General features: G+C 49.4%; 33 protein-coding genes (1 of these 33 running past the window's edge). 15 read left to right on the top strand and 18 right to left on the bottom strand.

What is annotated here, in order from left to right; genetic code table 11:
- The 9 genes from ACTHMC_RS05125 to ACTHMC_RS05085 all read left to right on the top strand — a co-directional run.
- Window positions 1–1,285: the 3' end of a SusC/RagA family TonB-linked outer membrane protein gene (locus tag ACTHMC_RS05125; RefSeq protein ID WP_440411428.1), read on the top strand. Its footprint begins 2,246 nt before the window's first position; the window shows 1,285 of its 3,531 coding nt (coding positions 2,247–3,531); the start codon falls outside the window, past its left edge; its stop codon occupies window positions 1,283–1,285.
- A 21-nt stretch (window positions 1,286–1,306) separates the two neighbouring features.
- Window positions 1,307–2,689, top strand: coding sequence for a RagB/SusD family nutrient uptake outer membrane protein (locus ACTHMC_RS05120; RefSeq protein ID WP_440411426.1), 1,383 nt, complete (start codon window positions 1,307–1,309; stop codon window positions 2,687–2,689).
- A gap of 236 nt (window positions 2,690–2,925) precedes the next feature.
- On the top strand, window positions 2,926–3,858 hold the full coding sequence (locus ACTHMC_RS05115; protein WP_440411425.1) for an ABC transporter ATP-binding protein: 933 nt from the start codon (window positions 2,926–2,928) through the stop codon (window positions 3,856–3,858).
- A gap of 8 nt (window positions 3,859–3,866) precedes the next feature.
- Entirely contained in the window at window positions 3,867–6,167 is a 2,301-nt protein-coding gene (locus ACTHMC_RS05110; protein ID WP_440411424.1) for a Gldg family protein, read from the top strand.
- 7 nt (window positions 6,168–6,174) lie between these two features.
- Complete coding sequence (locus tag ACTHMC_RS05105) at window positions 6,175–7,524, top strand: MutS-related protein (protein ID WP_440411422.1); 1,350 nt, start codon at window positions 6,175–6,177, stop codon at window positions 7,522–7,524.
- Window positions 7,521–8,843 (top strand): MutS-related protein, encoded by a 1,323-nt coding sequence (locus ACTHMC_RS05100; protein WP_440411420.1) that lies wholly within the window; start codon window positions 7,521–7,523, stop codon window positions 8,841–8,843. Before ACTHMC_RS05105 ends, ACTHMC_RS05100 begins: the two co-directional genes overlap by 4 nt.
- An 82-nt stretch (window positions 8,844–8,925) precedes the next feature.
- Entirely contained in the window at window positions 8,926–10,101 is a 1,176-nt protein-coding gene (locus tag ACTHMC_RS05095; protein ID WP_440411419.1) for an MFS transporter, read from the top strand.
- A gap of 11 nt (window positions 10,102–10,112) precedes the next feature.
- A complete protein-coding gene (locus ACTHMC_RS05090; RefSeq protein WP_440411417.1) occupies window positions 10,113–10,862 on the top strand; it encodes a DeoR/GlpR family DNA-binding transcription regulator in 750 nt (249 codons plus the stop codon).
- Between the two features lie 13 nt (window positions 10,863–10,875).
- Window positions 10,876–11,265, top strand: coding sequence for a VOC family protein (locus tag ACTHMC_RS05085; RefSeq protein ID WP_440411415.1), 390 nt, complete (start codon window positions 10,876–10,878; stop codon window positions 11,263–11,265).
- On the opposite strand, the gene ACTHMC_RS05080 is transcribed toward ACTHMC_RS05085, so the two are convergent.
- The 9 genes from ACTHMC_RS05080 to ACTHMC_RS05040 form a co-directional block, all read right to left on the bottom strand.
- Window positions 11,266–14,355 carry a glycoside hydrolase family 2 TIM barrel-domain containing protein gene (locus ACTHMC_RS05080; protein WP_440411413.1) on the bottom strand — a complete coding sequence of 1,030 codons (3,090 nt, stop codon included), beginning with the start codon at window positions 14,353–14,355 and terminating at the stop codon, window positions 11,266–11,268.
- A gap of 5 nt (window positions 14,356–14,360) precedes the next feature.
- A complete protein-coding gene (locus tag ACTHMC_RS05075; protein ID WP_440411411.1) occupies window positions 14,361–15,626 on the bottom strand; it encodes a glycoside hydrolase family 88 protein in 1,266 nt (421 codons plus the stop codon).
- Between the two features lie 18 nt (window positions 15,627–15,644).
- Window positions 15,645–17,588 carry a heparinase II/III domain-containing protein gene (locus ACTHMC_RS05070; protein ID WP_440411410.1) on the bottom strand — a complete coding sequence of 648 codons (1,944 nt, stop codon included), beginning with the start codon at window positions 17,586–17,588 and terminating at the stop codon, window positions 15,645–15,647.
- Window positions 17,589–17,662: 74 nt separating this feature from the next.
- Window positions 17,663–19,306, bottom strand: a complete 1,644-nt coding sequence (locus tag ACTHMC_RS05065) for a RagB/SusD family nutrient uptake outer membrane protein (protein ID WP_440411408.1) — start codon at window positions 19,304–19,306, stop codon at window positions 17,663–17,665.
- 18 nt (window positions 19,307–19,324) lie between these two features.
- Window positions 19,325–22,381 (bottom strand): SusC/RagA family TonB-linked outer membrane protein, encoded by a 3,057-nt coding sequence (locus tag ACTHMC_RS05060; protein ID WP_440411406.1) that lies wholly within the window; start codon window positions 22,379–22,381, stop codon window positions 19,325–19,327.
- A 243-nt stretch (window positions 22,382–22,624) separates the two neighbouring features.
- Entirely contained in the window at window positions 22,625–24,040 is a 1,416-nt protein-coding gene (locus ACTHMC_RS05055; protein ID WP_440411404.1) for a c-type cytochrome domain-containing protein, read from the bottom strand.
- Between the two features lie 38 nt (window positions 24,041–24,078).
- Window positions 24,079–25,131 (bottom strand): 6-bladed beta-propeller, encoded by a 1,053-nt coding sequence (locus ACTHMC_RS05050; RefSeq protein WP_440411402.1) that lies wholly within the window; start codon window positions 25,129–25,131, stop codon window positions 24,079–24,081.
- Window position 25,132: 1 nt separating this feature from the next.
- Window positions 25,133–26,608 carry a DUF1501 domain-containing protein gene (locus ACTHMC_RS05045; protein WP_440411400.1) on the bottom strand — a complete coding sequence of 492 codons (1,476 nt, stop codon included), beginning with the start codon at window positions 26,606–26,608 and terminating at the stop codon, window positions 25,133–25,135.
- A gap of 16 nt (window positions 26,609–26,624) precedes the next feature.
- Entirely contained in the window at window positions 26,625–29,822 is a 3,198-nt protein-coding gene (locus ACTHMC_RS05040; protein ID WP_440411398.1) for a DUF1553 domain-containing protein, read from the bottom strand.
- Between the two features lie 182 nt (window positions 29,823–30,004).
- Between ACTHMC_RS05040 and ACTHMC_RS05035 the strand changes: the two genes are divergently transcribed.
- Genes ACTHMC_RS05035 through ACTHMC_RS05025 form a run of 3 tightly spaced genes read left to right on the top strand, consistent with a single transcriptional unit; the run spans window position 30,005 to window position 35,847 of the window.
- On the top strand, window positions 30,005–34,054 hold the full coding sequence (locus ACTHMC_RS05035) for a two-component regulator propeller domain-containing protein (protein WP_440411397.1): 4,050 nt from the start codon (window positions 30,005–30,007) through the stop codon (window positions 34,052–34,054).
- Window positions 34,055–34,080: 26 nt separating this feature from the next.
- Window positions 34,081–35,109, top strand: coding sequence for a N(4)-(beta-N-acetylglucosaminyl)-L-asparaginase (locus tag ACTHMC_RS05030; protein WP_440411395.1), 1,029 nt, complete (start codon window positions 34,081–34,083; stop codon window positions 35,107–35,109).
- 15 nt (window positions 35,110–35,124) lie between these two features.
- The gene (locus ACTHMC_RS05025) at window positions 35,125–35,847 is read left to right on the top strand and encodes a copper homeostasis protein CutC (RefSeq protein WP_440411394.1); all 723 of its coding nucleotides are present in this window, start codon (window positions 35,125–35,127) and stop codon (window positions 35,845–35,847) included.
- 75 nt (window positions 35,848–35,922) lie between these two features.
- On the opposite strand, the gene ACTHMC_RS05020 is transcribed toward ACTHMC_RS05025, so the two are convergent.
- The 9 genes from ACTHMC_RS05020 to ACTHMC_RS04980 all read right to left on the bottom strand — a co-directional run bounded on the left by ACTHMC_RS05020 (window position 35,923) and on the right by ACTHMC_RS04980 (window position 53,346).
- The gene (locus tag ACTHMC_RS05020) at window positions 35,923–39,159 is read right to left on the bottom strand and encodes a S41 family peptidase (protein ID WP_440411393.1); all 3,237 of its coding nucleotides are present in this window, start codon (window positions 39,157–39,159) and stop codon (window positions 35,923–35,925) included.
- A gap of 100 nt (window positions 39,160–39,259) precedes the next feature.
- A complete protein-coding gene (locus ACTHMC_RS05015; RefSeq protein ID WP_440411392.1) occupies window positions 39,260–41,275 on the bottom strand; it encodes a beta-L-arabinofuranosidase domain-containing protein in 2,016 nt (671 codons plus the stop codon).
- 92 nt (window positions 41,276–41,367) lie between these two features.
- Complete coding sequence (locus ACTHMC_RS05010) at window positions 41,368–42,393, bottom strand: LacI family DNA-binding transcriptional regulator (protein WP_440411391.1); 1,026 nt, start codon at window positions 42,391–42,393, stop codon at window positions 41,368–41,370.
- 5 nt (window positions 42,394–42,398) lie between these two features.
- On the bottom strand, window positions 42,399–43,562 hold the full coding sequence (locus ACTHMC_RS05005) for an aldose epimerase family protein (protein WP_440411390.1): 1,164 nt from the start codon (window positions 43,560–43,562) through the stop codon (window positions 42,399–42,401).
- A 9-nt stretch (window positions 43,563–43,571) separates the two neighbouring features.
- On the bottom strand, window positions 43,572–45,557 hold the full coding sequence (locus ACTHMC_RS05000; RefSeq protein WP_440411388.1) for a glutaminase domain-containing protein: 1,986 nt from the start codon (window positions 45,555–45,557) through the stop codon (window positions 43,572–43,574).
- Between the two features lie 7 nt (window positions 45,558–45,564).
- Entirely contained in the window at window positions 45,565–47,415 is a 1,851-nt protein-coding gene (locus tag ACTHMC_RS04995) for a glycoside hydrolase family 2 protein (protein ID WP_440411386.1), read from the bottom strand.
- A 39-nt stretch (window positions 47,416–47,454) separates the two neighbouring features.
- Window positions 47,455–48,156, bottom strand: a complete 702-nt coding sequence (locus tag ACTHMC_RS04990) for a DUF3823 domain-containing protein (protein ID WP_440411384.1) — start codon at window positions 48,154–48,156, stop codon at window positions 47,455–47,457.
- 25 nt (window positions 48,157–48,181) lie between these two features.
- Complete coding sequence (locus ACTHMC_RS04985; protein WP_440411382.1) at window positions 48,182–50,074, bottom strand: RagB/SusD family nutrient uptake outer membrane protein; 1,893 nt, start codon at window positions 50,072–50,074, stop codon at window positions 48,182–48,184.
- 20 nt (window positions 50,075–50,094) lie between these two features.
- Window positions 50,095–53,346 carry a SusC/RagA family TonB-linked outer membrane protein gene (locus tag ACTHMC_RS04980; RefSeq protein WP_440411380.1) on the bottom strand — a complete coding sequence of 1,084 codons (3,252 nt, stop codon included), beginning with the start codon at window positions 53,344–53,346 and terminating at the stop codon, window positions 50,095–50,097.
- Window positions 53,347–53,496: 150 nt separating this feature from the next.
- Here ACTHMC_RS04980 and ACTHMC_RS04975 point away from each other — a divergent pair, with 150 nt between their 5' ends.
- The 3 genes from ACTHMC_RS04975 to ACTHMC_RS04965 all read left to right on the top strand — a co-directional run.
- Window positions 53,497–56,577 carry a two-component regulator propeller domain-containing protein gene (locus ACTHMC_RS04975; protein ID WP_440411378.1) on the top strand — a complete coding sequence of 1,027 codons (3,081 nt, stop codon included), beginning with the start codon at window positions 53,497–53,499 and terminating at the stop codon, window positions 56,575–56,577.
- A 24-nt stretch (window positions 56,578–56,601) separates the two neighbouring features.
- On the top strand, window positions 56,602–57,378 hold the full coding sequence (locus tag ACTHMC_RS04970) for a response regulator transcription factor (RefSeq protein WP_440411376.1): 777 nt from the start codon (window positions 56,602–56,604) through the stop codon (window positions 57,376–57,378).
- A 66-nt stretch (window positions 57,379–57,444) separates the two neighbouring features.
- On the top strand, window positions 57,445–57,671 hold a 227-nt coding region (locus tag ACTHMC_RS04965), incomplete at its 3' end, for a hypothetical protein (protein ID WP_440411375.1).

Raw genomic sequence — 57,671 nt, 5'->3', positions numbered from 1 at the left:
GTACACAGTTTCAGGAAGCGCACGCTTCGACGACTACAACCTGCTGGGTGTAGAGCGCCGCAAACGTGCCATCCCATTATGGTCTGCAGGTATCAAATGGGATATCGGCAATGAGCAATTCCTCAGCAAAGTGAACTGGCTGGAGCGTCTCTCTGCCCGGTTAACCTATGGCTTCAGTGGGAATGCTCCCCAGGGTTATGCACCGGTTACCACCATCAGCCTGCTGGGATCCAATTTTTACACCAACTATCCTTATGCTATGATTGCCAATCCGGCTATCGACAACCTGGCCTGGGAAAAGACCCGCATGATCAACTACGGTATCGATTTCTCTGTTTTCAAAAACAGGGTATTCGGCAGCGTTGAGTATTACAGGAAGAAAACCACCGATATCATCTGGTCACTTCCTATCAACGGAACCTATGGTTTCGGCAGTACACTTTTCAACACGGCCAACCTGGATGGAAAAGGGTTCGATATCAACCTGAATGTTGTTCCTGTTCAAACCAAAAATCTCAGGTGGACCACTACCGTGAACCTCTCCTTCAACACCAATACCGTAAAGGACGCCAGGTTCAACAAGGCCACCACCAGTTTCTCTCCCGAGAACCTGTATGACGGCTATCCTTCCGATTATGTATTCTCCTTCTTATGGGCGGGGCTCGACAATACAGGTCAGTCGCTCATCGAAGACCCGAGAACAAAAGGTAAGATCTATAACATCAACGAATTCCCTTTCGAAAATATCCGTGTGTATTCCGGTCGCAGTACCTCCCCCTGGTTCGGCACATTCAGCAACAGTGTACAGTACAAAGGGCTTGAGCTGAGTGCGCAGGTACTGTATGCATTCGGTGGTGTGTTCCGCAAACCCAGCATCGCATCTGTTGGTTACACCAACAATACCTATGTGGGACGGAACGGTGATATGGCAGACCGCTGGAGAAAGCCAGGCGACGAAGCATTTACCAATGTACCCGGACTTGAATTTGGTGCAGGCACTAATTTCTTCACCAGCACCAGCCGTTATATAGAGAGCAGCTACCTCATCAGGAGCCGCAGCAATATCAGGTTGCAACAGGTGATGCTGGCTTACAGTGTACCCTCAAAGCTGCTGGAAAAAGTGGGTGCCAAAAGCCTTACGTTATCAGCTGTTGCCCGTAACCTGGGCCTGCTCTGGACAGCCAACAAGGAAGGTGTTGATCCGGACTACACCTACACGTCGGGCAACAATTACCAGATCCCGCCACTGGCATCCTTTGCATTCAGAATGGCACTGACATTTTAATCACCGAACAACTCAAAAATTATGCATTCCTATAAATATTGTTTTGCAGCACTTTTGCTTATAAGTTCCCTGGCAGGTTGCCGGAAATACGTTGAGGAAGTTCCCATCCAGGGCCAGCGTGTGCTGGTGTATACAGAAGATTACAGGTTGCTGATGAACAACACGGATCAGCAGGAGATCGCGTATGGCGTTGCTCCCATCCTCAGTTGTGATGATGCTGATTTCACTGCTCCGGAGATCCAGAACAATCTGCGCAACAACCAGATCCAGTCAAATATGTATTCCTGGAAGAAGCCTTTTTATGTTGACCAGCAGACAGACAACGACTGGAACAGTCTTTATGCAGGCATCTACGTTCACAATATAGTGATCAATGGAGTAAAGGACAGCAAGGGTGGAGACGATATCCGCAAGAACACCATCCTGGGAGAAGCGCATCTTCACAGGGCTTTCAACTACTTCATGCTGGTGAACCTGTATTCCAAGCAGTATGATGCAGCAACGGCTTCCACTGATCTGGGTGTTCCCATCCTGTTGAAACCAGTGCTCTTTGTGGACCTCACCAGGCCCAGTGTGCAGGCAGTGTATGATCAGATCCTGCTGGATATCCGTCAGGCAATCAACCTGCTCCCGAACACACAGGAGATCAATTTCAAACCCAGTAAGGCCGCGGCATACGCATTGCTCAGCAAGTATCATCTGAACAGGCGTGAGTTCACCCAGGCAGCTGCTTTCGCAGATAGTACCCTGGCCATCCGCAGCGAGCTGTATGATTATAATCTGTCAGTTGCCACTACCCCGTTCAACTTCCCTACCCAGTTCCTTGACAAGCAGGTGATCCTCCGTAAAGTGCCCAGGCAATTATACAATACGTATCAACTCAGCTCATCCCTGCTGACACTGCTCGGCACAAAGGACCTCAGGTATGAGCTCTTTGTAAAACCGGGAACCAACTTCTTCCCCAGCTACACGGGTTTTGGCTTCTGGAGCAGGGAAAGATATTCAGGTGGTAACGACAAACCGGCAATAGGCCTTACCGTGAATGACACCTGGCTGATAAAAGCCGAATGCCTGGCCCGCGCAGGCAGCAAGGATGAGGCAGTGACCATGCTCAATACGCTGCGCAAATTCCGCTTCAGGCCGGCTGATTATGCAGACCTCAGTGCTGCCACGCCGGCGGATGCACTGCAGCTGGTGATCGAAGAAAGACGTCGTGAATTCTTCGGCAACGGCATGCGCTGGTTCGATCAGCGCCGCCTGAACAAAGACCCTCAGTTTGCCGCCACACAGACGAGGAATTACAATGGCGGCACTTTCACGCTGGAACCTAACAGTGATGCCTATGTGTTTCCGTTAGCCAACCTGCTGATTGCGCAGAATCCTGAAATGCAACAGAATCCCTAACCAGCTCTGCATATACTGATTCACCCGCGGGGAGCCATCGCTCGCCCCCCCGCGAGTGACGGATATTCCGTCGCCTCCGGCGACACGGTGTTCGCCAGAGGCGAACCAATATGAGTCACTCGCGGGGACGCGAGCGACTGGCAACTCCCTGCAAAAATTTGTCCGGGTAAATCCCAGCCGGCCCCGTTTCCTGCCGGGATCCCGGACATTCTTATACAAAACAACAACTATCGATAATGGAAAAAACAATTGTGAGGATCGAAGGGCTAAGCCACCGGTACAGCACCAACTGGGCGATCCGTGATATAGACATGGAGATCAGCCAGACCGGCATCGTGGGATTGCTGGGTTCAAACGGAGCAGGAAAATCCACTACCATGAATATCCTTTGCGGTGCACTGAACCAGACAGAAGGGAATGTATTCATTAACGGCTACAACATGAAGGAACAACCGGAGCTTGCCAAGAAAGAGATCGGATTCCTGCCACAGAATCCTCCGCTCTACATGGATCTTACCGTAGACGAGTACCTGACCTATTGCGCAGGCCTCCGTCATATGCCCAGGGATACCAAAAAGAAGGCAATTGCAGAAGTGAAAGAGCGATGCGGCATCGCGCATTTCAGTAACCGGTTACTCCGCAATCTCTCCGGTGGTTACCGTCAGCGGGTAGGCATTGCACAGGCCATTGTACACCGGCCCAAACTGGTGGTACTGGATGAACCCACCAACGGACTGGATCCCAACCAGATCACTGAAGTGCGCGCACTCATCAAAGAGATCGCCAGGGACCGCGCTGTGATCTTCTCTTCACATATCCTGAGTGAAATACAGGTGCTCTGCAAAGAGATCAAAATGATCGAGAACGGCAGGATCGTATTCTCCGACACCATGGATGCTTTCAACAACTACGTGGAGCCGCACAGTATGCTTATCAATTTCTCCAACCCTCCGTCTGCCACGGAACTGGAACAGGTGGAAGGCGTTACCAAAGCGGAATACCTTACAGAAAGACAGGTCCGCGTGTATTTCAGCGGCGACCAGGATATTTCAGAACGCATCGTTGATATCAGCGTGCAACGCGGGTGGAGACTGAAAGAGATCAGTCTCGATAAAAGTGCGCTCGATGAAATATTCAAACAACTTTCCAATCAAACCACTAAACAATAAAGTATTCCATGAAAACAATATTAAGAGTGGCAGGTACCGAACTGCGTACCTTGTTCTACTCTCCCATCGCCTGGTTCCTGATGATCATCTTCCTTATCCAATGTTCCATTGCTTATACCAGTGTGGTTGAAATAATTGCCCGCGACCAGGAGGCTGGGAATCTGCTGAGGATGAGTATGACCGATTTCATATTTCTCAGCAACCGCGGGGTCTTTGCCAGCGTACTGAAAAATATCTATCTCTATATGCCACTGCTCACCATGGGCCTGATCAGCCGGGAAACCAGCAGCGGCACAATAAAACTATTACATTCATCTCCTATCAAGGTAAGAGAGATCGTGCTCGGTAAATTCCTGAGTATGGTATTCTACAGCCTCCTGCTGGTATTGTTTGCGGGCATCTTTGTAGTGACAGGAATATTTCAGATCCCGAACCTTGACACAGGCATGTTGGTGAGCGCACTGCTGGCCTTCCTGCTGCTGTTATGTGCCTATGCTGCTATCGGTCTTTTCATGAGCAGCCTGACCAACTACCAGATAGTAGCGGCCATTTGTACATTCGTAATGTTTGGTGTGCTCAGTTATGTTGGTGAACTATGGCAGGGCATTCCCTTTGTAAGGAATCTCACTTATTTCCTTTCCTTATCGGGCCGCACCAGCAATATGGCATTCGGACTGATCACCACCAAAGATGTGATCTATTTCCTGGTGATCATGTACCTGTTCCTTAGCCTGAGCATTTACAAAATGAGATCGGATATGGAATCGAAACCAGCCCTTGTCCGCTGGGGAAGATATGTTCTGGCTATGGCCGTTACACTTACCATCGGGTATATCAGCTCCATTCCCAGCCTGGTAGGCTATTATGATGCCACCGCTCAGAAACTACGCACACTCACGCCCAATGCACAACGCATCATAAAAGAGCTGGGAGATGATCAGCTGGAAGTGATTGCTTACACCAACCTGCTCGGAAATCATTACAATTTAGGATCACCCGAATCTTATAATTCCACGCTGAGAAAATGGGAACCCTATATGCGGTTCAAACACAATATGAAACTGAGCTCGGTACTGTATTACGATACAGTGCTGGATAATCCCAACTTTGTACGTTATATGGGAGGTAAATCTGCGGAAGAGATAGCGAAGCGGATTGCCGACAGTAAGGATATGAAATTATCCGACTTCAAATCACCGGCCGAGATCCGCAAGATCATCGATCTCCGTCCAGAATATAACCGCTATGTGATGCAATTGAAGTACAAGGGCCGAAGCACATTCCTGCGGGTCTACAATGATAATCGCCAGTGGCCGGATGAACCCGAAGTGTCCGCCGCTTTTAAAAGACTGCAGCAGGCAAAAATGCCAAAGATCGTTTTCCTTACCGGCAACCTGCAAAGGGATATCAACAAGGTGGGCGACAGGGAATACAAGGCCCTCACCAATCTGAAAACATTCAGGAATTCACTGATCAACCAGGGTTTTGATGTGGACACGCTTTCCCTGGCCAGTCAGGCAATCCCTTCTGACATATCCGCGCTGGTGCTGGCAGATCCCAAAGTGGCGCTCACACCGGCTGAAATGAACAAGCTGGAAGAATACATCAGCAATGGCGGCAATATCCTCATTGCAGGAGAGCCCGGTAAACAGGCCATCCTCAATCCTTTACTTGCCACACTGGGTGTAAAAATGATGGATGGTTTGATTGTACAACCTACTAAAGAAATGCAACCCGAACTGGTTACACCTTTCATCACGCAGACCGTATCCAGCTTTTTCAAGCCCCTGGAACACGCGGCACACGACAGTGCACGTGCTACCATGCCGGGTACTACCTCGCTCTCCTATTCTGATTCCGGTGCATTCAAAGTGAGCCCGCTGCTGGTTACAGATCCCAAAGGCACCTGGCTAAAGCAGGGAAAACTGGTCAGCGATTCGGCAGAAGTACTGTTTGATTCAGCAGCAGGCGATAAGAGAGGATCTTTCCCTACCGCTATCAGTCTCACCAGGAACATCAACGGCAAAGAGCAAAGGATCATCATCAGCGCTGATGCCGATTTCATGAGCAATGCAGAACTGCAGCGCTTCAACCTGCGTTCCGCAAACTTTGTTTTCAATACCGGGCTGTTCAGCTGGCTGAGCTACGGAGAATTTCCGATCGATACCTCCAGGCCACCTGTGGAGGACTACAAACTCAATGTAACCAAGGATCAGGCTAAATTTTTCAAGCTCCTGTTCGTATGGATCGCGCCGGGTATTCTGCTGGCATGCGGAGCCATCCTGCTGATCAGACGTAAACGAAAATAAGCGCTACATGCAATTCAATACCGACAAGCAAACCCTCGATGACCTGAATATTTTCGGCAAGCCGGGCAAGGACAGCATCTATACCATTTTCAACCATACCCATACAAGGGGCGGTGCGGATATCCTGGAACAGCTATTCCTCTACCCGATGTCCGATACAACGCAGATCAATAACCGAAGTCTGATCATCAGGTATTTCAGTGCTGCAGGGATCAACTTCCCATTCAGCAGCATGCTGTTCGACAGCGCCAGTCTGTATCTGGAGATGGATGATGAAAGAACCAGACTGAGCCGCGACAAAGAAACGATCGGAGGAAAGATCCGCCACCTGATAGCAGAGGACCATCAATATAAGATCATCCATAACGGTGTGTCCGCCATGACGGAGATCCTGCATACCCTGCAGGACTTCCTGCACCGGATCAACGATACAGCCAGCGAAACACCTTACGCAGGTGTTTTGCTGGAACTGGGCAGGCATCTCAGTGATACTGACCTGCTGCCGGTAATGCAGCAAAAGCCCAAAGCAAAACTATCCTATTCAGAAACCGCTGTACTGGATGATATCCTGCGGTTCCGCAGCAGAAAGATCATGCAGCGGATACTGCATCATATCTACCAGCTGGATGTGTATATTTCTGTGGCGAAAGTGGCGGCAAAGAATGGCTACGTATTTCCGGAAGCATTGAAGAAGGAAGATCATACCGTGCATCTCGAAGGCGTATACCATCCCATGGTGCAACATGCTGTGCCCAACACCTTGCATATCACTCCTGACAGTAATATCATTTTCCTGACCGGCGCCAATATGGCCGGCAAGTCCACTTTCATGAAATCCCTGGGCATCGCACTGTACCTGGCGCATATGGGTTTTCCGGTGGCGGCAAAGAAGATGAGTTTTTCAGTAAGGGATGGCATTTACACCACCATCAATCTTTCCGATAACCTGGCCACAGGCAGCAGCCATTTTTATGCAGAAGTATTACGAGTGAAAAAAGTGGCGCAGGAGCTGGGGGTGGCAAAGAACCTCTTTATCATCTTTGATGAACTGTTCAGGGGTACCAATGTGAAAGATGCAGGAGAAGCCACCATCGCCATCACGGAAGCTTTTGCCAGTAAGAAGAACTGCATGTTCATCGTATCCACCCATATCATCGAAGCCGGAGAAGTACTGAAACAACGATGCAGCAATATTCATTTCACCTTTCTCCCTACTATCATGCAAAACAACAAACCCGTTTATACCTATACGCTGGCAGAAGGCATTACAGCAGACAGGCACGGGATGGTGATCATCAACAATGAAGGCATCCTCGATATCATCAATAACAGGTTCTCTAAAAAAACGGCATCATGAGTTTCATTGCAGATAAACAAACCCTGGAAGACCTGAACCTGCTCGGCAGGTACAAAAGCCATTCCATCTCCCGCTTATTCGATCAAACCATCACCAATGGCGGCAGGCAGTTGCTGGAACAGCTTTTCCGTGAACCACTCACCGATGCCGGATTGATCAATGAACGCGTACGCATATTCCGGTACTTCGGTACTAAAAACCTGCAACTGCCCTTCACCAACGGGGAATTCAGTGTGATGGAAAACTATTTGCGTTCCTCCAATGGCAACTTTATAGAGACGGGCTGGAATATAACGCTGAAGAAGCTGCGCAGCAAACTCACTGCCAGCGAGGAATACAGTCAGGTGGAGGCAGGATGCAGGCAAACCATCCACCTCCTGCAACAGTTCAGAAAACTGATCGAAGGATTGGAGCATGAGAAGAACTCCCCTGTTGCCGGCGAGTTAGAAAGTATTCAACAGTTGTTCCTGCATAAGAACCTGCAATGGCTGGATGAAGTAAAACCTGGTTCTGCCATTTCCCTGAAACAACTGATCAGTTATGATCATTGTCTGCGAGGCAAATTGCAAAAGGAAATGAAAGCGCTGGTACAGCTCATTTTCCGTTTTGATGTGAATATCGCAGTATCAGGAGTGGCAACAAGCAAAGGCTTCTGTTATCCCAGGGCACTGCCAGCCGGAAAACAGGTGATGCATATCACAGGACTTGTTCATCCGCTGCTGGCCAGGCCCGTAAGCAATGCCGCTGAATTTTCATCTGATAATAATGTGCTGTTCCTGACCGGTGCGAATATGGCGGGAAAGTCCACTTATATGAAAAGCTTTGGCATTGCCGTTTACCTGGCGCATATGGGATTCCCCGTGCCGGCAGAAAACATGGAGTTTTCTGTAAAAGATGGCATCTTCTCTTCCATCAATGTACCGGACGACCTCGAGCATGGCTACAGTCATTTTTATGCAGAAGTGCTGCGCGTAAAAACCGTGGCGCAGGCCGTTGATTCCGGCAAAAACCTGGTGGTGATCTTCGATGAGCTCTTCAAAGGCACCAATGTGAAGGATGCATATGAGGCCACGCTGAGTATCACGGAGGCCCTGTCGCGGCACCGGAACTGCTTCTTCATCATCTCCACCCATATCATTGAAGTGGGTCATGCATTGCAGACCCGCTCCGCCAATATCCGCTTCCTCTTTATGCCCACCGTTATGAATGGCAATATTCCCGCCTATACTTACCGCCTGAAAGAAGGGATCACGGCGGACCGCCAGGGTATGATGATCATTGAAAATGAGAAGATACTGGACCTGATCCGGCAGGGCTAACAGTAATTTAACAGGAGCAGTATCCCCCAAACTTGCAAATATTTGCAAGTTTGCATATTTTTGCATTTCATACTTTTTAGATATGGAAGGGGATTTTCAGCGGCTTGTGCGGGCAAAAAGGGCTACCCAGCTCACTTTTCTGGTTTGCGGACTGGCAGTTGCCAGCTGGGCCCCGATGGTGCCTTACGCAAAAGATCGCCTGGGTTTGCATGAAGGGCAGCTGGGGCTATTGTTATTGTGCATGGGCGGAGGCGGCCTGATCATGATGCCCCTGGCCGGTTGGCTATGCAATAAATATGGCACGCGGGTGGTGATGGCTGCATCGGGTATTGCCTTAGCTGTTCTGTTGCCGATGCTGTTACTGATCAGCGCCCCCTGGCTGATGGCCGTGGCGCTGCTGTTTTTTGGAGCGGGCGCCGGAGGCATCGATGTGGCCATGAACTCGCATGGGGTGCAGGTACAGAATATGTATGGCAGGTCCATCATGTCTTCCCTGCATGGTTTGTTCAGCGTGGGCGGATTGTTCGGATCGCTGGGACTGGGCTTCCTGGTAAAAGCTGGCCTGCAGCCGTTACATGCGGCTATTGCTATCGCTATCGTGCTTGCCGTGATCACTTTCAGCCAGTACAGGAACCTTCTCGATTATTCCACAGAAAAAGAAATATTACAACGCTTCACCAAACCGAAAGAAACTACAGGTAAGCATAACCGTTACCTATGGTTGAACAGGACCGTCCTTTTCCTCGGGTTCCTCTGTTTCGCCAGTTTCCTCAGTGAAGGGGCCATGCTCGACTGGAGCGCCGTGTATCTCAGAGATCAGAAAGGAGTGCCCAAAGAGCTCGCTGGCATCGGTTATGCCGCTTTCAGTATTGCCATGGCGGTAATGCGGTTGCTGGGCGACAGCATTGTGGAGAAATTCAAAAGCAAGACCGTAGTGGTTGCCGGCAGCCTGATAGCAACAGCCGGCCTGGTGATCAGTATTATCAGCCCTTCAATATATATCGTACTGGCCGGTTATATTTTACTTGGCATCGGAGCTGCCAATATCGTCCCGATCTTCTTCAGTGATGGAGGAAGGATTGCCGGTATTCCATCTACCGTGAGCATTCCGGCCATCACCACCATCGGGTTCACCGGATCCCTGGCTGGCCCTGCCCTGCTGGGTTTCATCGCGCATCATTTTTCACTCGATGTATCATTTGCGTTAACAGCCTTCCTGATGCTGGTGATCAGTGTAGGTTATCTGTTCAAGAAATAAACGATCCTGCCATGCTGAAAGAAAACCGTTTCGATTTCATACTCACTGAACTTAAAAAGAAAAAGCAACTCACTTACGAATGGATTGCCAGCCAGCTGGATGTATCCGAGGATACCATCAGGAGGGATATTGAAACACTGTACAAGAATGGCCTCTTGTCAAAAGTACGCGGCGGTGCCATGTTACGCGCCAGGAACCCGCTTACCTTCCAGGACAGGAGTCATTACCTGAAGAAAGAAAAAGAAGTGATCGGACTGAAGGCGCAGCAATTCATCAAACCCGGTCTAACCATCTTCATGGATGGCGGCACCACCAATATGGCAATTGCCACATTGCTGCCCTCCGATCTCACAGCAAGGATCATCACCAATAATCAGGCGCTGGTGCCGGTGCTCTCGGGCTTCAGGAATATAGAACTGATAGTACTTGGAGGCAGATATGATCACACCGGTGCCACTACCTATGGGGCGAGTACCTGCAGGCAGGCTTCGGAATTTGTGGCAGATCTCTACTTTATGGGCACCTGTGCGGTGGACCCGGTGATCGGCGTCACGGGCGACGGGCAGCAGGATGTGGACCTGAAACGCATCATGATCAGCGCCTCCAACAGTGTGCTGGCCCTGGCCAATCACGAGCGCTTGTTAAGAAGGGAACCGTTCAAGGTCTGCGACCTGGATGTACTGGACACCATCATCACAGACCTCCAAAGTGAGCATAAGGACCTGGATGGTTTCCGCAAAACCGACATTCAAATTATCTGATAAAAAACGGACCATGAAAATAGAACATTTAGCACTCTGGGTAGAGAACCTGGAATTGATGAAAACCTTTTATGAACGGTATTTCGGGGCGAAGCCCAACCACAAATACCAGAACCCTCTTACGCATTTCGAATCGTACTTCCTCAGCTTCGATGGCGGTTCACGTATAGAACTGATGCGGAGGCCGGATGTGGCGCAGCGTCAGCACGACCATCTTTCACAACAGCAGGGTTTTGTACACCTGGCCATCAGCACCGGCAGTGAAGAGAAAGTGAATGCACTGGTGGAGACCCTCCGCGCCGATGGTCACAAGATCGTAGGCAATCCAAGGACCACCGGCGATGGTTATTATGAAGCTGTAGTGCTTGATCCGGAGGGCAATCTCATTGAAGTGACAGTCTGATCATTTCAGGCTGATCACAAATCCGTAGGCGTATTTCTTAGCCAGCAGGCGGAATTCATCATGCGGCAATGCGCCCCAGCTGTTATCACCTCCCACACCTCTCTGTGCAAGATCGATATGTACATGCACCTGGTTATCGGGAGGAAGGTCGGTAGGATGTTGTTGTTTCTTAGTGTAGCCCGGATCCAGGCTTTCCACCGAATGATTGGTGGCGCTGAAACAGACAGGTTGCAATCCTTCTATCATCACGCCATTACCTTGTTTGTCCAGCAATTGCATCCAGCGTGTATCTGTCTTGTAGCCACTTTCCTGCGGACGGATATAGCCTTTATAGAATTGCTCCTTCGCACTGCCATTGTACAATCCCACGAAGGATGCTGATTTCCGGTCGCTGTAATTTTCCCATGGCCCCCTGCCATAATACATCAGACTGTCGAACCTGCCGGGCATCCGGAATCGCATTCCAAACCTCGGAAGCTCCGGCAGATCACGACCAGTCATTTCAATGCTTACATTAACCGCAATGGACCCATCATTGCGGATAAGATAGCGAACTTCGTATGGAACGGCTATTGCAAGTTCAAAAGAAACGGTTATCAAAACACCGTCTTTATCCTGCTTGCCGACAGTAACTTTTTTCACAACGGGGTTTACATGTGCATTGCGCCAGATACCCAGTTTTTCCGGCATATCATTTCCGAAATCATTATCAGTTGGTGCCCGCCAGAAATAAGGCTCTGGAAACCCTCTCAACACAATATTGTTCCGGGCATAACGGGTGAATACTCCCCGCTGCCTGTTGAATTCTCCGGTAATATCACCTGCAGAAAACGTGAGCCTGTCTCCCTGTTCTGATACTGATAAATTCCCGGAAGTGGCTTCCTCTTTTGCAAAATAATCTCCGGCATATAGGAATTGCTCCCTGGCTATCTCATGACCTGCAGTCAGCAAACCTTTGGCCTGCCTGGTGTATGCAAAAACATTCAGGTAATATTCTGTTCCCGGCAATGACTTGAACATGGGAAGCTGTAACGCAATTTCCTTTATTGCATGCGGAGGCAGGGCCAGGTCAAATTTTCCGTCTTTTATCTTTTTACCGTTCTGCATCAGTTCCCAGGTAAAATCAAACTGACTGAGATCCGTAAAGTCGAATTCATTCCTGACAGTAAGTTTTCCATCTTTATAACTGAACAGCACCGGCTGATAACCTTTCTTCACCTCATAAGCACCGGGATCCGGTGTTCTGTCGGAGCTCAGTAGTCCATCCGCCACCCCATTCTCATCATGTTGCCAGTAGAAAGAGCCCAGGTCCCCGCCATATGCCCAGTAGGTATCACCATTGGCATTGGTGGCTTTCAATCCCTGGTCAACCCAGTCCCAGATGAATCCGCCCTGCATATGTTTACTGCTGCGGATAATATCCCAATAGGCCTGGAAATTTCCATTACCATTTCCCATGGCATGCGAGTACTCACACATGATATATGGGCGGCTGACATCCTTTCTGGCTGCATACTGCTTCATGCTTTCCATGGAAGGATACATGGGCGCAACGATATCCGTGTTCACATCTTCTCCAGCCTGTTCAAACATCACCGGCCTGCTTGCATCGCGGCCTTTGATCCATTTGTAGGCATCATGGAATACAGGCCCGTTACCGGCTTCATTGCCAAGGCTCCAGATGATGATGCTGGGATGGTTCTTATCTGTTTCCACCAGTCTGCGTTCACGATCCATATGCGCAGGCGCCCATTCCGGCAGGTATGCCGGGTGAATGGACTTATTGAAAGGGCCCTGCCATTCAGCGCCCATGGCATGCGTTTCAATATTGGCCTCGGCTACCACATAAAGGCCATACTGATCGCAGAGCTTGTACCAGAGCGGATCGTTGGGATAATGAGAAGTACGGACAGCATTGATATTGAATTCCTTCATCAGCCTGATATCCTTCAGCATCAGCTCACGGGAAGGTACATGTCCTTTTACATCGTCATGTTCATGACGGTTCACACCTTTTACATAAACAGGTACACCGTTCACGAGCAATTGAGCATTCTTTATTTCAACGGACCGGAAACCGATCTTTGCACCGGAGCAGGTAGTTTCATCTCCTGTTAGTTTTATGATGCAATCATACAAAGCCGGATTTTCCGCATTCCACTTTTCAGGAGCCGGGATCTTTGCATTGAAGCGAAGCAGCTGCAAGCTGTCTTTTATCTCAAATTTCCGTGACCGGGTCAGGATCGTTTTCCCGTTCTTATCGAGTATATCGATAGATACTATTCCTTTTTGAATATTGTTGCTGAATTTTCTCAGCAACAGTTCCGCATTGAACACGCCATCTTTATAAGCCGCATCCAGTCCGGATTTCAGAAAGAAATCCCACAAGGTTACAGTGGGCGTTGCAAAAAGAAAGACATCGCGTTCAATACCGCTCAGCCGCCAGAAGTCCTGGTCTTCCAGGTAACTGCCATCATGCCACCTGATCACCTGCACCGCCAGCAAATTCTTTCCTTTTTTCAGATAAGGAGTGATATTGAATTCAGCCGGGGACTTTGCTACTTTGCTCATGCCCACTTTCTGCCCGTTCACATACACCAGTGCATATCCAGAAATGGAACCGAAATGAAGGAATACCTGTTTATTATTCCAGTTATCCGGCACTTCAAATTCTTTTTGATAACTGCCTGTTGCATTATCTCCACCGATGAATGGCGGATTCTTTGGAAAGGGATAAATGATATTCGTGTAAATCGGAATGCCGAATCCTTCGATCTCCCAGTTGGATGGAACATTGATCTCTTTCCAACCGGAAACGTCCGCTTGTTCACTGTAAAAATCCCCTGGCCGCTCCGTATGCTTATCTGCATAATGGAATTTCCATTTTCCGTTGAGAGACTGGAAATATTCCGACCTGCTGTAATCATCACGCATCACATCGGCAGCGTTGCTGAACAACATGGCGCTGGCCCTTGGTTTTTCTTTATTCCAGTCTAATATCGAAGGGTTTTCCCATTCATTTCTTACGGGTTGTGCCTTGACAATGATCAAAGAGAAAGTGGAAAGAATAAGGAGTAGCAGTTGTTTCATCCGGTTCAGTATTTAATAAAGGTTAACTGACCATTACGAAGCAACTGATCGTATCTGTGCAATGCTTCGAGAAAATAATAATCAGCATACACTAAAGGTACATCTATTTCCGTCTGGTGGGGAATGCTTCCCACGCAATGCTTGATCATGAAGTTTCCATTTTCTCCGGGTTCCGCCCTGTAGGCGGGACTGGCAAGGGAATGCAACATTTTCACAGCAGCATCTCTATAAACTTTTCCTTTCTCCCCGGAATATGTGCTCAGTTCCAGCAAGCCGGATGCCGTGATAGCAGCGGCAGATGCGTCGCGCAGATCGATATTGGTACTGCAGGCAAAAGACCGGACTCCAGGCTTGTAGCCTTTCTGATGAATATTGAAATCCCAGTATGGCACTTTATCGGCAGGAAGGCTTTTTTGCTTCAGGTACCAGTTGGCCATTCCCTGTGCAGCCTTTAGGTAACGCGGGTCTTTGGTTTCGCGGTAGGTCATGGTATATCCGTAGATGGCCCATGCCTGTCCTCTTGCCCATGTGGAATTGTCAGCATACCCCTGTGCAGTTTCTTTAGCCTGCACCTTACCGGTTAAAGGATCGTAACAGATCACATGGTATGAACTGTAATCCTTTCTGAAATGATTGGCGAGTGTGGTATTGGCATGTGTGATGGCGGTGCGGTAGAAAGAACTGTCGCCCGTTACTTTGGTAGCGAAGAACAGCAATTCCAGGTTCATCATATTATCGATGATCACCGGGAAATTATAGACTGCATTACTGTCGTGCCAGGAGCGGAAATTATTCCATGACTTGATGCAGCCTGTCCGCGCATCGAAGCGGGTACTCAGGGAGCGTGCAGCCTGTACCAGGTGTTTCTTATATTCTTCATTGGCAGTGAGCCTGAAAGCATTGCCGAAGCTGCAATACATCATGAAGCCCAGATCATGGTGCTCCGTAAAATCCTTGAGAGGCTCCAGCTTTTCCGTCCAGCTGGTGGCTGCGCTGCGCATAGCGGTATCACGGGTGAACTCATAAGTATACCAGAGACTTCCGGGAAAGAAACCGGGCGTCCAGTCGTACATATAAGTGCCCACCATTTTACCATCGGCATTGGTAGTACGCGGAAAACTCTCGTTGCCCTTTGCTTCATGCAGCATCAGGTTTAGCTGCCTGTTGGCATATTCCAGGTTCTCCCGAACGAATGTTCTCTCATCACGCTCTTTGTTGAATGCAGACAACACGAGCAGGGCCAGCAATGACCCGGTAATCCATTTCATCATCAGATTCACTTTAAATATTTAGGATGGTTTTCTGAACACAATATGATGGCTTGCTTTTGTATGGCCCGGCCTCAGTTTGAACACCAGCCGGTGGATGAGTGGTGGCCAGCTTTCCAGCAGTTTTTTATCAGTGATCGGTATAGGTTCAATGACCAGTTCAAATTGGCCGGGGTTGAAGTCCATGAATATTTTCTCATCACCTGCTTTGAATTGCAATAAACCAGGTTTTACCAGTCCGGGTGATGCACTGGTGAGAAAATACAGCGCTGTATTTCCTTTATTGGTGCGTAATGTATAGTTATCAGAAATTGTGAACGACTGACCGCGCTTCAAAGTATACACCCTCTCCCATTTGCTCACTCCCGCCGTTTCAGGATATGCTGCTGCAATATCCGCTTTGAAAACAGCCGTTTTCTTTTTGTTCTCAAACGACACCTGCTTTGCAGCATACTGTTTCCCCTCCTTCTGTTCAACTCCGTTGATGAGTGGTACATTGTGGTAAGCCGAACGCATGGTCCAGATGGAATAACGCTCCGGCCCGAAAGTTTTTTTGTTGTAGGTCTCATTACCCAGATCGATCAGTAAAGGTTGTCCATTGTAATACAATACGCAGGTCCCTACATCATTGTGATTATGGCTCTCATCATTATGTCCGCCGAGCGCTGAAAAGTAGAATCCTTTACCTGATCCTTCCTGATCCCTTGCTACAGCAATGCCTGTTTCCTTCATCCATGCTGCTGCCAGGAATGGTTGTTGCGCCTTGCTTTCAAGGATCTCAGTGGCAGTAAATAGATTTCTGAAACCTCCGTACATATTGTCTACCGGCACTGATTTCTCCCAGTGCTGGTCCTTTGCCAGCCAGGCACCGAATTGCTGCATGCCTGTATCCTGCACTGCTTTTCCAAAATGCCAGATCAGGGAGGCGTCTGCTTTGATCCGCGCAGAAGCGTCGGCATAGTTGAGGTACCAGGAGCTGTCGATATACGCTTTACAGATATAGTTGCCGATATTCCTGATCAATGGTTTACTGAAGATGTTCACCTTACCGTCCGTGGCCAGTTGCAACAAGGACAGGTAATTGAACAACATACCACCTGCATGCGACCAGTATGCAGGTCCTTCTTCGCAGGCGCCATCTTCTTTGTAATAATTGATGAACTGGTCCACGGAGCGCATGGTCTTGTAAATCCCGTTCTTTCTTTTCTCTGCGTTTTCTTCCACCAGCAGGATAGTGGTGAGCATATTGTAATTGAGCCAGACGTTCCAGTTGTTCACCATTCTTTGTTTTCCGTCGAGTGCCATCCACCAGAAATCATTGCGTGTATAATAGGGTTCCAGGATACGGCGATTGATCTCCTGCCTGAGCCTGGCGGTTACCAGCTTGCTTTCCTTATCAAATTCATCTTTGAACAAATGGTAGGTCCAGGCCAGTACATTTACCGTGATCCCTGCGCCCAGTTCAATGACAGGCTCATTCACATCCGGCAATCCGGCTCCGGCGCGCTGCAGATTGAGACTGGCGGAGATGGACCAGCTGCTGATCTCAGACACTGCCCATACACCGTTGATGAGTTGCGGAATGAACCGGGCTTTACCTTCCGCCAGTTCTGCGAAAGCGAGTTTTTTGATAGCAGCCAGGTTCATATTGTACAGATCTTCCATCAGGTACCTGTTACCTGTTTTGATGTATTCCAGGTAAACGGTAGCGGGAACGGTCTGCCAGTTATAGTTCAGCGCGGATTCTCCGTCTTCGATCAATTTCTTTTTATACACAGGATCGATGGATTCCCATCTGGCCCGGTTCTTATACTCCGGGAATTGCCGGTTCAGATTGCCGATATTGATGCTGGCCGACACCTCTTCAGGGGAGAACGAGCCTGCCAGCCAGTTCCGTTGCGATTGAGCGGCACCGTTATGAGCAATAAGTAGCGCGGCAATAAGGAGTATAAAGCAAGAACGCATGTTAAAAATTTTCAGAGTGTGCCAGTCGCTCGCGGAGACGCGAGCGACTGGCGGCACCCGAAGTAAATATAAATCTACCAAAAAGGATTCTGACCCAGGTTAGGATTCAGGCCTGTTTCATTGGAAGGAAAAGGCCACCAATAGTCTCTCTTCACATCAAAGCTGCGCTTGGATGCATCCTGCACAATCACAAATCCATCGGCATCAACCGGGCTGGTTGGGATGAATGTGTGCTCCAGCGGGAACTTCTTAGATCCCTTGATAGCTTTAGGCAATTCGATTTCGGCCGTCTTCCAGCGGATCAGGTCCCAGTAACGGAACTCTCCTTCAAAAGCCAGCTCTACCCTTCTTTCCCTGCGGATCTCGTTGAGCATGTTCAGACCATTACTGGTAACAAAAGCATTGGTCAGCTTCGGCATATTCACCCGCGTACGGAGGAGGTTGATACTGTTCTCAAGTTCAATGTCTGTAATGCCACCGTTCAGCTCATACTTGAGTTCTGCATAGTTCAGCAGAATCTCTGCATAGCGGAAAACAATATGATGGTTGAAACTTTGCTGTGATGTCCAGTCCTGTGAAGTGGCGTACTTACGGATCTTGTATCCTGTAGGCGCCGTATTGAATGTGGGCACCCAGGGAGATGTGAAGCCCCATACACGTTTGTTGAAAACGGTCATGGCTATGCGCGGATCACGGTTGGTGAATTCTGCCATGGTACTGTCCTGGTTAGCCTGCATGGGTGATTGTCCCAGTGGCAATCCATCGCGGTACAGGTAAGCATCCATCATAGCTCTTGTGGCGGTCACCACACCTACATCCAGGTACTGGCGGGTATAGTTATGTTCGGAAATGCTGTTGGTTGCGCTTACGCCGTATAACCTGGCCAGGATATTCTCCCTGTTGGCAGCGCCATTTCCTGCATATTGAAAAAGATAGAAATAAGAACTGTCGGGCACCGCTGTATAGGTAAAAAGCTTATGCCAGTTAAGGTTCATCAGTTCTTCTGTAGCAGCCAGCGCAATGTTCAGGTGTTTTTGGGCATTGCCTAAAGAGTGGTATTTGTTCCTGGTTCCTTCAGTAAGGCCCATCCTTGATTTGAGGGCCCAGGCTGCATTCCTGGTGATACGGCCGTATTCTGCTGCTGGTAATGCAGAAGCCAGCGGAAGGCCTGCCACTGCAGAGTCCAGGTCTTTGTACATACTGTCGAGCACGATCTCCCGGTTGGTACGGTGCGGATAAGCGAGGGTATCGAATACATCAAAAGTGCGGAGCAGTAACGGTACATCGCCATATCTTTTCACCAGCTCGCTGTAACCAAAGGCGCGGAAGAAATAAGCTTCGGCCCTGTAGCGGCGCACGCGTGCGGCATCATCGGTGATGGTCCTGGATTTTTCCAGGATGGTATTTGACTTACGGATCAGTGCATAAGGAATATTGAAAGCATTGTCCGTTACGGGAGTGGTGCGGGTTCCGTCGCTGATGGGGTTGGGCGCGGAACCATATCCGTCGTCGGTCCAGATCGCATTCACATTATTGGTGATCACGGGGAGCGACTGATACAATTCATTACAGGCGAGGATGAGATCACCGGAAGATTTCCAGAAACCAGCATCTGTGAGGGTGGATTCAGGAACCAGGTCCAGCTTCCTGCTGCAGGCAGTAACGCCGGCCACCAAGGCTGCACCGATCAATATCTTATGGAAAGTTTTGTTCGTCATTTTTTCAGTTTTACTGATTTAGAAAGTCAGGTTAAGGCCAAAGGAAATAGTTCTGAAGAAGGGATACTGCCAGCTGGCGTTATCCGGAGTTTCAGGATCGAAAGCATTCTTCAGCCACATATTGTTGATCTCCCAGAGATCCTGACCGGCGAAGTAAACACGTGCATTGGTGAGCTTTGCCTTGCTGATGAGTTTGGCGGGAAGGTTATAACCTACCTGTATATTTTTGAGGCGGAGATAAGCGCCGTTCATGATCCAGTGTGATGAGCGCAATGTATTCTGCGCGCCACCGATGAACATACGTGGGAAACGGGCATTCTTGTTTTCAGGTGTCCAGTAATCCAGGTTGTAATCCATGGGTACGATCCAGCTGGAAGTGTAAGGATACAGCGTGGTGGGATCAACAAAGAGCTTACGCTGACCTACACCCTGGAACATGGCGGAGAAGTCGAAGCCTTTGTAAGTAAAACCCAGATCAAAACCATAGGTGTAACGGGGAGCGGAGTTACCGAGCTCAACCAGGTCACCATGGTCGCTGAGCCGGCCGAGGCCCGCATTGATCTTCTTATCACCGTTCACATCCACGTACTTGATATCCCCCATACCAACAGCAGCGCTGAATTTGGGGTGGTTAGCCACTTCATCTGCAGTCTGGAAATAACCATCGGCCTGGTAACCATACACGGTGTTGAGTGGTTTACCCTGGATATAAGCATTGATACCCGGGCTAATGGCAGACTGTCCGCCAAAGCTGATCAGTTCATTGGTATTGTCACTGATATTGGCATTGATGAAGTAAGAGAAGTCTTTACCTATTCTGTCTCTCCAGCCAATACTGAACTCCCATCCTTTGGTTTTCAGATCGCCGAGATTGTACTGTCCGGTCTGGATACCGATGCTGTTGGAAACCTGCAGGAGCACCAGCATGTCTTTATTCCTCTTCACAAAATAATCACCGGAAAGGTTCAGGCGGTTATTCAGCAAAGCAATGTCTGCACCGATATTGGAGGTAGTGATGATCTCCCATACTTTATCGGGAGAAGCGAGGCGGGCCTGTGAATAAGACCGGTTTCTCACACCATTGAATGGATAAGCTGCACCTGCAGCCATCTGCGTGATGTATTCATAGTTACCGAAATTAACTGCATCAGAGTTTCCGAGCTTACCCCAGGATCCGCGGATCTTGAATTCATCAAAGATGGGAGCAAAGGACTGAAACCAGCTTTCCTGACCGATTCTCCAACCGGCAGAAAGCGAAGGAAATCCATTCCAGCGGTTAACGGGTGCATTCTTGGAGCTACCGTCGTACCTGTAATTGGCTTCAAACAGGTATTTACCCTTGAAGGCATAGTTGAACCGGGTAAAATAAGATTCGAGTGCCCAGGTCTGAATATCTTCAGTAGCCTGCCATTGCAGCGGATCACCCGTATTCAATGTAAAGAAGTCATTGGTAGCCAGGTTGGCGGCCTTACCGATGGTCTGATTGATACGCTCATCTTCAAATGCATAACCACCCAGCACATGGAAATCGTGATCGTCTCCCAGGTTCCAGTTGTAATCAGCCGTCAGCTGCACGTTATTGGAGAAAATATTGTACTCCGTTTTGGTGTAGGAGTTGGGGTTGTTCATGTAACTGCCGATGCCGTTGATATTGTAGCGGGGAATGGTTCTCACTGCAGTACCGTTGGTACGTGTACCTAACCTGGGGCTGTACATGGCGGAGAGCGTCAGGCCTTTTACCAGGTCTTTTGCCTTCAGGGCGAACTGGGCATTGCCTTCATTCTCTTTGGTATCGCTGGCGCCTGCTTCTTTCAGTAATGCATAAGCGAAATTTCCGCTGTTGTCATTGATGTATTTATCCGTAGTGCCGGGGAAGAAGGTAGGATATAGGGTACGGGTTGTATATAAGTTGGAGAAGATACGGGCGTTACCTACGCTGGGCGCCAGAACATTGCTCTGGCGGAATGCCAGTTTGGTTTCAAAAGCAAATATTTTGGAGATGGCAAGGTTGTAGTTGAAACGGGCATTGATGCGGTCAGCCTGGTCGGGACCGAATTTGAAAACACCCTGCTGTTTGAAATACCCTAAAGACGCAAAGAAATTGTCTTTGGCGCCACCTCCGCGCATGGAGATATTATGGTCCCACTGGGGCGACTGATCGCGGAGCACCAGACTGGTCTGGTCAAGGTCATAGAAGTAAAGATAGTCGGCAGTATTATTGGGATTCACAATGTATTCCACATTGGGATCTTTCATCCATTCGATCTGCTCGGCCGTGTAACCAGCAGCCTGTCCGGCGTTGATGCGGCTTTCATTGGCCATCTGGGCTTCCTGCCAGCTATGCAGGCGACCGGGCACATTGGTGGGTTTATTGATTGCATATTTACCGGCATAGGAAACAGCGATCTTACCTGACGATCCTTTTTTGGTTGTCACCAGGATAACACCGCCTGCTGCTCTGGCACCGTAGATGGAAGCGGCAGCCGCATCTTTCAGCACACTGATATTTTCAATGTCATTAGGGTTTACCGCCAGCAGGCTTCCGGGTGCACCATCGATCAATACCAGTGGTGATACCGGGCTGAGAGAGGTGGCGCCTCTCATCTGCATGGCATATCCTTCGCTTCCGGGGGTACCATTTGATCTGGTAATGGTCAGACCTGGAGTAACACCCTGTAATGCCGCCATTGCATTGGCAACGGGGCGGTTCTCTATCTTCTTTTTATCGATAGTGCCAACAGCGCCGGTAAGGTTGGTCCTTTTCTGCGAGCCATAACCCACCACCACCACATCGGAGAGAGTGCCGGATTTAGGACTAAGCACTATGCTTACTGTAGTTTGAGCTGCCAGCAGCAGTTCCTTTGATTCATAACCGGCGCTGGAGAACTGGATGATGGCTCCGTTCGGAGCACTGATGGTGAATTCGCCGGCGTTGTTGGAGGTTGTTCCGCCGGTAACATTTTTTACGGTCACAGAAACTCCGGGGATGGGATTACCGGATTCATCGGTAACCTTTCCGGTCCTTTGTTGTGCCTGGGCAAAGAGGGGGAATGAAGCAATGATACAAGCTACCAAAAAGACAAGCCGTTTCAGCCTTAGACCCAAACAGGCAATGTGCAATCGCATCATAAAGCAGTCGTTTATTTTATATTAGTATTGGTACGCATGAACGGCGCAGTGGAACCATTCTGATGCGTGCTACAAATTCGCAAGCCTTTGGAAATACATAGAGGGAATATCTTAAAAGAAGAAGGGGAAAAATCTAAACACCCTGCATTTTGCTGATTCTCAATCAGGGTTTATGAATTTCCTCCCTCATCATGGCCGTTTATCCCCTGCTTCGATCCTTACCTCCGGCAATTTCTTTTTGAATACAGTGATACCATTATCGGTGATCATAGAATTCCAGCAGTAGACATTCTTCAATGTGGAGATGTTGGAAAGGATAAGGAGCCCCCGGTCATCTACCCTGGTATTGACGATATTGATATATTCGAGATATTGTAAATTCTTCAATGCTTCGATTCCATTACTGCTGACTTTCGTACCGGCCAGATTCAGCCTGACCAGTTTCCGGAGTTTCCCGATTCCGCCCATCGCCTCATCGGTAATGGCTGTGTTATCCAAACGCAACCACACGATATGATCTGCCAGTGGCGCCAGCAGTGATACCATATTATTATCGAATCCTGTGAAATTAATGCAACTGACTTCCAGCAAATGTTTCTGTTGTGCTACGGGCGATACGATGATCCCCTTGCTGACCAATTGATCTATGATTTTCTGATCAGGCGCGGGAGGAGTTTCTTCAAAAACGGTTGAAAGGGATTCACGGACCACAGTATCTGCCGTCTTCACTCCTGCAAAGGATTTCAGCAAAGGCATTACGAGTGAATCTGGCTGCAGTTCCTTCACTCTCTTTTTGGTATCCGCACCAGCATTGATCCACCAGGTGATCAATTGTATTTCTTCTTTGCTCAGCTGGGGCTGATCCTTCGGTGGCATCCGTTTATCATCTTCCATGGGAAGCGATAATCTTTTCACCAGTTCACTGCCGGCAGCATTACCGGGCAGAATGATGGTGCCATGCTTGCCTCCTTTAAAGAGCAGCGCTTCTTCATCCATCCGCAATGAGCCTTTCACTTTTTTAGAGCTGTGGCAGCTGTAACATTTTTCGCTGAGTATGGGTTGTACGATCTCTTTGTACAGATAAGCTTCATTGATATCCGTGACAGGTTTCCTTCCGGTCAAAGAATCCTGCTTCGCTTCAATACCCAACCAGCCGGCAACGGGTTGTGGCATTCCTGCCGTGAGATAATCTTCACCATGGGTCATATTACCGCCAAGGTGACCGGTGATCATCAGCAACAGGAATAACAACATCAATACAAACCGGTAAACTTTCGGAACAGCTGCTTTCTTCTTCATCAGCCAGGCGAGACCGGCAATAGCGGCCACACCAATTCCCATCCACTGGTGCCAGCCGAGTGTATTCGTTTCATAACCTCCCTCCTGCCCCAGGAACCAGCCGAGAACGCAGGCCAGTATGGCGCTGAAGAATCCAGCGATCAGAGATATTTCAATGGAGTGCTTGAGTATAGCGGATGCATTTTGTTTCCAGGCAACCAGTTCCAGGATAAATGACACAAAGAGGATCCCGATCGGCAGGTGTACGATCACAGGGTGAAAATGTCCGAGGTATTGCATCCATTCAGCAGCAGTAAGCAGTATCAATCAGTCCCGGTTTAGAGGATTAACAATCGTTCCAAATATCAGACCCTTTCGAGTTTGATGGGGTATGTTCCATCCGCCATCCACTGGCAGATGTACAGGTTCTTATCATCATCAACACAAACATCATGACAATGTTTGAATACCGGCGAATCCTGCACCATCAGCTGCAGCTCGCCTTTTTTATACACAGGTTTTGTTCCCCCGGGATTACTCACCACTCTGTTCTCTTTATCCAGGATGGTAACGAACCCGGAATTCAAAGTGAGCATATGGTGCTTCAACGCGGAATAACAAACGCCCGAGTAAATATTATCTCCATCAATTACGGGCCTGCTCATATAAGCGCCGGGCAGATGGATGCTATCGATATATTGTCCATCCAGGATGAATCGCTTGAAGCAGTTCTTCACCCTGTCTGTACAGATCAGCACGGGGTTGGCCGGATCACGGTTATCCAGCGCCACCCCATGCGCCTGTTTGAATTTATCGTCTTTGATGAAACTGTCTCCACCAAATTTCCTGATGAATTCTCCTTTGGAACTGTACTGCAGAATATACTGCGAGCCGTAACCATCCGCCACATAGATATCTCCATTAGGCCCGATGGCTGTTTCAGTAGGCAGGAATTTATCACAGTCCTTGTACTGGCCGATGAATTTCGGATGTTTGATGGTCAGCAATACCCTGCCATCCATGGTAGTTTTGTATACTTCCTGCAGATCATAATCTGTGATGTAAAGGAATTCCTCTCCGCCCTCATTGTGCAGGGTGAGACCATGACCACCGGGGAACTGATGTCCCCAGCTATCCAGCAGTCTGCCGCTCTTATCGTAAATGAGAATATTGTTCCTGGTTTCATTGGTGATCATGATCAGCCGCTTCTTACTGTCCATCACCATTTCATGGCAATCCTTTACGGGGTAGCGGTTCTTATCCAGCATTCCCCATTCCCTGTTCACGCGGTATCTGAAATCACCATGACCAATTATTTCGCCTTTGCGGTCCTGCGCTTTCACGATATTGAATACCGGGGGTATTGCCAATGCTACGCCGGCGCCGATCGTATTCCGGATAAAATTTCTTCTCTTCATATCAGGCTAATAAACCGTGCACCACTTCCCCCGCTACATCGGTGAGGCGGTACCTGCGGCCCTGGCTTTTGTAAGTGAATTTCTCATGATCGATGCCCATCAGGTGCAACATGGTTGCCTGGAAATCGTGCACATGCACTTTGTTCTCTACGATATTATGTGCAAAATCATCAGTAGCTCCGTATACCAGTCCGCTCTTCACGCCACCGCCCGCCATCCAGATGGAATAAGCACCTGGGTGATGGTCTCTTCCGAATTCTTCCTGCGTGAGCTTACCCTGACAGAAACTGGTTCTTCCAAACTCACCTCCCCAGATCACGAGGGTATCATCCAGCAGTCCGCGCTGTTTCAGATCCTTTACCAGTGCGGCGGAAGCCTGATCGGTCTGGTGGGTGGCCTTTCTGATACCACTGGATAATTTACCATGATGGTCCCACCCGAGGTGATACAATTGAATAAAGCGGACATCTTTCTCCGCCAGTCTTCTTGCCATCAGGCAATTATACGCATAACTGCCGGGCACTTTCACATCAGGGCCATACATATCCAGGATATGCTGCGGTTCATTGCTGAGGTCCGCAATTTCCGGAACGGCCATCTGCATGCGATAAGCCATTTCGTATTGATTGAGGCGGCTGTCGATCTCAGGATCTTTCCATTTATCTTTCTGCAGGAGGTTGAACTCACGGATGAAATTCAATGCTCTTCTTCTGTCTAACTTTTCAATACCATCGGGTGAAGAGAGATACAGTACGGGATCCTTCCCACTCATGAATTGTACTCCCTGGTGGTGCGATGGCAGGAAGCCATTGCTCCATGCGAGATTACTGATCGGCTGATCGCCACCACCTTTTGAGATGAGCACGATGAAGGAAGGAAGATTATTATTGAGACTGCCCAGTCCGTAACTGATCCATGATCCGATGCTGGGGCGGCCGCTGAGCTGATTTCCGGTTTGCGTGAAGATCACTGCTGGCTCATGATTGATCTGCTCCGTGAACATACTTTTTACAACAGTGATATCATCTGCAATGCCGGCAGTGTGCGGAATAAGGTCACTGAAATAACCGCCACCCGCTCCGTATTGATTGAAACTGGCAGCAGGCGCAGCCAGCGGAAATCCATTCTGGTTGCTGGTCATACCGCTCACACGTGCATTGCCCAATACACTGGCAGGGATTTCCTGTCCATGCATTTCATACAGTTTCGGCTTGTAATCGAACAATTCCATCTGCGAAGGGCCTCCACTCTGAAAGAGATAGATCACGCGTTTGGCTTTGGGAATGAAATGCGGATTCACCAGTGGCTGGTTCTCATCTGCAATACCGGCAGCACTGAGCGCCTGCTTCATGGCTTTATCATTCTTATTGCCGCAGCCAAGCAGACCGGCCAATGCGATACTGCCCAATCCCAGACCTGATCCGCGCAGGAATTCCCGGCGGCTCTGATCGTACATCGCTTTTTGTAAATCGTCCATACAGGATCTTTTTATATTACTTCCTTGTAATGAATTCGTCTGTATTCAGCAACGCCATCACTACATTCACATAGGCTGCAGTTTCAGGCGCTCCGGATTTCAATGTTATTTGAGCATGGCCTACAGCCAGTAATTTCTGAGCCTTGGCCGGATACTTTTTAAAATTCTCCAGTTCTTCATTATACATTTTCAGCAGTAATGCTTTCTCCTGATCTCCGGGCTTGCGGCCGGTCACCAGTCTGAAACCATACACCAGCTGATCGGCAGCAGTGGCGCCGCCTTCTTTCATCATTCTTGCCGAAACAAATTTTGAGGCTTCAATGAAGGTAGGATCATTCATCATGGCCAACGCCTGCAACGGAGAATTGGAAACTGTTCTTTTCACGGTACAGAAATTCCTGTCGGGCGCATCGAAGATCAGCATGAAAGGCGGAGGGCTGGAGCGTTTTACGATGGTGTAAATACTTCTCCTGAACAGGTCCTCTCCTTCCGATTCTTTGTACACGTATCTCCAGGATTTATCACTGAGCGCTTCCCATAATCCTGCAGGCTGGTATGGATACACACTTGGCCCGCCGATCTTTGAAGAGAGCAGTCCGCTGATGGATAAGGCATTGTCGCGTATCATTTCCGCCGGCATCTTGTAGCGGCTGCTGCGTGCGAGCAGAATATTATGAGGATCCTTCTCCTGTAACAAAGGACTGATCACTGATTGCTGGCGATAGGTAGCGCTCATCAGGATGAACTTCTGCATCTTCTTCGTATCCCATCCTTCTTCCCTGTATTTGATAGCGAGATAATCCAGCAGTTCAGGATGTGAAGGCATTTCGCCCTGGTTACCGAAATCATCGGAGGTCTTCACCAGTCCTCTTCCGAAATACATTTCCCAGATATGGTTCACGGCTATCCGTGAAGTAAGTGGGTTTTCGGGAAGGAAGAGCCAGCGCGACAAGCCCAGTCTGTTCTTCGGCAGGTTTTCCGGGAAAGGCAGTACGGAGGCCGGGGTGCCGGGTTTCACTTCATCGCCGTAACTATCATACACACCCCTCAGCAATACATGTGTTTTTCTTGGCGCAGGCAGATCTCCCATCACCATTACTTCACGCGTGGAATCGTAGAGATCGGCCAGTGCTTTACGTGCTACCTGTAAATTCTCTTTATCAGGATCAGCCGCTTTCTTCTGCTGGCTGAAAACCGCACCGGGATGGGCATACAGCCAGGCCGCTTCTTCCGGTGTCATGGCCTGGTCCAGCATGCAGAACTGATCTATCTTTCCGCCTTTCATGGTCCGCTCCAGTGTTCTGGCGCCGAAGGACAGTCCGGTGAATTCATAGATCTTATGAATATTGTGGTGCGAACGGATATTCTTTTTGAGGTTATCGAACTCAACCCTGGTTTGAACCTGCTTTCCATCGATAAACAATTGCACACCTTTGGCGCTGCTGCTGCCATCATAGCTCACGGCAACGTGGTGCCATTTGTTTGAATCCAGCTTCTGTACGGATTCCACACTGATAGCGTCATGCGGAAAAGCATGCATCAGCCGGAAATTGAGTTTGTTTTCTTTCAGCACCAGGTCATAGCCCTGGAAGCCGTAACGGCGGGGATCACTCTGGTGCAGTACGGCCACATCATCGAACTTTTTCGGAACATTCAGCCAGAGACTGAAAGAGAAAGGCTGGTATCTTTCATAATAACCAACCGTGTAAGGAGGAAAATGCACCAGGGTTTCTTCTCCCAGTTCCAGCGCACTGCCGGACACACCGGCTACCGTTACGGTCTGTGCTGCTCTGAGTTCCGCAGGTGTAGCTCCTTGCACGGTATTCCGGAATGCGGATACGGTTTTGTTATTCTTATCCGGGAAACGCAGTTTCTCTACTTTATCGAAACTGAGAGAAGCAACTATTTTCTGATTGATAGATACTTCCGGTAGTGCTGCCACCCTGGGTTTGATATGAGATTCGAGGCTGCTGATCCATCGTTTGATGCTATCGATCTTCATATCGGTCTGCGGAGAACTGAGCAGGAGCGTTGGGCCGGGTACGATACTATTATCACCGCTGAAATTGGGACTACCCAATTCAAAAGTGCTGTTGAAAAATGCGTAAAGTGAAAAATATTCTTTCTGACTGATGGGATCGTATTTGTGATCATGGCATTTGGCACAGCTTACGGTGAGGCCCATCAGGGCGGTGCCTAATGTATTGGTTCGATCCACCACGTATTCCACGCGGAATTCTTCCGGCAGGATGCCTGCTTCTGAATTCTGTTTCTGATTGCGGTTGAAACCTGTTGCCAGGATCTGTTCTTTGGTGGCATTGGGCAGCAGGTCGCCGGCCAGCTGCCAGCTGATGAACTGATCATAAGGGAGGTTGCTGTTGTAGGCCTTGATCACCCAGTCGCGCCAGGCACTGGCATCCCGGTGCTTGTCATCCAGGTAACCATGACTGTCTGCGAACCTGGCCACATCCAGCCACCAGGCAGCCATCCTTTCTCCGTAACGCGGGGATTGCAGGAAATGGTCCACCATTTTCTCATATGCATCGGGCTTATTATCCTGAACAAAGGCATTGATCTCCTCGATGGTGGGTGGCAGTCCGGTAATATCAAAGGCCACGCGACGGATCAGTGTTTCTTTATCGGCTTCGGCAGAAGGAGTCAGTCCTTCTTTTTCAAGCCTTGCCAGTACAAAACGATCGATCTCATTCTTCACCCATTCTTTTTGTTTTACTTCAGGGAGTTTCTTTTTTTCAGGCGCAACAAAGGCCCAGTGAGGTTTGTACTTCGCGCCCTGGTCGATCCATTTCAGGAGGGTTGCCTTTTCTTCAGTTGTGAGGCTAAGGTGTGATGACGGTGTGGGCATCATATAATCCCTATCGGAACTGAGGATACGGTGCGCCATTTCACTGTTGGCGATACTGCCGGCATCGATGGCAAAGAGACCACTCTCTGCTTTTTTGGAATAGGCCGCATCTGCCAGATCGAGACGCAGATCACCTTTTTGTTTGGCGGCATCCGGTCCATGGCAACTGAAACATTTATCGGAGAGGATTCTTTTAACGTGAAGATTGTAGTCGAGTTCATCAGGCAATGTGGCCATCACCGCCTCCACCTCTTCAGGAATATCGAGGGAAGCTTTCCCCATCCATTTCCCGATGGCGAGCACAAGCAGGAAGAGCCCACTGCCTGTAATAATGGCTTTGTTCAATCGCATTTTCATTTTGGTAATATTTGTGCCGGGGCACGCTGATCCCTTACACTACAAATATGGAATTCAATATCCGAATATAAGGGGGATAATCTTAAATATCTGGTGGGATTTCCTTAAAAGCCGCTCCCCGTTGCAGTTTCATCTCTATATTTATGTCATCTGCTTAAAACGGTATCTGTACCATCATGCGACTGCTTCCATTCCATATCATCCGGTCACTCATTTTCCTGTTGCTCTGGCAAACCGGGCTTCGCGCCCAGCAGCCTGCCTTCCATCATCTCACGGTGGAGAACGGCCTTTCGCAGAATGCGGTGCTCGCCATCGGGCAGGATCATCCGGGCTTTATCTGGGCAGGCACTTCCAATGGCTTGAACCGGTACGACGGAAACCGCTTCAGGGTATACCAGTACCGCGCCAATGACAGCACTACCCTCAGCAGCAATAATATTCTTTCCGTACTGAGCGATTCCCGGAAAAATCTCTGGGTAGGAACTTACGCAGGGCTCAATAAATACCTGCCTGATAGCGACCGTTTCAAAAGAATGCAGCTTCCTTCCCAGGCCCCACTCAATATTTACAGTATTTATGAGGATAAAAAAGGAAAGATCTGGGCAGGAACCAACGCTGGGCTTTACCTCATCAGTACTACGGACAATGAACAGCCTGAGCTGGTGGATTTTGCAGGAACGGGCAATGCTGCCTCCTGGGGAGTACGTTCCATCCTGGAAGACCGCAGTGGAAATTTCTGGATAGGTACCACGGCCGGCCTCTTCCGTATCAGTAAATCCGGCAATCAGAAAGACATTCAGGTTTTCAAACATATTCCCACTGATGCTTCTTCCATCAGCAGCGATTTCATCACTGCCATCGAAGAGGACCGCCAGGGCAGGATCTGGGTCGGCACCCATACCAACGGCCTCAACCGGTTCGACAATAAAACAGGAAAGTTCACCAGGTTCCTGCACCAACCGGGCACCAACAGCATCATCCACAATAATATCCGCAAACTGCTGGTGGATAAGGACAGCCGCCTCTGGGTAGGCACCCAGGAAGGGATCAGCATCTTAAATGAAGAAGGCAACCTGCTCAACTCCTATCAGCAGGACGACAATAACCCCGAAAGCATCAGCCAGAACAGTGTGTACAGTCTCTATGAAGACAATGCAGGCAATATCTGGGTGGGTACTTATTTCGGAGGGCTCAACTATACCTGGGCCGTGAATACTCCGTTCAGTATCCTCCGGAAAAAAGACCAGCCTTTCTTCCTCAACAACAATGTGATCAGCAGCATCGTGGAGGATGAAAAGAAAAATCTCTGGATCGGAACGGAAGGTGGTGGCCTCAATTACTACGACAGGACCAATGGCAGGATCAGGAATTTCAAGCACAATCCCGGCGATGCCCGCTCTCTGGGGAGCAACCTGGTGAAAGTAGTGTACCGCGACTGGCAGGGCAAGATCTGGGCAGGTACCCACGGGGGCGGCCTTAACCTTTTTGATCCTGAGAAAAATGAATTCAGGAAATTTCTATTTGACCAGAATGATGCGGTGCTGCTCAACCAGGAAGTGGTAGGTATCTATGAAGATAGTAAAGGAAGATTCTGGGTAGGCACCACTTTCGGCATCAAGCTCTTCAATAAAGTGCCGCAGGGACTGGAACCCGTCAACAATGCCATAACTGCACAGGCCCCTTTCAAGGCCACTGCGAATGCATTTTTTGAAGATGACAAACACCGGCTCTGGGTGGCTACCACCGATGGATTGTACCTGCTGGAAGGAGAACAGTTCCGCAAGGTTTCTTCAGACCTCGTGAATTGCATTCAGCAGAACAGGCAATCACAGATCTGGGTGGGGATCCAACAGGGAGGCCTGGCCAGTTATGATGAACAAACGGGTAAACTCACTTACTACAATCAACCCGAAAAGATCGGTAACCGGAATATCCTCGGCATCCTGGAAGACAACCAGCAGAACCTCTGGCTCAGCAGCGATAAAGGTCTGCTCAAATTCAATCCCCGTCAGGATCTCCTGCAGATCTTCACCGTGAGTGATGGTATTGCAGGCAATGCCTTCAACAATAATTCTTATTACCGCGACAGCCATGGAGAATTTTTCTTTGGCGGTTTCAATGGCATCACGCATTTCTTCCCGGAGAAGATACAAAGCAACCAGAAAGCAGGCAGGATTGTGATCACAGGTATCAGGCTGTTGAATACAGTTGTAGAACCTGGTGATGCTACCGGCATCCTGAAAGAGAATATCACCGGCACAGCAGACATCACGCTCAGGCATAACCAGGATGTACTCACGCTTGAATTTGCTTTACTCAATTTCATCAAGAGTAATAAGAACAGTTATGCATACAAGCTGGAAGGATATGATAAGGACTGGCTCTATACCAATACGGCCAGCGCGGGTTACACCAATCTGCCTCCGGGCAATTATAATTTCCTGGTGAAGGGAGCCAACAACGATGGTGTATGGAGCGATCCTATCAGTTTCAAAGTAACGGTACTGCCTCCGTTCTGGCTTACCTGGTGGGCTTATTGCCTGTATATCCTGGCTGTTGGCGGTGTGGTATTCTTAGTGCTTCGTTACTTCCTGCTCGGCGCTCTGCTGAAAAAAGAAGAAGAATTACACCAGGTAAAACTCAATTTCTTTACCAATATCTCTCATGAGATCAGAACACACCTGACGCTCATCATGGCGCCGGTGGAAAGGATGCTGGACTCGGATGATACCAGCAGTTTCTTCCGGCAGCAGCTCAACTCAGTAAGGCAGAATGGAAACAGGTTATTGAAACTGGTGAGTGAATTAATGGATTTCCGTAAAGCGGAAACAGGAAATCTACGACTGATCGTTCAGGAACAGGAACTGATCCCTTTCCTGGAAGAAGTGTACAACAGCTTCCGTGACATCTGCATACAGAAGAAAATTTCCACCTCTCTCCTCTTCGATGGAGATTCAATCCCGCTTTGGTTCGATGCGGAGCAACTGGAAAAAGTATTCTTCAATCTCATGACCAATGCCATCAAGTTCACACCGGAAAACGGACATATTTGGGTAGAGATAAAAGAGAACAACAAAGAAGTGATCATTTCCATTACGGATGATGGCAGAGGCATTGCTCCTGAATACCTGGATAAAGTATTCACCAACTTTTTCCAGGTGGACGATCATGGACTGCAGAACACCGGCTACGGTATTGGCCTGGCCTTGTCCAGGAATATCGTTCAACTGCATAAAGGGTCAATAGTGGCCGAGAGCGATACCGATGCCGCCACGGGCAGCAACCGCACCAGTTTCATCGTTACCCTGCTTAAAGGCAATAAGCATTTCAGCCAGGAATTGCTCAAAGATGCAAGGGTATTGCATCCGGATGAAGAAGCGGCGAAACAACCCGCCAATAAAACAGAGCAACTGTTGCATCAGCCATCCGGCAAGGCAGGTATCCTTATTGTGGAAGACAATCCGGAGCTCCGGAATATGATCAGGGAAACTTTTTCGCCTCACTATTATGTATGGGAAGCAGGCAACGGGGAAGATGGACTTGATATCGCTACCACTCAATTGCCAGACCTCATCATCAGTGATGTGATGATGCCGAAGATGGATGGTATTGAATTCTGCCACCGCCTCAAAACAGATGAACGAACCAGCCATATCCCTGTGATCCTGCTGACAGCCAAAAGTACACAAACAGACCAGGTGACGGGGCTGGAAACGGGCGCAGACATGTATCTCACCAAGCCATTCAGCAACCGGATCCTAGAACTTAATGTCCGGAACCTGCTGGCAGCCAGGGAAAGGCTGAGACAATTATTCCTGCAGCAGGTGAGCACGCATTCAGCTGCCCCGGTAGTGGAAGAAGAAAAGATCAGTGTGCTCAACCCGGTGGAACAGGAGTTCCTGCAACGTGTGATCCAGATTGTGGAAGAGAATATGGATCATCCTGATTTCGGGGTGGACATGCTCAGCCGGAAAGTGGCTATGAGCGCACCCATCCTGTACAAGAAGATCAAGGCGGTGAGCAAGATGTCAGTGAATGATTTCGTAAAATCGCTGCGACTGAAAAAAGCGGCACAGCTCTTACAGGAAAAACAAATGACCGTCTATGAAGTGGCGTTTGCCGTGGGATATAACGACCGGAAATATTTCAGCCAGGAATTCAAGAAGCAGTTCGGCAAAACACCCAGTGAGTATGCACAGGGCCAAAAAGAAGACACACAATTATAAGATTGTACTAACATAAACTAACGCTAATGTCTACCCGTAGAAAATTCCTGCAACAGGGAGTGCTCAGTTCCGCAGGGATGCTGGCCACCGGCAAGCTGTTGCAGGCGGCCAATCCGGCACCGGCCGTTACCGGCGGCACAAAACCCATTGTAATCTCCACCTGGAACTTTGCCAAAGCGGCCAATGCAGCTGCCTGGACGGTCCTGAGCAATAATGGCCATGCACTGGATGCGGTTGAAACCGGCGTGAAAGTTCCGGAAGGGGACCCGCTGGTGCGCAGTGTCGGTTATGGCGGCATACCGGACCGTGATGGCCGGGTTACGCTGGACGCCTGTATCATGGACGACAAATACAATTGCGGTTCCGTGATGTGCCTGGAATATATCAAGCATCCCATTTCTGTAGCCAGGCTTATTATGGAGAAAACGCCGCATATCATTCTTACGGGAGAAGGCGCTCTCCGCTTTGCGCTGGCCCATGGTTTCAAAAAGGAAAACCTGCTTACGGAGTGGAGCGAAAACTACTGGAAGGAGTGGCTGAAGAAAAGCAATTATTCACCCGTTAAGAATATTGAAAACCAGCTTTACGATAAGACCAATGATCCCATGCCCGGCGGCAAAGAGAACCATGATACCATCGGCATGCTTGCCCTCGACCAGCAAGGCAGGCTCAGCGGCGCCTGCACCACCAGCGGACTGAGCTTTAAAATGCAGGGACGTGTAGGCGACTCTCCCATCATTGGCGCTGGTTTATACGTAGACCCGGAGGTTGGCGGCGCTACCGCTACCGGTGTGGGAGAAGAGGTGATACGCATTGTTGGTTCCCACCTCATTGTTGAGCTGATGCGCCAGGGCCGCAGCCCGGAAATTGCCTGCAAGGAAGCAGTAGAGCGCATCATCAGCAGGAACCCGGCCAAAGCGAAGGATATCCAGGTGGGATTCCTGGCCATGAACAGGAACGGGGAATACGGCGCATATGCATTACAGACAGGTTTCACTTTCCACGTGAGGTCGAATGCCGAAGACCAGTTTCATACTGCAAAGAATATTTACTAATCAACCAAACATATTATGCCCAAAGCAATTCTCGAAGTCTGCGCTTTCAATCTACAATCCTGCATGATCGCTGAAAAAGCGGGCGCTTACCGCGTTGAGCTCTGCGACAATCCCGTGGAAGGCGGTACCACGCCCAGTTACGGTACCATCAAACGTACGCGCGAGCGCATCTCCATCAAGCTCTATCCTATCCTCCGCCCTCGCTGCGGAAATTATTATTACGATGAAGATGAAATCGAGATCCTCAAACAGGATATTGCTGTCTGCAGGGAACTGGGCTGCGATGGGATTTCCATTGGCGTGCAAAAGATCAATGGTGAAATTGATATAGAGAGGCTGAAGGAATTCGTGGAGCTGGCCGGTCCCATGGGCGTTACCTGTAATCGCGCATTTGATGCTACTCCCGATCCCTTCCAGGCACTGGAGGATATCATCGCGGCAGGCTGTGAGCGCATACTTACATCCGGACAGTTAAGCGGCGCGCCCGAAGCCGGCGAGCTGCTCGGCAAACTGGTGAAGCAGGCTGGGGACAGGATCATCATCATGCCAGGTGCAGGTATCCGCGCCTCCAATATCAAAAAGCTGATGGAAGAATCCGGAGCGAAGGAATATCATGGCTCGGTGAGAAAGGCAACAGTGAACCCGATGAGCTTCAGCAACCCGCTGGTAACGGATTTCGGCAATGTATATCTGCCGGATGAGGAAGAGCTGAGAGGGATCTTAGCGGCTATGGCGTAATAAATTACTCAGTGTGTGGCCAGTCGCTCGCGGGGGCGCGGGTGACTGGCCACAGCGAGATTATTATTGTACACTTTACTTCTTCAGTAATTCTTTCACCGCTGCTTCCAGCTGCGGATCTTTACCTGCGAGGAATAATTCATAACTCAACGGAACCAATACATCCGGCTCCAGTTGCAGGTTCTCCACCGGACGGTCTTCCTTCCCTATCACAGCGATCATGGGGATACCGAATACGATCGTAGGATCGATCTGTGTTTCCCACCATACGGCAGTTCCGGTGCCCGGCACAGGCATGCCCACCAGTTTACCGATGCCATTGTTCTTATAGGCATACGGGAAGAGATGTGCATCACTGTAGTTCCCTTCACTCATGAGCACGATGCTGGGCTTGGTCCAGCGATCCAGCGGATCAGGAACAGGCAGCCTGTTGCTCTGTGGCGCGAAATTGAAATAGGCTTTGCCACTCAGGAAAGTATTGAGATCATTGTGCAGCCAGCCCCCGCCATTGAAACGGGTGTCAACCACCAGTCCCTGCTTTTCGCGGTGTTTGCCCATCACTTCATCCACTACGGTCCTGTAGCTGCCATCGTTCATACCCTGTACATGTACATAACCGAGTTTACCACCACTCAAACTGTCAACCAGGTCACTCATTTTCTTCACCCAGCGTTTATAGAGCAGGCCGGCTTCTTCATCACCGGAGATGGGTTTTACTGTTTGCTCCCAGCGCGTGTTTGTTGTGGGGTCAAGCAGGCTGAGTAATACATCCTGTCCTGTTCTCCTGTTCATCAGCGCATCCCAGTCAGTTGCCGGAGAGATCAGCGTACCATCGATCTTTTCAATGATATGGCCTGCGCGGGCCTTGCTGCTGGCTTTATGCAGGGGACCGCCTTTGATCACTTCACCGATCTTCACACCATTGCCGGTGAAAGTTTCATCAGCCAGTATCCCGATGCTTGATGTATTATCAGGGTTGGCGTTCACAGGTCTGTAACGTCCACCAGTATGCGATCCGTTCAGTTCACCCAGCAATTCACTCAGCAGTTCCTGGAAATCGTAGTTATTTGAAATATGCGGCAGGAATTTCGCGTAGTCTTTTTTGTATTGCTCCCAGTTGATACCATGTAGTTTGGGATCATAGAACTTGGCTTTCACCTGGCGCCAGGCGTGGTTGAAAATGTATTCGCGTTCGCCGGCATTGTTCACGATCATCTCTCCGTTGATGGTCACGGGTGTTACCTTGCCCATCTCATCCACTTTCATCAGTCCACCCCTGTTTGACACAAAAAGGCTTTTGCCATCCTTGCTCATTTTGATGCTGCCACCGGTGCTGCCCAGTTTGGCAAGCATGCGTGTCTGATTGGTACGGGGTTCAGCAACCCAAAGATCAAAGCCACGCTCCAGTGCGGCGAGGTAATATACTTTGCTGCCATCAGGACTGAGCACATAGTCGCTGATACTGGCGCTGTTGAGCGTAAGCCTTTGCATGCGGCTGTCGAGATCGCTGAGGTCCGGGCTCCAGGAGCGGATGGCGGAATCACGTTTCTCACCTGCTTTTTTAACAGCAGAATCAGCAGCCGGTTTACTCTTCGTGAGCTTGTCTTCTTTTTCTTTCAGCAGATCGAAATCTTCTTTGCTCAGCTGGTAACGGTCGAATGCTTCCTGGTCGAAGAACATGGCATAGATATCCATTTCACGCGATCCCTGGAAGGCCAGTGATTTGCGGCCCTCTTTGAAGTTGGCCCAGGTAATGGCTTTGCCACCCAGCGCCCATTTAGGGCGGGTTTCACCGAATCCACTCTTCACAGGATGCAGGATGGTACCTGTACCATCCGCTTTTATCAGGGCAGCATTACCGCCACCGAAACCAAAGTACTGGTCAGAAGCGAGGAGATATTTGCTATCAGGGCTCCAGTTGAAATCGATATCACCATCGGCATAACTGTAGTTCCTTCCCTGGGGAATCAGGGTGCGTGATTTCTTAGTTGCGAGATTGTACACACGCAGCACATTCCTGTTCTCCCAGTAAGCCACTTCTTTTCCATCGGGAGAGAATTTGGGCAGGAATTCTTCTGCTGCGGTTGCCAGGAGCGGCTCTTCTTTCAATACTGTTGAAGCAAAGAAATAAGGCTCTTCCTTTCTTTCAATTTTACAGGTGTAAATATCCCAGTTATCGTTGCGCTCTGCGGCATAGATCAGGGTTTTACCATCAGGGGCCCAGTCCACCATACGCTCCTGTTCAGGCGTATTGGTGATACGTTTGGTCTGGTTACCTTCCACACTGGTCACAAAGATCTCACCCCTGGTAACAAAGGCAATCTCCTTACCATCGGGGCTCAGCGCAAACTCAGTGACGTTGCCGTTCACCGGCAGGATCTTTTCAACTGCGGCACGGCCATCGTTGAAGATATTTACGGTCACTTTTTGCGGGCGGCCCCCTTCCTTCAGCGTATAGATATCCCCGTTATAAGTGAAACAGAGCGTATTATCAGCGGACTTCGACAGATGACGGACGGGATGATCCTTGAAGCTGGTCAGTTGTTCCATTTTAGCCGGATCGGTAAGGGATGCTTTGAAGAGATTCTGAGAGATGCCGCCCTTTTCGCTCAGGTAATATGCATTGTTATTATCGGCGAAAAGCGGTTCGCGGTCTTCTCCACTATAAGTGGAAATTTTACGGTAAGTATTGGGTTTGATGGAATACACCCAGATATCGCGGGTTACAGAAGAAGTATGGTGTTTGCGCCAGGGATCTTCATATCCTTTGCGGTCTTCAAAAATGATCTGTGTACCATCATTATTATATTTTGCCATATCCATACCCGCAGCGCTCACCAGCAATGGCCTTCCGCCTTTGACTGGCACCTGGTACAGGTTACGGAACAAACGTGGTGAAGGGAACCTTACACTGGTGGCAGGTGCATTCTTGCCGCTGCCAAACAGTACCTGGCTGTTATCCCTGCTGAAATCGTAGGGATAATCATTGGCGCTGTTGACAGTGAGACGTACCGGCGTACCGCCTGTGGCAGGCATTACAAATACATCGAAATTTCCATAGCGGTCGCTGGCAAAAGCGATGGTTTTTCCATCATGGCTCCAGACGGGCATCATATCGTGTGCTTCGTGGATGGTGAGCGGCGTGGCCGTTCCACCAGTGGCATCTACACGATAGAGGTCGCCCTTGTAACCGAATACAATTGATTTTCCGTCGGGAGAAATACTGGGATATCGCAGCCAGAGGGCATTGCCCTGGGCATGGATAGCTGTGTAAAAACTCAATGAGAGTAAAACAGATAGAATGTAACGCATGGGGTGTGAATTTTCTCCCGGCTAAAGTAAAAATTTCAACAACGTTGCAAATATTTATTCCATCAACGGGGAATATCGGGGTATGAACAGTTGAAATCACCTATTTCACCACCGGAAAGGCCACGATCCTCAGTTTGGTGCAGCCATACGGCACCAGGGTAATGGTTTCTTCCTGTGGGTCTACCCTTCCCATGAATAATCCGTCACGGGCCGTGACCGGCGTCAACGCGATATCCTGGGCAATGATCCAGCCGGGGATCTTTTTTGCCTGAATGGAAATTTCTATGGGTGCATGCGCCAGGTCCCAGGCAAAATCATCCTGCACAGGTTTTACCGTTTTTATATTCCAGGAGTCGGGCGACTGTTTCAACTGGGATTCCACAATGCCATAGTTCCAGGCATCGGGTGTGTGAACGGTGAAATAATCACCCTGATATTCATCGGTTTCCTGTTTCCAGTTTTCTTTCAATTTCAGTGCATACACCAACGGGCCTCTTTCAACCGTGCGCGAATTGGCACCCCATTGCGAGATCTGCACTTCCATTGGTAATTCAAGGGTGATCCTGTCACCGTTCTTCCACGTACGCAAGAGCGTGACCACCTGTCCACCCTTTTCTGTACGTTCTTTTATACCATTAATGCTGATTACAGCTGCCTTACACCAGGCAGGAATGCGAAGACTGAATGGAAAGTTTGCAACTGAAGCCGTGCTGATCTCAAATTGAATTGAATTGTCAAACGGATAGCTGGTTGATTCTTTAATGGTGACCGGCGTTCTGGATCTCCCAAGTTTCGCAGTCACTTCAGAAGGACTGTAATGAAGCGCCGCGATCCCATCATCGGGTGTTCCAAACCAGAGATGGGTGGTGAATTTGGTCCAGCCCTGGTGCATATTCTCCAGGCAGCAGGTATAACCGCTGCGCATGCCCAGCACATTGTTCATTTCCCGGTCAAATGGTAAAGAGAAAGTGAATACACCACGTTTGATATGCACCTGGTTGGCGATCTGGAAGTATTGTTTGTTATTGTAATCAACGGTGGTCTGTGCAGGAAGTCCATTGAAGGTGGCGCGCTCCAGCGCATCCATATACCTGGTATCTCCAGTAATGCCGATGATGGTTTCAAGGGAGAACATGGCTTCCACGATGGCACAGAGCTCCGTACCCTGTGTAGGCAGGTTGCCATGAAGGTCTTCATCCGCCGAGAAGCAGCCAAACGGCAATCCATGTAATGTCATCAGATCGCGGAAACCTGTATGCAGGGCCTGCAGGTAACGTTTATCGCCGGTGCGCTGGTATTGCACGGCAGGATCTTTCAATGCCATGCCCACATTCACACCATGCCTGGTCATCCATTTCTCATCATTCTGGTAAGTGGCGGCATTGATCACCCAGTCGCGGCCCGCAAAGAAACGGCTCCAGGGAATGGTTTGCTGTTGCAGCAGTGCTGACAGTTTCAGGAGCTCGGGTTGTTTTGTTTTACTGTACAGCCATTGCACCATCAGGGCATTGTCCATTCCGCGCGCTTCGGCCCATTCAGTCCATTTGGATAAGGGACAACCCTTCAGGGTCTGCAACTGGTACCGGAAATATTTTGTCATGAAAGCAAGAACACGCTTGTCTTCCGTTGCGGAATAATATTGCTGCAGCACTTTCAGCATCACCATTTTGGGCCACCAGTCTTCTCCATTGTTGCAATCCGCAGCAGTGATGGTGATGCCGGTCTCCCGCTCCTGTTTGGTAATTGGACCGAAATAACCGGATGGGCGCTGATGGTCCAGCACCCAGTTGATGTATTTCATCGTATGCTGCTTGAGGCTATCGTCTTCGAGTAACCATGCCAGTGGCACTGCGCCATCCAGCCAGTAGGGCGTGGCTTCCCAGCCATCTCCTTTGCCGCCAAGCCAGCCATTGCCGCGGATCTTCTTATGTATGCTGTCCAGGTGGCCTGTGCTGCCATTGCGCATCAGCTGCAACTGGTGCAGCAACCACCCTTTCGGCTTTACAGCTCCGAGCGGAAGCTCTTTATACGCAGATAGTTGAAAACTGCCGGAAGAAGAAAATTCCTGGGCAGGCAGACTGCTACTCCCCATCAACAGGCAAAACAACAACTGCATTTGCCTCCCAGGTAATTTTCCGACTGCCCTGCTAACGACTGCTGCTAAATGTTTGAAGGCGATGAAATACATATCTGTACATTTATTACAATTTACCTCTTTATGATGCTCGAAGCGCGGCAAACCAGTCTTGCTTCCAGGATGATCTTCCGGGCCGGGTTTTGGTAGCGGTCGGCGGATTGCAGTTCACTGAACAGTAATTCAGCAGCCTTCTCTCCCATGGTGACCGTCTGCTGGTTCACGGATGACAGTGCAGGTGTCAGAAATTCGCAGAACTGTTCATTGGCAAATCCGATGACAGCGATCTCTTCCGGAATGCGGATCCCTGCATCCTTGATACATTGCATGGCGCCCAGCGCGGTAAAGTCTTCCACTGCAAACACAGCATCCGGTGCTCCGGACAGGCCCAGTAACTGCTGCATGCATTCCCTGCCGGATTCGATGCTCACTTTTCCATACACGATGGCATCATCATTCACGGCAATGCCATGCACATTCAGCGCATCGATATACCCTTTCAGGCGCTGGTTGAAGATACTCACATGCTGTTGCCCCCCGATATGCGCGATCCTTCTGCACCCCTGTTCTATCAGGTGTTTGGTGGCCGCAAAAGCTCCTGCATAATCATCGATCACTACGGAAGGCACGCCGAGAGAATCCATCGCCCTGTCGAACAGCACCAGGGGTACGCCGCGTTTTTTGATCTCCAGGTAATGATCGGCATTGATGGTTTCTTTGGAAACCGAGGCCAGCACGCCATCCACCTGCGATTGCAGGAATGCCTGGACTCCTTTCTTTTCCAGTTCATACATTTCGTTGGACTGGTAAATGAGCACACTGTAATTGTTCTGCGTGGCGATGCGCTCGATCCCATGGATCACAGATCCGAAAAAATTGATCTCCGCACTGGGGATGATCACACCCAGGAGTTTGGTCCGGCCCAACCGGAGCGAGCTCGCGATCCGGTTAGGCTGGTAGTGCAGCTTTGCAGCTGTTTCTTTCACGCGTTTGCGGGTGCTCTCACTGATGCCGGGATGATCGTTCAATGCACGCGACACAGTAGCAGCGGTGATCTTCAGCTCCCGCGCAATATCTTCAATGGTAACCCTGGTAATCATAGTCCTTACTGACGTACGGAAAACTTATATACGGATACGGTAACATAGTTTGCACCCGGCTTTAATACTGTAGATGGAAATGAGGGCTGGTTGGGCGAATCAGGGAAATGCTGCGTTTCCAGGCAGAAGGCTGTTCTGTACTCATCTTTCGCCCCCTGCTTCAATGTATTTTTTCCTGCCATGAAATTGCCGCCATAGAATTGCAGCCCTGGCTCCTCAGTGAAAACTTCCATCACGATGCCCGATTTATCCCCCACCACCCGGGCAGCGGGTTTCAATCCTGATCCGTTCAGTACGAAATTGTGGTCATACCCACCGCCATTCTTCAGTTGCTCATTGGCTTCATTCCACCTGGAACCGATAGTTACAGGTTTTGTGAAATCGAAAGGTGTACCTGCCACAGGCGCAAGTTCTCCGGTTGGGATCAGTGTTGAATCCACCGGTGTGTACCGTTCCGCATCGATGGTGAGCAGGTGATCACCGATACTGCCACTGCCCTCTCCATTCAGGTTAAAATACGCATGATTGGTGAGATTCACAATGGTGGTCTTGTCTGTGGTGGCAGCATACTGCATGCGCAGTTCATTGTTTTCTGTCAGCGAATAAATAATACTGACGGTGAGATTACCGGGATACCCTTCTTCTCCGTCTTTGGATAAATAAGAGAGTTTCAGCGTTGAATCGTTCAGCTGTTCTGCATCCCATACCACCGCTGAAAATCCTTTCCTGCCTCCGTGCAGGGTATTCACCCCATTGTTGATGAATAAGGAATATTGTTTGCCTTCCAGTGTAAATTTCCCTTTCGCGATCCTGTTGCCATATCTGCCGATACTGGCCCCGAAGTAAGCGTCATCGGGACCTGCATAATCCTGTACAGACCCGAGGCCGATAGCCACATCTATGAAATTGCCGGCACTGTCGGGCACCCACAATCCCACCAGCCTGCCACCAAAATTGGTGAAGCAGGCAGTAACGCCATTGCTGTTCTTCAAGGTGTACAGCCTGGTTTGTTTACCATCGATGCTGGCCTGGAACTTTGTGCTGTCAGGCAGTTGGATGCTTCTGACGGCTGCAGTGTGTTCCGGCTGCTTCGCTTCATCTGCACAGGAGCCTGTAAAAACAGAAGGCAGGGCGAGCAGCAAGGCAATTGAAAAATTATTCCTGCGCATGTATAAAATTTATTTCTTCTTAAATTTTGTTTCCAGCATTTTGATGAAGTAGCCGCCCACCACGCTCCTGGCCACGAAACCAACCATCATGCCGTTGGTGGTTTCATGCCAGTCGCTAAGCGGTACGCGGGTACTTGTTTCCACCGCGTATCTGAACACAGGGCTGGTCAGCGCTTTGAAATCCTGCTGCTTGTCTGCCAGCGTTGCCGTCCATATGATCCAGTCTGATTTTGTATAGGTTTTGCGGCTATCGAGCGGTAAGCCATAGGTCTGCTGTTTACCGAGATAGTATTGTACTTCTTTACGGTAAACTTCCTGCGGAAATAATTGCAGGTCCAGCAGTTTATCCCAGACCAGGTTGTACTTCTGGCTCCAGGTACCCTTACCATCGAATGTAAGCGCATAATGATCACCGTTATCAGCAAGCTCCATCCATCGTTTTACAAAGCCGTTGGCCAGTTGCTGGTACTTATCCGCCACAGCCGTTTCATTCAGCTGCCGGGCCAGCCGGGCATAGACGCCCAGCGCTACGATGGCTTTCACGGAGAGGTTTGCATTGCGCGCCAGATGACCTGCGAAGTCATCCGTACACAACTGGTTGGCAGGATCGAAGCCAGCCTGTGCCAGGTATTCCGCCCAGGTGCTGATGGTTTTCCAGTGCTTTTTTGCATAGGCGGCATTCCCTTCTGCTTTCGCAATAGCTCCCGCAAGAATGATCATATTACCCGATTCTTCCACCGGCATATCTTCTCCGTATGTTTGTCCATTTCCGATCGGGTAAGTGCCTATATCATGCGCCGCAAAAGGCTTGGTCCATTTACCACTCTCGCTGTAATAAAAGATGCCATTCATCATTCCTTTCAGCAGCCCGGGATTATAGAGCAGATATAATGGAGCTGAGGGATAGGTTATATCCACCGTATTGATGCTGCCATTGCTGAAATTTTCTTTGGAAAGAAACAGCAATTCGCCCTGCGGGCTCTTCACCAGTTTATGTGCTGCGATGCTCTGGCGGTATGCCAGCTCACACAAGCGGGCATATTCATTGCCGCCCACCGCTACCGCATCTGCACGCATTTTCTGATTGAATGCAGCACATTGCTGCAAGGTAGTGGTATGATCTTTGGCTGCGGCGGCCATCAGCTGTTCAATGCTGAGGCCTGATTGTTTCCACCAGGCTTTGAGGTCCTGACCGAAGAACTGCACGGAGTACAGATCATCATAACCAAGCAGGATCAGTTGTTCCTTTGGCGCATTCACAGCTCCTAACCGGATGATAGTATTCAATGAAAGTTGTTTGCCCGTTGCGGCCTGTTGCGTTACTGCATCAAAGGCATGTTCCTGCGGACGGGAGTCCGTTATGGACTGCTGTACCTGTTTTGCGGCAGGAACAGCTACATAGAAATATCCCCAGTCGATCCGCACATCATCTCCCTTTGTTTTCAGTACAGGTTGGGCAGTAGTGCCCACCTTCAGCAGGCTGAGCCCACTGGCACTGTACTGCGATGCTGTCACTTCCTGGTCTGGTTTGTTGACGGCAAGATCCGAACTGGCGCCGAGGTACAACTGCACATCATGTGCTTTGCCATCATTTGATTGCGCGCGGGTATCGATATAAGAAACGGGTCTGGACACAAGATCAAGGTTATTCAGCAGCAATGGAGAAGTGAACTGTAAAGTCAGGTCCACCTTACCACAGGTGAAACTGTAAGTGGTTTGAGTGGCGCTGATATGTACACTTTTCTGAATAGCAGCCTGCACTGCAGATGGTGCTCCCATGAAACGGTAGAGTTGCCCATCTACTTTAAGGATACCAGTCAGGGCCAGTGATTTTCCTGTCCAGTGTGTGGTGGAACTGTTCGATAATGTGTCGCTTGCAGACCAGATGCTGAAATAAGGATCATGTGTGATCAATGGGTACGCAGGCGCTGACCGCTGTGCCGGCAAAGAACCGGCCAGCAGGCAAAAGACAAAGCCTGATATTATTTTTTTCATGGAGCATTTATTGTTTGGCGAGCGTAACAAGTTTGGTCTGGTACAAGGGTTGGTGCACGGCTTTCAGCTGTGCTGCGGGGATCTTGAATTGTTTCCTGTCGTAGGTAAGCAGGCCATTCGTCTCAATCTCCACATCTGTGGTTTGTGTATACACGGCGGCAGACAATCCTTTTTCGATCAGGTGCGGAATGCGCTGCATCAGTTCTGCATAACGCTTGTAAAGCTCCTGGCTGTTCCTGTAACTCTGGTACCCCCAGTTGTCTTTCTCCTGCCAGGTATGTCCTTCCAGTGGCAGTCCCAGTCCACCGAACTCGCCCAGCACCAGGATGCGGTCTGCACCGAACAGGTCGGGGCGCGGCATGCTGGGATCGGGATAATGGTGCAGGTCCATGATATGTCCTACCGGCTCAAAATTACCGCCGCTGGCGCTGTTCACCAGCCTGGAAGGGTCATTTCGCATCGTCCATTCCGTTATATCCTTTGTTTTATACTGTCCCCATGCTTCATTGAAAGGAACCCATACCACAATACTGGGGAAGTGATGGAACTGCTGCATGATCTCATTCCATTCGGCACGGTAGATCTTATCGGAGGCATCGGTACGTTGCTTATCGGAGGCACGGCCATAGGAACCGGGATCGGGCTCCCAACTATTGCCCAGGTCGCCGCTCGGCATATCCTGCCAAACCAGTAAACCCAGTTCATCGCAGTAGCGGTACCAGCGCGCTGGTTCTAATTTTACATGTTTACGGATCATATTGAAGCCCATTTCCTTCGTTTGCACGATATCGAATTTCAGGGCTTCATCGGTGGGTGCGGTGTACAATCCATCGGGCCACCAGCCCTGATCGAGCGGCCCGTACTGAAATACAAATTCATTATTGAGCAGCATGCGCTGGATGCCATTATTGTCTTTTCCCATGGAGATCTTGCGCATGGCGAAATAACTGGCAACGGTATCGATGATTTTACCTTTACGTAAGACAGCAAATTTCAGATCATAGAGCACCGGATTGGAAGGGCTCCATAACACAGGGTTATCGATATTCAAAGCCCCCTCACTGTTTACCGGCACAGTTTGTTCCGCTATCTTCTGGTTATCCTTAAAGGCTGTAATGCGCACCTGGTCACCATCCTGAGAACTCTTAACTTCAGTGGAAACAACCAGTTTCTTTTTATCGATATCCGGTGTTTGTTTTATATTACTGATATAGGTGGGAGCAACGGCTTCGATCCATACCGTTTGCCAGATGCCCGTCACCGGAGTATACCAGATGCCATGAGGTTTTACCACCTGCTTGCCTCTTGGCTGCGGGCCTTCGTCGGAAGGGTCCCATACCCGGACGGTAACAGTCTGTGATCCTGATTTTTTCAATGCGCTGGTAATATCAAATGAAAAGGCTGTATAGCCACCTTTATGATTGCCGATCTCCTGTCCATTCACAAATACGGTACAATCCCAGTCCACTGCTCCGAAATGCAGCAGTACATTGTGCTTTTTGAAATCCGCCGGTACTGTAAAATTTCTTTCGTACCAGAGCACACTGTCTTTTCCCACTTTTCTTTCAACACCTGATAACGCTGATTCAACAGCAAAGGGAACCAGTATTGGGCCTTCGAACGCAGCGGGCTTACCCTGCAGGGATGCCGGCTGGATATTGTATTGCCAGAGGCCATTTAGGTTCATCCATTTACTGCGCACCATCTGAGGCCGCGGATAGTCAGGCAGTGGCTTGTCCGCTTTTACCTGCTCCGCCCAGGGGGTAAGGATCCTGTTTCGTTTAACTGTCCAGTCCTGCGCAAAAAGATTGGCGCCGGCACATAGTAATCCAATCAGGAGGCTGTACTTCTTCATCATTATGAAAGTTTAGAAATTGAAAACAAACGCATCACCTCATCAGAAGCTCAGCTTCACCAGTGGTGAGAAGATCCTGTCTTCCACTCCATCGATCTTAAGCCCGATGCGTGCGAAAATATAGTTCTGCGCAGGCGTCATTCCCGGAATGTTCACGGAGAGTGTAACATTGGCGGGATCAGTGATATCGGCGCCGTTCACGGAAGCCGAACCATTATTATCGGTGCCAGACACAAAGGATGTTCTGTTTATGTAGAGTGCTACATTCTCTATATTTTTTCCGGAGGCGTCTGTAATGATCTTCTCCAGACCGAAGCTGGCATTCACTTTCCCGCCCCCGGCCGTCAGTTGTACATTCCGGATCATAAAATACGGTGTTACTTCCAGGTCCTGTGTATGATTGCCGCTGATATTGATCACAACGGTATCCGGCCTGCCCTGAGGAGTTTTTTTCCATTGGAAAGGTCCCTGTCCTTCAGGCACAACCAATTTGTACTCGCCGTTGAAGAGCAGCATGGAGTAACTGCCGTCCTGCTTGAAGGTATTGCCCATGGGGCCTGTTTTTCCGAAGCCATACTGGTATAGTTCGAAGGGTACTTTATCGTGTTCCACGCCTATCGGTTCTCCCTTGTACACCAGTTTGCCGGTAAGGCTTGCCGATGGCGCTTCGTAATTATCTTTTTTGCAGCTCACTGCAATTGTGCAGCCTGCCAGCAATATGATGGATATGAGTTTTACTTTCATGATCATGCCATTGAATGATGAACAATTACTGATTCGGCTGCCTTACGATCTTTGGATTGCTGGCCCGCACTTCATCACTGATGAAAGAATAATAATTGCCAAGCTGGAAATTATTGGTACCTGTGACCAGCGCCGGCAGCACAATTTTGAACAGCCACTTGCCATGATTGGGATCACCAGGAGCATGGTACTTGTATGGCCATAAAGCCCAGGGCTGCGTGCTCCTCTTATTGGCTTTGCCGATATTGGTGACCAGTTCGGCAGCAGTCATCCTGTTGCCATCCCAGACCTGGTGCGCCAGCCTCCAGCGTTTCATATCAAAGAGGATATGTCCTTCAAAAGCCAGCTCCACCCTGCGTTCGTGCACAATGCGATCGAAGGTTATCTGTGCAGCTGTCAGGTCAATTGTGAACCCGGCCCGCTTTCTTACTTCATTGAGATATCCGGCCGCTTCATCCTTCCTGTTCAGCTCAAAGGCCGCTTCTGCTGCATTCAGCAGCACTTCTGCAAAACGATATCGGATGAAAGGCACTTCACTGTTGGTACCACGGGAGCCAGCACCCGGTGTGGGATCCAGGTATTTCCGGATATAGAAGCCGGACTGTGCCGTGAATTCTTTTGCATTGATGGGACCATCGAAACCTACCACCTGCACAGGGGTGGCGCTGCCGGGCAAAGGCTTCTGCGCGCCACGGTCGTCACCGGACACAATGGTACCATTGTTCAGTTGCACACCTGCCCAGATATCAACCGGACGGTTCTTGAAGCTGGATCCGGGTAGTATAACGGTAGCGGCTAAACGCGGATCACGGCCCGCAAACAGATCAGTGGGATTATTGTAGAAGATGGGATTGCCACCGCCATCTGTTATGGGCAGCGGGGCAAATGTATTATCGAGTTTCTCAAAGGCCTGCACCAGGTTGAGCGATGGATTGATCCTTCCCCCCTCTTCTTCCTCAGCTCCATATCGTGGCTGGTTCCAGCCGGTGAAATAATGCACTTTGCCGCTTCTGAGCCGGTAATCCTCTGTGAAGATGGGCTCAGGATTGGTGCCTTTGTCCAGGAAGATATACGTGAAGTTCTCAACAGGATCAGGCTTTGCTTTATAGAGCGCATATGCACCTGCACTGCCATTGATGATGTCTTTGGCCAAACTGAGCGCCTTCTCATAATAAGCATCAGCCTTATCAGCAGGAATGCCTACTTCCCCACCGGGCAGTGTAACGGATGGCGTAACATTGCCATACCGGGCAATGGAACCCGCGTACACGGCGGCCCTTGCAGCCATTGCCAGTGCTGCACCTTTGGTAGCTCTGCTCTTGATTGTGGCATTCGCCGGCAACTGGTCTTTGATAGCCTCTGCTTCTGCTATGACAAAATCATACATCTCAGATTCTTTCGCACGGGGGAATTGTAAAGAAGCAGGATCGCTGCCCAGTTCATAGTACAATGATTTCAGGATGAGTGGCACACCACCCATTCGCTTGGTCATTTCAAAATAAAAATTGGCACGCAGGAAACGTCCCTCTGCAATGAAACGGCTCTTGTCTGACTCTTCCAGTTTGGTAGCGGCAGTAGCCCGTTCTAAAAAGAGATTTACATCGCGGATATAACCGTAATCCCAGGTACCCCATTCGCCAAATCCCCAGCCTGTTCTTTTTACAAAGAATTCCTGGTCGTTCTGGCTGGGAAAGCTTTCACTGAAATCGGCAAAGCTCTGCCAGCTGTCGAAGTTGGTGAAATCCAGCTGCCGGTTGTAGAGGTCAGCCAGGATGGATAGAACCTGTGATGGCTCCGAGAAAGCCTGTTCATTGGTGAGGATAGAGTTGGAAGGGACATTCAGAAAATCCTTGTCCTTCATGCATGCTGATGATCCCAGCAGCAGCGATATGGTTGTCAGTTTAATGATCTTGTTCATCGTCTTCATTTTTGCAATACTTAAAATGAGAGATTGATACCTACGTTGAGGATCCTGTTCTGAGGGAACTGCAAGCCATTCTCTTCCGCTATTTCAGGGTCTACATCAAACTTATTGAGATTGCTCAGCGTAAAGAGATTGTAGGTATTGATATACACGCGGGCGCGCTGCATTTTCAGTTTGGATATCAGGTGGCCCGGAAGCGCATATCCCAGCTCGATAGTTCTGGCGCGGAGGTACTTCACATTATGCGCCCAGAAATCCGAGTCACGGTAGTTGCTGTGATCGCCATTGTTAAAGCGGTTGGCAGGATATTTTCCGGGGATCCATTTGCTGTTGGGGTCACGCATATCCTCACGGTGCCAGCGGTCCAGGAAGATGGTATTGAGGTTGCCATCATTCTGGAAGGCCCATCTTGTTTCCCAGCTCTGAAACCAGGTGAAGCCCGCGGAGCCGGAGAAATCAGCATGGAAGTCGAAGCTCTTATAGCTCAGTCCGAAATTGAAACCATAACTGATATTGGGTTGAGTGCCCCTGCCGTAGCCGATGGGACGCATATCATATCCATCGATCTTATTATCTCCGTTAAGGTCAGCATAGATGAGGTCTCCCGGAAGCAAAGTGGTATTGCCTTTGCCATCGATATTGACCGGATAACCGGTGATCTCTTCCATGCTCTGGAACTGTCCGATGGTCTGCAGTCCCCAGTCGATCCGCAGGAAACGGTTCTCCATGGAATTCCTGTACTGGTCCCATGAGTGGAAAAATACAGGGTTGTAGGAAGAAAGGAATTTGCCTCTTGTATACATTACATTACCTCCCACACTGAAGTTCAGCTTTCCGATAGTTCCTGTATAGTTCAATGCGGCTTCCTGTCCGAACTGTGCATCACTGTTGATGCTTTCATCAGGCAGCGCGTAACCGATCTCCAGTGGTACCAGCCTGTCCTGCTTGCGGCCACGGAGCTTGGTGCGCTTGCGGTAGAAATATTCCACACTACCGGTGAGCTTGCCGTTCAGCAAACTGAAATCAAGACCGATATTGGTAATGGCGCTTCTGATCCAGGTGATATTGTTGATGGGAACGCCTTTATCGCGGGTGCCCAGTACTGCCTGTCCATCGAGGATGGCAGTGGGCTGTCCGTAATTGTAACCTTCGATATAAGCAAAAGGAGGAACGATGGGATCGCCGTTTGCCTGTTTATCATCACCCAGTACGCCCCATGATGCCCGGAGCTTGAGGTCGGTTAAAATGTTCTGATCTCCCAGTAATTTCTGCACAAATTTCTCTCCGGTAATTCTCCAGGCGGCAGACACGGAAGGAAAATAACCCACGCGGTTATTGGGAGCAAAGAGATAACTCGCATCACGCCTGCCTGCCAGGTCAAGGAAGTAGCGGTTATCATATCCGTAACTCACGCGGCCGATATAACCGATCCTTGCTTCACGGTCATCACTGTCGTTATACGTATCGGCGGTATTGAAATAGATCAGTGGCAGTACGTTGGAGCTGGGCACGGAGTGGATCCAGTTGCGAAGGCGCTGGTTCTTGATGCGCTCCGCTACCAGGGTGGCGCTGATGCTGTGCAGCCCGAAAGTCTGGTTATAGCTGAGTTGCACCTGGGTATTGTAATTCACCTGTTTAATCTGTTCGCGTTCGCGCCAGGGGTTGGTACTGCCGCCGGTTGGACTGTAAGTATTGTTACCAACATCATAAGTATAGGTCTTGTAGGTATACTCGTGGTTATTGAGCAGGTGGTCTGCATAGTAGTAGGAGAAGATGCCGCTCAGCACCAGTCCTTTTACATACGGGATCTGGTACTCTGCCGTGAAGTTGCTTTGCAATACACGCCAGTCGCTTTTGTAACGGCCTGCATATTTTTTATTGAGATAGGCCCAGTTGGTTTCATTGTGTTTGATATCGTTGAGGTACTCAGGATTATCGTTTGCATAAGGTCTTTCCAGGGGTGTATTGCGCAGGATGGCGAAGCGGGCGAGCCAGTAATCATCCTGGTAGGGCACACCTGGATTTTCTCTCGTTTCAATGCGGCCATTCACCTGCATGCCGAGTTTGAGCCTGTTGGAGATCTTTGCCGTTACATTCGATTGCATGTTATTGCGTTCGAAGGTGAACTCGCGGCCCAGTACGGAATTCTGCCAGAGTCGTGTACCCGAGAGATAATACTGAATGCGGTCTGATCCGCCGGAAGCATTCACATTGAGTGAATACATAGGCGCATCTTTCTTTACGATAAAGTCTTTCCAGTCGAAGCTCTGGTAGCCACGCTCAGTGCCTGCCTGGTATTTCGCCAATTCTTCGTCGGTTATATTGGTACTGCCATAGCGGTTGATCTCTGCTTCGGCGCGGTATTTCATGTAATCGTATGAGCTGGTAAGCACATCAGGGAAGCTGGTCCAGTTCTGTGTACCCACATATCCATCCACATTGAAGGTATTGCGGGCACCCATCTTACCTTTTTTGGTGGTGACCACCACTACGCCGTTGGCGGCCCGAACGCCGTAAACCGCTGCTGATGCGTCTTTCAGCACAGTAACGCTTTCGATATCGTTTGGCGCCAGGTTATTGAACTGACCGGCATCCTGTTGTATGCCATCGATTACATAGAGCGGTGTTCCCATGTTACGGATCTGGATGGTGGCCGCAGAACCGGGCCTTCCATCAGGCATCCGGAAAGAAACACCCGGGATCTTTCCTGCCAGTCCGCTGCTGACCGTAGAGCCACCATGAACGCGTTCCATGTCTTTGGCCGTGATGGTGGAGATGGCACCGGTAAGACTTTCCTTCTTTTTAGCTGCATAACCGATCACCACCACTTCGCCCATATCGCGCCGGTCGCGCTCCAGCGTGATCTCCAGGCTTGCCTGGTTACCGGGTGTAATGGTTTGCGTAAGAAAGCCTACCGAAGAGATTTCGAGGGCGCTGGTATTTTTACGGAGACGGATGGAGAAGCTGCCATCGGCAGCCGTGATGGTGGCATTCTTAGTGCCTTTCTCCAGCACCGTCACCTGCCCGAGGCCAATGCCGGTACTGTCTTTTACAATACCTCGTATAATGGTACCCGTTGTGTCCTTCGGACTAACAGCGATCAATACAGCATTGTCTTTACTGAGTTTTGTTGTATCCTGTGCAGCTGCAGGAAAACAGAAGAGAAAGAGGAATAAGGCTGCCAGTAAGGTGCGGCTGATCTGCCATGGGTGCATGGCGATACCGTATGCAATTCCCGGCTGGGATTGCCATGAATGAACTTTCATACAGCAATCAATTGTTAGTTAAGTAATGGTTGCAAACGTTTACACGATTTTTTTCAGTGATAATGGTTACTTTTAAATCGATTCATGAAATAACGATTGCTTTTTCAATACGACCATTCCATGCGTATCATTATTTATACAAAATGTTGCATGCTGTTTCTGCTGCTTGCTGTTTTATCAGCAAATGCACAATCGTATTATTCCAGGCATTATCAGACGGAGAATGGTCTCAGTAATAATTCAGTGACCTGCAGCCTGCAGGACAGGAAAGGATTTCTCTGGTTCGGCACCAAGGAAGGGCTCAATCGTTTTGACGGCTACCAGTTCAGATTATTTCAGCTGGGTGAAGATAAAGGCACACCGGGCCGCGATCTGATCTTCAGTCTGTTTCTCGATCCCGAAGGTGTAATGTGGGTAGGCGCAGAAAAAGGCCTGTACCGGTTCAATGAAGAAAGCGAGAAGCTGGTCCGGTTCTTCAACAATGTAACCGGTGTGAACAATATCAGGATGGACCACAGCGGACAGATGTGGTTCATGAGCGGCCGCACTGTTTGCCGTTACAACTTCAACACCAGACAACTCAAACGTTTCGATGAGCGCATATACATCACCGCTACAACGCTCTGTACTGCTGACAACGGTGATATGTGGTTCGCCTCGCTGGATGGCGCACTGCAGCGTTTTGATACTGTTTCTGAAACATTCAAACGCTACCCCTTAAGGTCCGGGAGCTGGCCGATGGCCAGTTGTTATATCGAAAGAATAGTGTCTGGCGATAATGGCACCCTTTTCATCGGCACCAGTTGCCAGGGCCTGAAACAATTTGATATTGCTACGGGAAGCTTCAAACAGATCCTGACGTACAACCCTGACAAGACCACTATCTATGTGCGTGATATTCTCCGGTATGCACCCGGTGAATACTGGCTGGCCACCGAGTCAGGTATCTTCATCATGAAAGAGAACGGGGAACTGGTGAACCTGAAGAAAAAATTCCTGGACCCCTACTCACTTGCAGACAATGCCGTGTACACTTTGTGTAAGGACCGTGAAGGCGGTGTATGGGCAGGCACTTTCTTCGGCGGCATCAATTATTTTCCAAAACAGAATACTTCCTTCAAAAAATATTACCCTGATAATTCAGCAAATTCAATCAGCGGCAATGCCGTGCGCGAGATCTGTGAAGACAATGATGGCAATATCTGGATCGGTACGGAGGATGCCGGTCTGAATAAGCTCAACCGCCGTACGGGCGTTATTACCAGTTTCCATCCTACCGGATTGCCGGGCAGCATCTCCTATTACAATATCCATGGACTGCTGGTAGATGGTAATGATCTCTGGATAGGCACGCATGAACATGGGATCGACCTGATGGACATCCGGACCGGTAAAGTGAAGCGGCATTATGATGCGGGCATGGGTCCGAAGCAACTGAGGAATAATTTCGGTCTCTGCTTCCTCAAATCCAAAGCAGGCATCGTGTATGCGGGTACGGGTAATCATCTGTATCGTTATGATACGGAAAATGATGGCTGGGACAGGGAAGCGGCTGTACCTGGCGGCATTAACGTTTCTACCCTCCTGGAAGACAGCCGCCAGACCATCTGGGCGGGCACGCACGGCTGGGGCGTGTACTGGTTCAACCCGGCGACGGGTGTGAAAGGAGCCTTGAAAAACGATCCGGAAAACAGCAATAGCCTTGCCGGCAATGCCATCAACTCCATCTGCGAGAGCAGCGATGGACGGTTATGGTTTGCTACAGAAGGATCAGGCTTTTGTTCCATGAGTGCAGACCGGAAAAAGTTTACAAGGTATACTACTGCCAACGGTCTTCCGAGTAACTATATTTTCAAGATCACGGAAGACAATAACAAGCATCTCTGGGTAAGCACTTCGCGGGGGTTAGTGGATTTTGATCCTGCCACCGGCAAAATGATCGTATACCGGAAATCCAATGGCCTGCTGAATGACCAGTTCAATTATCATTCAGGTTTCAAAGACTCCGAAGGCACCATGTATTTCGGGAGCATCAAAGGTATGGTAACTTTCAGACCTGAAACATTTACCCGTAATGTGATGGTGACCCCTGTATACCTCACGGGAATACAGGTACATAACAAAGAATTGGTGGTGCATGCCGACAGTTCAGCACTGAAACAATCTATCCTTCATACGGGAAGAATAGAACTGCCCGCAGATCAGTCGAGTATCAGCATCGATTTTGCAGCGCTCAGTTTTACCGCACCTGATATCACCAGTTACAGTTATAAGATGGAGGGGCTTGAAAAAAACTGGACCACCATCAATACCAACCGGAAAGTTTATTTCACCAATATACCACCGGGAGAATATACGTTTCATGTGAAAGCGGGGATCAATGATCAATGGGGACAGGAAGCAAAACCGCTGGTGATCCGTATTATGCCACCCTGGTATCGCACCACCTGGGCCTACCTGGTGTATGGATTATTACTGGGAAGTCTTGCCTGGTATCTCTTCCAGACCTATCATAAAAGGATTGAAGTGCAAAAGGAGAAAGAGATCTATGAAGCCAAGTTCGATTTCTTCACCAATGTGGCGCATGAGATCAAAACTCCTTTGACGCTTATAAAAGGGCCGGTGGAAAACCTGATGGAAAAACTGGACGAGCTGCCGGTGATCAGGGAGGATGTGCTTATGATGGACAGGAATACCAACCGCCTGCTCACACTGGTATCGCAGATCCTTGATTTCAGGCAGACGGAAACCAGGGGCTTCAGTATCGAGTTTGCAAAAGTGGAAATAGATACCCTGTTACAGGAAATCTATTCCAATTTCGCCCCACTGGCGAAGAAACGCAACCTGTCCTATACCATCGAAATGCCTGAAGAACATATTTCCATCATGGCTGATGAAGAGGCTTTGCAAAAGATATTGAGCAATCTTTTCAGTAATGGCGTGAAATATGCAGAGACAGCCATGTGGGTGAAACTGCTGCCAGTGAAAAAAGACGATCAGTTTGTGCAGATTGAGATCAGCACTGATGGACCACCGGTACCGGCCGATCTCCGGGAAAGGATCTTTGAGCCGTTCTACCGGCTCAAACAGAATGTAAAACAAAAAGGGACCGGTATCGGACTGACGCTGGCCCGTTCCCTGGCGGAATTGCACAAAGGTGAGCTCTATCTGAAAGAACAAACAGGCATGCAGAATACTTTTGTACTGAAACTGCCGCTGGCCAATACATAAAGAAAAAACCTAACCAACCTGCCTATGCAACCTATCATTCTACTGGTAGACGATGAAGAAGAGATACTGGATTTCCTGGAAAGGATCCTCCATACCAAATATACGATCCTCAAAGCTGCGGATGGCCGTGAAGCCCTGCGGGTGCTGGAAGCGGAGCCAGTTCAGTTAGTCATCAGTGATGTGATGATGCCTGTGATGGATGGTTTTGAATTGTGCAAAATGATCAAATCCAACTTCGAGTATTCACATATTCCTGTAATGCTGCTCACGGCTAAAAACACCATTCAGTCGAAAGTGGAAGGGCTTGAGCTCGGGGCCGATGCCTATATAGAAAAACCCTTTTCCAAAGAGCACCTGATGGCGCAGATAGCCAGCCTGCTGAACAACCGTGCCATGCTCCGCAACTTCTTTACCAGTTCGCCCCTGGCGCATATCCAGAGCATGGCACATACCAAAGCGGATGAGCGATTCCTGGAACAATTGAATGAAGCCATTTACAAACACCTGGAAGAGGAAGATCTGAACGTGGAGCAACTGGCCAGGTTCATGAATATGAGCCGCATTACCTTGTACCGTAAGATCAAAGCTGTTTCTGAACTGAGCCCGCTGGAGTTCATCAATATCATCCGGCTGAAGCGATCTGCGGAACTGCTGACAAGCGGAGAGTACAGGATCTATGAAATTGCAGCGATGGTGGGATTCAGCTCCCAGAGCAATTTTGCGCGGAATTTCCAGCGGCAGTTCAATATGACGCCTACTGAATACCAGCAACAGAAGGCACAGGAGCGGAAAAAGAACTGATTGAACCCATACGCCAGACGCCCGTTTCATACGGAATCATTACATTTAGAATACAAATCAACGACCATGAAAAAAATGCTTGCAAGCACTACAGTTGTACTGAGCCTGCTGTTGACCAGCGCTTCTTCCTTTGCACAGAAACTGGATGGCGCCTGGAAAATGGTGAGCACCGGCACCGTGGAAACCGTATGCGTGATAGAAGACAATTATTTCATGCAGACCACCTTCGACAAGACCAATAAATTATTCATCGGCACCACCGGCGGCACCATGAAAGTAAATGACAATGGCAG

Source organism: Pseudobacter sp., from assembly GCF_051955275.1.
In the GTDB taxonomy this organism is placed as follows: Bacteria; Bacteroidota; Bacteroidia; order Chitinophagales; family Chitinophagaceae; genus Pseudobacter.
This window is presented reverse-complemented; position numbering and strand designations above follow the sequence as displayed.

Bases quoted from the DNA above. Each gene is read 5' to 3' on its own strand.
- ACTHMC_RS05070 (WP_440411410.1), bottom strand. From the start codon at position 17,588: ATGCGTTCTTGCTTTATACTCCTTATTGCCGCGCTACTTATTGCTCAT.
- ACTHMC_RS05115 (WP_440411425.1), top strand. From the start codon at position 2,926: ATGGAAAAAACAATTGTGAGGATCGAAGGGCTAAGCCACCGGTACAGC.
- ACTHMC_RS04985 (WP_440411382.1), bottom strand. From the start codon at position 50,074: ATGAACAAGATCATTAAACTGACAACCATATCGCTGCTGCTGGGATCA.
- ACTHMC_RS05065 (WP_440411408.1), bottom strand. From the start codon at position 19,306: ATGACGAACAAAACTTTCCATAAGATATTGATCGGTGCAGCCTTGGTG.
- ACTHMC_RS05095 (WP_440411419.1), top strand. From the start codon at position 8,926: ATGGAAGGGGATTTTCAGCGGCTTGTGCGGGCAAAAAGGGCTACCCAG.
- ACTHMC_RS05105 (WP_440411422.1), top strand. From the start codon at position 6,175: ATGCAATTCAATACCGACAAGCAAACCCTCGATGACCTGAATATTTTC.
- ACTHMC_RS04975 (WP_440411378.1), top strand. From the start codon at position 53,497: ATGCTGTTTCTGCTGCTTGCTGTTTTATCAGCAAATGCACAATCGTAT.
- ACTHMC_RS05035 (WP_440411397.1), top strand. From the start codon at position 30,005: ATGCGACTGCTTCCATTCCATATCATCCGGTCACTCATTTTCCTGTTG.
- ACTHMC_RS05050 (WP_440411402.1), bottom strand. From the start codon at position 25,131: ATGAAGAGAAGAAATTTTATCCGGAATACGATCGGCGCCGGCGTAGCA.
- ACTHMC_RS05100 (WP_440411420.1), top strand. From the start codon at position 7,521: ATGAGTTTCATTGCAGATAAACAAACCCTGGAAGACCTGAACCTGCTC.
- ACTHMC_RS05110 (WP_440411424.1), top strand. From the start codon at position 3,867: ATGAAAACAATATTAAGAGTGGCAGGTACCGAACTGCGTACCTTGTTC.
- ACTHMC_RS05085 (WP_440411415.1), top strand. From the start codon at position 10,876: ATGAAAATAGAACATTTAGCACTCTGGGTAGAGAACCTGGAATTGATG.
- ACTHMC_RS05010 (WP_440411391.1), bottom strand. From the start codon at position 42,393: ATGATTACCAGGGTTACCATTGAAGATATTGCGCGGGAGCTGAAGATC.
- ACTHMC_RS05040 (WP_440411398.1), bottom strand. From the start codon at position 29,822: ATGCGATTGAACAAAGCCATTATTACAGGCAGTGGGCTCTTCCTGCTT.
- ACTHMC_RS05075 (WP_440411411.1), bottom strand. From the start codon at position 15,626: ATGATGAAATGGATTACCGGGTCATTGCTGGCCCTGCTCGTGTTGTCT.
- ACTHMC_RS05005 (WP_440411390.1), bottom strand. From the start codon at position 43,562: ATGCGCAGGAATAATTTTTCAATTGCCTTGCTGCTCGCCCTGCCTTCT.
- ACTHMC_RS05015 (WP_440411392.1), bottom strand. From the start codon at position 41,275: ATGCAGTTGTTGTTTTGCCTGTTGATGGGGAGTAGCAGTCTGCCTGCC.
- ACTHMC_RS05000 (WP_440411388.1), bottom strand. From the start codon at position 45,557: ATGAAAAAAATAATATCAGGCTTTGTCTTTTGCCTGCTGGCCGGTTCT.
- ACTHMC_RS05090 (WP_440411417.1), top strand. From the start codon at position 10,113: ATGCTGAAAGAAAACCGTTTCGATTTCATACTCACTGAACTTAAAAAG.
- ACTHMC_RS05080 (WP_440411413.1), bottom strand. From the start codon at position 14,355: ATGAAACAACTGCTACTCCTTATTCTTTCCACTTTCTCTTTGATCATT.
- ACTHMC_RS05020 (WP_440411393.1), bottom strand. From the start codon at position 39,159: ATGCGTTACATTCTATCTGTTTTACTCTCATTGAGTTTTTACACAGCT.
- ACTHMC_RS04990 (WP_440411384.1), bottom strand. From the start codon at position 48,156: ATGAAAGTAAAACTCATATCCATCATATTGCTGGCAGGCTGCACAATT.
- ACTHMC_RS05120 (WP_440411426.1), top strand. From the start codon at position 1,307: ATGCATTCCTATAAATATTGTTTTGCAGCACTTTTGCTTATAAGTTCC.
- ACTHMC_RS05025 (WP_440411394.1), top strand. From the start codon at position 35,125: ATGCCCAAAGCAATTCTCGAAGTCTGCGCTTTCAATCTACAATCCTGC.
- ACTHMC_RS04995 (WP_440411386.1), bottom strand. From the start codon at position 47,415: ATGATGAAGAAGTACAGCCTCCTGATTGGATTACTATGTGCCGGCGCC.
- ACTHMC_RS04980 (WP_440411380.1), bottom strand. From the start codon at position 53,346: ATGAAAGTTCATTCATGGCAATCCCAGCCGGGAATTGCATACGGTATC.
- ACTHMC_RS05045 (WP_440411400.1), bottom strand. From the start codon at position 26,608: ATGGACGATTTACAAAAAGCGATGTACGATCAGAGCCGCCGGGAATTC.
- ACTHMC_RS05030 (WP_440411395.1), top strand. From the start codon at position 34,081: ATGTCTACCCGTAGAAAATTCCTGCAACAGGGAGTGCTCAGTTCCGCA.
- ACTHMC_RS04970 (WP_440411376.1), top strand. From the start codon at position 56,602: ATGCAACCTATCATTCTACTGGTAGACGATGAAGAAGAGATACTGGAT.